The sequence below is a fragment of the Microbacterium sp. Root61 genome (genome assembly GCF_001427525.1).
Lineage (GTDB): Bacteria > Actinomycetota > Actinomycetes > Actinomycetales > Microbacteriaceae > Microbacterium.
The window spans coordinates 1,748,415-1,805,564 of sequence record NZ_LMGU01000001.1 but is presented as its reverse complement, the minus strand read 5'-3'; the positions used below and the strand labels follow the sequence as shown (position 1 = coordinate 1,805,564).

56 protein-coding genes and 1 tRNA gene (2 of these 57 running past the window's edge) are annotated in these 57,150 nt (G+C 66.4%); 40 read left to right on the top strand and 17 right to left on the bottom strand.

The window, feature by feature from the left end; all coding sequences use genetic code 11:
* Positions 1–559, bottom strand: partial view of an SDR family NAD(P)-dependent oxidoreductase gene (locus tag ASD65_RS08805; protein WP_235566641.1) — the 5' portion only. 287 nt of this gene lie to the left of the window's left edge; only the first 559 of its 846 coding nucleotides appear in the window; the start codon lies at positions 557–559; the stop codon falls past the left edge of the window.
* A 99-nt stretch (positions 560–658) separates the two neighbouring features.
* Here ASD65_RS08805 and ASD65_RS08800 point away from each other — a divergent pair, with 99 nt between their 5' ends.
* Together ASD65_RS08800 and ASD65_RS08795 are read left to right on the top strand one after the other, a co-directional pair.
* Positions 659–1,270: a hypothetical protein gene (locus tag ASD65_RS08800; RefSeq protein ID WP_056221317.1), complete on the top strand. Its 612-nt coding sequence runs from the start codon at positions 659–661 to the stop codon at positions 1,268–1,270.
* Between the two features lie 45 nt (positions 1,271–1,315).
* Positions 1,316–1,388 (top strand) — tRNA-Arg (locus tag ASD65_RS08795).
* A 265-nt stretch (positions 1,389–1,653) separates the two neighbouring features.
* Here the strand turns inward: ASD65_RS08795 and ASD65_RS08790 are convergent.
* Positions 1,654–2,745 (bottom strand): FUSC family protein, encoded by a 1,092-nt coding sequence (locus ASD65_RS08790; protein ID WP_082561644.1) that lies wholly within the window; start codon positions 2,743–2,745, stop codon positions 1,654–1,656.
* Positions 2,746–2,868: 123 nt separating this feature from the next.
* On the opposite strand from ASD65_RS08790, the gene ASD65_RS08785 reads away from it, so the two are divergent.
* The 5 genes from ASD65_RS08785 (at position 2,869) to ASD65_RS08765 (ending at position 5,890) form a co-directional block, all read left to right on the top strand.
* The gene (locus ASD65_RS08785) at positions 2,869–3,195 is read left to right on the top strand and encodes a DUF7882 family protein (RefSeq protein ID WP_056221315.1); all 327 of its coding nucleotides are present in this window, start codon (positions 2,869–2,871) and stop codon (positions 3,193–3,195) included.
* 275 nt (positions 3,196–3,470) lie between these two features.
* Positions 3,471–3,902, top strand: coding sequence for a hypothetical protein (locus ASD65_RS08780; protein ID WP_156378820.1), 432 nt, complete (start codon positions 3,471–3,473; stop codon positions 3,900–3,902).
* Positions 3,899–5,131 carry an NRAMP family divalent metal transporter gene (locus ASD65_RS08775; protein WP_056221309.1) on the top strand — a complete coding sequence of 411 codons (1,233 nt, stop codon included), beginning with the start codon at positions 3,899–3,901 and terminating at the stop codon, positions 5,129–5,131. The genes ASD65_RS08780 and ASD65_RS08775 overlap by 4 nt, the downstream gene beginning before the upstream one ends.
* 92 nt (positions 5,132–5,223) lie before the next feature.
* A complete protein-coding gene (locus ASD65_RS08770) occupies positions 5,224–5,544 on the top strand; it encodes a hypothetical protein (protein WP_235566640.1) in 321 nt (106 codons plus the stop codon).
* The gene (locus tag ASD65_RS08765) at positions 5,531–5,890 is read left to right on the top strand and encodes a PRC-barrel domain-containing protein (RefSeq protein ID WP_056221303.1); all 360 of its coding nucleotides are present in this window, start codon (positions 5,531–5,533) and stop codon (positions 5,888–5,890) included. Before ASD65_RS08770 ends, ASD65_RS08765 begins: the two co-directional genes overlap by 14 nt.
* A 76-nt stretch (positions 5,891–5,966) precedes the next feature.
* Here the strand turns inward: ASD65_RS08765 and ASD65_RS08760 are convergent, their stop codons facing one another.
* The 3 genes from ASD65_RS08760 to ASD65_RS08750 form a co-directional block, all read right to left on the bottom strand.
* Positions 5,967–6,344, bottom strand: coding sequence for a DUF7882 family protein (locus tag ASD65_RS08760; RefSeq protein WP_056221300.1), 378 nt, complete (start codon positions 6,342–6,344; stop codon positions 5,967–5,969).
* Between the two features lie 76 nt (positions 6,345–6,420).
* Positions 6,421–6,957, bottom strand: coding sequence for a GNAT family N-acetyltransferase (locus ASD65_RS08755; RefSeq protein ID WP_082561643.1), 537 nt, complete (start codon positions 6,955–6,957; stop codon positions 6,421–6,423).
* Positions 6,958–6,980: 23 nt separating this feature from the next.
* Positions 6,981–7,208, bottom strand: coding sequence for a hypothetical protein (locus ASD65_RS08750; protein ID WP_056221297.1), 228 nt, complete (start codon positions 7,206–7,208; stop codon positions 6,981–6,983).
* A gap of 181 nt (positions 7,209–7,389) precedes the next feature.
* Between ASD65_RS08750 and ASD65_RS08745 the strand changes: the two genes are divergently transcribed.
* Together ASD65_RS08745 and ASD65_RS08740 are read left to right on the top strand one after the other, a co-directional pair.
* A complete protein-coding gene (locus tag ASD65_RS08745) occupies positions 7,390–8,277 on the top strand; it encodes an SDR family oxidoreductase (protein WP_056221295.1) in 888 nt (295 codons plus the stop codon).
* A gap of 10 nt (positions 8,278–8,287) precedes the next feature.
* Positions 8,288–8,782: a hypothetical protein gene (locus ASD65_RS08740; RefSeq protein ID WP_056221292.1), complete on the top strand. Its 495-nt coding sequence runs from the start codon at positions 8,288–8,290 to the stop codon at positions 8,780–8,782.
* Here the strand turns inward: ASD65_RS08740 and ASD65_RS08735 are convergent.
* On the bottom strand, positions 8,728–9,906 hold the full coding sequence (locus ASD65_RS08735) for a carboxylate-amine ligase (RefSeq protein ID WP_056221287.1): 1,179 nt from the start codon (positions 9,904–9,906) through the stop codon (positions 8,728–8,730). The two genes, ASD65_RS08740 and ASD65_RS08735, sit on opposite strands and share 55 nt — an antisense overlap.
* Positions 9,906–10,475: a Dps family protein gene (locus tag ASD65_RS08730; protein ID WP_056221284.1), complete on the bottom strand. Its 570-nt coding sequence runs from the start codon at positions 10,473–10,475 to the stop codon at positions 9,906–9,908. The genes ASD65_RS08735 and ASD65_RS08730 overlap by 1 nt, the downstream gene beginning before the upstream one ends.
* A 695-nt stretch (positions 10,476–11,170) precedes the next feature.
* Between ASD65_RS08730 and ASD65_RS18995 the strand changes: the two genes are divergently transcribed.
* Together ASD65_RS18995 and ASD65_RS18755 are read left to right on the top strand one after the other, a co-directional pair.
* Complete coding sequence (locus ASD65_RS18995) at positions 11,171–11,326, top strand: hypothetical protein (RefSeq protein ID WP_156378819.1); 156 nt, start codon at positions 11,171–11,173, stop codon at positions 11,324–11,326.
* A gap of 341 nt (positions 11,327–11,667) precedes the next feature.
* A complete protein-coding gene (locus ASD65_RS18755) occupies positions 11,668–11,838 on the top strand; it encodes a CsbD family protein (protein WP_082561641.1) in 171 nt (56 codons plus the stop codon).
* A gap of 84 nt (positions 11,839–11,922) precedes the next feature.
* Here ASD65_RS18755 and ASD65_RS08725 read toward each other — a convergent pair whose 3' ends face one another.
* Entirely contained in the window at positions 11,923–12,276 is a 354-nt protein-coding gene (locus ASD65_RS08725) for a hypothetical protein (RefSeq protein ID WP_156378818.1), read from the bottom strand.
* A gap of 497 nt (positions 12,277–12,773) precedes the next feature.
* Positions 12,774–13,763 (bottom strand): LacI family DNA-binding transcriptional regulator, encoded by a 990-nt coding sequence (locus tag ASD65_RS08720; protein ID WP_162248476.1) that lies wholly within the window; start codon positions 13,761–13,763, stop codon positions 12,774–12,776.
* A 145-nt stretch (positions 13,764–13,908) separates the two neighbouring features.
* On the opposite strand from ASD65_RS08720, the gene ASD65_RS08715 reads away from it, so the two are divergent.
* Entirely contained in the window at positions 13,909–14,844 is a 936-nt protein-coding gene (locus ASD65_RS08715; RefSeq protein ID WP_235566639.1) for a DUF6772 family protein, read from the top strand.
* Between the two features lie 11 nt (positions 14,845–14,855).
* Positions 14,856–15,182, top strand: a complete 327-nt coding sequence (locus ASD65_RS08710; protein ID WP_056221275.1) for a DUF6385 domain-containing protein — start codon at positions 14,856–14,858, stop codon at positions 15,180–15,182.
* Between the two features lie 47 nt (positions 15,183–15,229).
* On the opposite strand, the gene ASD65_RS08705 is transcribed toward ASD65_RS08710, so the two are convergent.
* Entirely contained in the window at positions 15,230–16,717 is a 1,488-nt protein-coding gene (locus ASD65_RS08705; protein WP_056221270.1) for a sulfatase family protein, read from the bottom strand.
* A gap of 298 nt (positions 16,718–17,015) precedes the next feature.
* Here ASD65_RS08705 and ASD65_RS08700 point away from each other — a divergent pair, with 298 nt between their 5' ends.
* The 11 genes from ASD65_RS08700 to ASD65_RS08650 all read left to right on the top strand — a co-directional run bounded on the left by ASD65_RS08700 (position 17,016) and on the right by ASD65_RS08650 (position 28,733).
* Positions 17,016–17,939, top strand: a complete 924-nt coding sequence (locus ASD65_RS08700; protein WP_056221265.1) for an ABC transporter permease — start codon at positions 17,016–17,018, stop codon at positions 17,937–17,939.
* The gene (locus ASD65_RS08695) at positions 17,936–18,853 is read left to right on the top strand and encodes an ABC transporter permease (RefSeq protein WP_056221260.1); all 918 of its coding nucleotides are present in this window, start codon (positions 17,936–17,938) and stop codon (positions 18,851–18,853) included. Before ASD65_RS08700 ends, ASD65_RS08695 begins: the two co-directional genes overlap by 4 nt.
* Positions 18,854–18,867: 14 nt before the next feature.
* The gene (locus ASD65_RS08690; RefSeq protein ID WP_235566638.1) at positions 18,868–19,875 is read left to right on the top strand and encodes an ABC transporter ATP-binding protein; all 1,008 of its coding nucleotides are present in this window, start codon (positions 18,868–18,870) and stop codon (positions 19,873–19,875) included.
* Positions 19,868–20,677 (top strand): ABC transporter ATP-binding protein, encoded by an 810-nt coding sequence (locus ASD65_RS08685; protein ID WP_056221254.1) that lies wholly within the window; start codon positions 19,868–19,870, stop codon positions 20,675–20,677. The genes ASD65_RS08690 and ASD65_RS08685 overlap by 8 nt, the downstream gene beginning before the upstream one ends.
* Positions 20,678–20,761: 84 nt before the next feature.
* Positions 20,762–22,315 (top strand): ABC transporter substrate-binding protein, encoded by a 1,554-nt coding sequence (locus ASD65_RS08680; protein WP_162248475.1) that lies wholly within the window; start codon positions 20,762–20,764, stop codon positions 22,313–22,315.
* A gap of 119 nt (positions 22,316–22,434) precedes the next feature.
* A complete protein-coding gene (locus tag ASD65_RS08675) occupies positions 22,435–23,838 on the top strand; it encodes an FAD-dependent oxidoreductase (protein WP_082561635.1) in 1,404 nt (467 codons plus the stop codon).
* Entirely contained in the window at positions 23,816–24,745 is a 930-nt protein-coding gene (locus ASD65_RS08670) for a DUF6772 family protein (protein WP_056221244.1), read from the top strand. Before ASD65_RS08675 ends, ASD65_RS08670 begins: the two co-directional genes overlap by 23 nt.
* A gap of 37 nt (positions 24,746–24,782) precedes the next feature.
* Complete coding sequence (locus tag ASD65_RS08665) at positions 24,783–25,106, top strand: DUF6385 domain-containing protein (protein WP_056221239.1); 324 nt, start codon at positions 24,783–24,785, stop codon at positions 25,104–25,106.
* 7 nt (positions 25,107–25,113) lie between these two features.
* Positions 25,114–26,580, top strand: coding sequence for a mannitol dehydrogenase family protein (locus ASD65_RS08660; protein WP_056221234.1), 1,467 nt, complete (start codon positions 25,114–25,116; stop codon positions 26,578–26,580).
* A 7-nt stretch (positions 26,581–26,587) separates the two neighbouring features.
* On the top strand, positions 26,588–27,583 hold the full coding sequence (locus ASD65_RS08655) for a carbohydrate kinase family protein (protein ID WP_082561634.1): 996 nt from the start codon (positions 26,588–26,590) through the stop codon (positions 27,581–27,583).
* A gap of 88 nt (positions 27,584–27,671) precedes the next feature.
* On the top strand, positions 27,672–28,733 hold the full coding sequence (locus tag ASD65_RS08650; RefSeq protein WP_235566637.1) for a LacI family DNA-binding transcriptional regulator: 1,062 nt from the start codon (positions 27,672–27,674) through the stop codon (positions 28,731–28,733).
* 114 nt (positions 28,734–28,847) lie between these two features.
* Here ASD65_RS08650 and ASD65_RS08645 read toward each other — a convergent pair whose 3' ends face one another.
* Positions 28,848–31,091 (bottom strand): FAD-dependent oxidoreductase, encoded by a 2,244-nt coding sequence (locus ASD65_RS08645; RefSeq protein WP_056221222.1) that lies wholly within the window; start codon positions 31,089–31,091, stop codon positions 28,848–28,850.
* Positions 31,092–31,193: 102 nt separating this feature from the next.
* Positions 31,194–32,132, bottom strand: a complete 939-nt coding sequence (locus ASD65_RS08640; RefSeq protein ID WP_235566635.1) for a zinc-dependent alcohol dehydrogenase — start codon at positions 32,130–32,132, stop codon at positions 31,194–31,196.
* Here ASD65_RS08640 and ASD65_RS18990 point away from each other — a divergent pair.
* From ASD65_RS18990 to ASD65_RS08560, 16 genes are all read left to right on the top strand, one after another.
* A complete protein-coding gene (locus ASD65_RS18990) occupies positions 32,082–33,335 on the top strand; it encodes a helix-turn-helix domain-containing protein (RefSeq protein ID WP_235566634.1) in 1,254 nt (417 codons plus the stop codon). The genes ASD65_RS08640 and ASD65_RS18990 overlap by 51 nt on opposite strands.
* A gap of 696 nt (positions 33,336–34,031) precedes the next feature.
* On the top strand, positions 34,032–35,234 hold the full coding sequence (locus ASD65_RS08630) for an ROK family transcriptional regulator (RefSeq protein WP_056221217.1): 1,203 nt from the start codon (positions 34,032–34,034) through the stop codon (positions 35,232–35,234).
* A gap of 39 nt (positions 35,235–35,273) precedes the next feature.
* Positions 35,274–36,749 carry a M81 family metallopeptidase gene (locus ASD65_RS08625; RefSeq protein ID WP_156378816.1) on the top strand — a complete coding sequence of 492 codons (1,476 nt, stop codon included), beginning with the start codon at positions 35,274–35,276 and terminating at the stop codon, positions 36,747–36,749.
* Positions 36,750–36,913: 164 nt separating this feature from the next.
* Positions 36,914–38,725, top strand: coding sequence for a peptide ABC transporter substrate-binding protein (locus tag ASD65_RS08620; protein ID WP_235566633.1), 1,812 nt, complete (start codon positions 36,914–36,916; stop codon positions 38,723–38,725).
* 45 nt (positions 38,726–38,770) lie between these two features.
* Positions 38,771–39,772, top strand: coding sequence for an ABC transporter permease (locus tag ASD65_RS08615; RefSeq protein ID WP_056221208.1), 1,002 nt, complete (start codon positions 38,771–38,773; stop codon positions 39,770–39,772).
* Positions 39,769–40,656 carry an ABC transporter permease gene (locus ASD65_RS08610; protein WP_056221204.1) on the top strand — a complete coding sequence of 296 codons (888 nt, stop codon included), beginning with the start codon at positions 39,769–39,771 and terminating at the stop codon, positions 40,654–40,656. The genes ASD65_RS08615 and ASD65_RS08610 overlap by 4 nt, the downstream gene beginning before the upstream one ends.
* Positions 40,653–42,332 carry an ABC transporter ATP-binding protein gene (locus ASD65_RS08605; RefSeq protein WP_056221201.1) on the top strand — a complete coding sequence of 560 codons (1,680 nt, stop codon included), beginning with the start codon at positions 40,653–40,655 and terminating at the stop codon, positions 42,330–42,332. Before ASD65_RS08610 ends, ASD65_RS08605 begins: the two co-directional genes overlap by 4 nt.
* 2 nt (positions 42,333–42,334) lie before the next feature.
* Positions 42,335–43,096: a copper homeostasis protein CutC gene (locus ASD65_RS08600; protein ID WP_082561633.1), complete on the top strand. Its 762-nt coding sequence runs from the start codon at positions 42,335–42,337 to the stop codon at positions 43,094–43,096.
* Positions 43,093–44,016, top strand: a complete 924-nt coding sequence (locus ASD65_RS08595) for an ROK family protein (RefSeq protein WP_162248473.1) — start codon at positions 43,093–43,095, stop codon at positions 44,014–44,016. Before ASD65_RS08600 ends, ASD65_RS08595 begins: the two co-directional genes overlap by 4 nt.
* 583 nt (positions 44,017–44,599) lie before the next feature.
* Positions 44,600–46,099 carry a sugar ABC transporter ATP-binding protein gene (locus ASD65_RS08590; RefSeq protein WP_082561631.1) on the top strand — a complete coding sequence of 500 codons (1,500 nt, stop codon included), beginning with the start codon at positions 44,600–44,602 and terminating at the stop codon, positions 46,097–46,099.
* Positions 46,096–47,139 carry an ABC transporter permease gene (locus ASD65_RS08585; protein ID WP_056221187.1) on the top strand — a complete coding sequence of 348 codons (1,044 nt, stop codon included), beginning with the start codon at positions 46,096–46,098 and terminating at the stop codon, positions 47,137–47,139. Before ASD65_RS08590 ends, ASD65_RS08585 begins: the two co-directional genes overlap by 4 nt.
* A 139-nt stretch (positions 47,140–47,278) precedes the next feature.
* A complete protein-coding gene (locus tag ASD65_RS08580) occupies positions 47,279–48,376 on the top strand; it encodes a sugar ABC transporter substrate-binding protein (protein WP_056221182.1) in 1,098 nt (365 codons plus the stop codon).
* 60 nt (positions 48,377–48,436) lie between these two features.
* Positions 48,437–49,426, top strand: coding sequence for a phosphotriesterase family protein (locus ASD65_RS08575; RefSeq protein ID WP_056221179.1), 990 nt, complete (start codon positions 48,437–48,439; stop codon positions 49,424–49,426).
* Positions 49,423–50,232 (top strand): IclR family transcriptional regulator, encoded by an 810-nt coding sequence (locus tag ASD65_RS08570; RefSeq protein ID WP_056221176.1) that lies wholly within the window; start codon positions 49,423–49,425, stop codon positions 50,230–50,232. Before ASD65_RS08575 ends, ASD65_RS08570 begins: the two co-directional genes overlap by 4 nt.
* A gap of 3 nt (positions 50,233–50,235) precedes the next feature.
* The gene (locus ASD65_RS08565) at positions 50,236–51,144 is read left to right on the top strand and encodes an acetamidase/formamidase family protein (protein WP_056221171.1); all 909 of its coding nucleotides are present in this window, start codon (positions 50,236–50,238) and stop codon (positions 51,142–51,144) included.
* Positions 51,141–52,076 (top strand): phosphotriesterase family protein, encoded by a 936-nt coding sequence (locus ASD65_RS08560; protein WP_056221167.1) that lies wholly within the window; start codon positions 51,141–51,143, stop codon positions 52,074–52,076. The genes ASD65_RS08565 and ASD65_RS08560 overlap by 4 nt, the downstream gene beginning before the upstream one ends.
* A 40-nt stretch (positions 52,077–52,116) precedes the next feature.
* On the opposite strand, the gene ASD65_RS08555 is transcribed toward ASD65_RS08560, so the two are convergent.
* The 5 genes from ASD65_RS08555 to ASD65_RS08535 all read right to left on the bottom strand — a co-directional run.
* Positions 52,117–53,361 (bottom strand): MFS transporter, encoded by a 1,245-nt coding sequence (locus ASD65_RS08555; RefSeq protein ID WP_056221164.1) that lies wholly within the window; start codon positions 53,359–53,361, stop codon positions 52,117–52,119.
* Complete coding sequence (locus ASD65_RS08550; RefSeq protein WP_056221160.1) at positions 53,358–53,945, bottom strand: winged helix-turn-helix domain-containing protein; 588 nt, start codon at positions 53,943–53,945, stop codon at positions 53,358–53,360. Before ASD65_RS08550 ends, ASD65_RS08555 begins: the two co-directional genes overlap by 4 nt.
* Before the next feature lie 144 nt (positions 53,946–54,089).
* Positions 54,090–55,169, bottom strand: coding sequence for a sulfite oxidase (locus ASD65_RS08545; RefSeq protein ID WP_156378815.1), 1,080 nt, complete (start codon positions 55,167–55,169; stop codon positions 54,090–54,092).
* A gap of 34 nt (positions 55,170–55,203) precedes the next feature.
* Positions 55,204–56,067 (bottom strand): enoyl-CoA hydratase/isomerase family protein, encoded by an 864-nt coding sequence (locus tag ASD65_RS08540; RefSeq protein ID WP_056221154.1) that lies wholly within the window; start codon positions 56,065–56,067, stop codon positions 55,204–55,206.
* Between the two features lie 28 nt (positions 56,068–56,095).
* Positions 56,096–57,150 carry the 3' portion of a Dyp-type peroxidase gene (locus ASD65_RS08535; RefSeq protein WP_200948641.1) on the bottom strand. The gene runs 304 nt beyond the window's last position, so 1,055 of the gene's 1,359 nt are visible here — the last part of the coding sequence; its start codon lies beyond the right edge, outside the window — the gene reads right to left on this strand; it ends in the stop codon at positions 56,096–56,098.

Below are 57,150 nucleotides of genomic sequence, written 5' to 3'. Positions count from 1 at the left end.
GGTAGATCGCACCCACCGTCACCCGTGACCCCTCCAGCTCGTGCCGGAGTGACTCGGTGAACCCTCGGACCGCGAACTTGCTCATCGCATAGGGGATCCGCCCCGCCGGGGCGGCGAGGCCGTAGATGCTCACCAGGTGCGTGATGTGCGCTTCGCGCGCACGGCGCAACGCCGGCAGCAGGGCCTTGGTGATGTTCACCGTGCCCCACAGATTGACGTCCATCAGCCAGCGCATCTCATCCATCGTGAGCTGGTCGATGTCGCCCAGCATCGACGATCCCGCGCACGTGATCAGGGTCTGGATCTGCGGATGCTGCGCCTCGATGTCCTGCGCCAGCGCGAAGACGGCCGCATCATCAGTGAGGTCGACCGTGTGCGTGGTGTGCCCGGTGCCGGCGAGGTCGGTCGCGAGCGCGGCCAGTCCTTCACCGTTGCGGTCCACGAGCGCCAGTCGTGCGCCGCGTCGGGCCAGGGAGCGGGCGACCTCGGCCCCCATGCCGCTGGCGGCTCCCGTGATGACGCTCGTCGCGCCCTTTACATCCAGTCGTGCTCGTGCCACGAGGCATCCCATCCGTCGTCGTTGCCGGTGCTGATCCGATTCTCACTCACTCGCGCACGTGTCGCGGACGATAGCCTCGATACAACGGAGGGGGTGCGAATGGGAAAGACCTCGGATGCTGTCGCCGAGGGCGTCTCGATCGCGTCTGCCGCCGCCCGTCTGACGGTGCGCAATCACATTCTGGTGGAGACGATCGCGCGCGGGGGACAGTTCGACCCTGACGGTGTCGCGGAGTTCGCGCGGGAGACGTTGCGCGCCCTGGCGACGGAGCAGGAAGCCGCTGCGGAGCTCGCGAAGAAGCAGCGCAAGAAAGCGTGGGGCAAGTTCACCGACCCCGACGGCACGCACGACTACCGTGATCGCGACACCCGCAACCTGCGCAAGCGGCACCGGCAGTACGTGCGCGTGGCGGCGCGACTGCGGGAGATGGCCGACGATGCGACCGCGGTCGCCGAGCTCGTCGAGCAGGCGCGGGACGCCGCATGGGGCGATGTCGAGGCGAACCTGCAGCGTCGGCTGCGCGTCGAGGGCATGACGGCCGAGTCGGATCCCGACTACGAGACGATGCGGGAGGCGCGGATGGAGGCCTTGCAGCTGATCGATCTGCCGAGATTGGCCGCGCATGCGACCCGTCGTTCGGCCGCTGCGCGTGCCGATCGGAGCCGGTCTGACGCGCAAGCCGACCTCGATTCGCGGGGACGCTCTTCGTAGGGTAATCTTGACCACGGCCTGCGCGCCGTATCGTGTGCAGGCTTTGCGCCCGTAGCTCAATGGATAGAGCATCTGACTACGGATCAGAAGGTTGGGAGTTCGAGTCTCTTCGGGCGCACACTGTGTTGAGACAGTAATGGGAAAAAGGGCCGGTGACGGCCCTTTTTCTCGTTTCTGGACCGTTCTGAGTGGGCGAGTCCGCCAATCAGAAGCGAGTTCGGGGCGATCGCAGCCGGCTCCTGCGTGAATCTGCCAGAGAATCGGATGTCGCCTGCGCGACTCCGCGCCGAATCAGAGCGTCGTGCGGCGTGCGCAGGTCTTCCGCTGCTGACGCAGATGGTGCCAGGCTTCGGCCCAGGGGCGCTCGATACTGAGGGCGCCTTTCAGGTCGACCTGCAGAGCACAGACGCTGCTGCGTTCCCCGAGTGGGCAGATCGTCTAGGTCCGGGACGGGTTCTCGTTCTTCGGAGCGTCGCGGAGATGACGGCGACCAGGGTCCCCGCGGCAACGCCGATCACGGTCTCGAGCGCGCGATCGCGAAGGAGGACGTCTGCGGGTATCGGTGCGGCCAGTTCCACCATGAGCAGCGCCAGCGGCGTGACGAAGATCATCGCGATGCCGTAGTTGCGTCCGACGAACATCTCTGCACCGACCTGGCACACCACGGCGATGGCGATGACGGCCAGGGGCGGAAGGTGCAGAGCGAGAATGCCGGCGGCGGCCAGCACTCCCAGCAGAGTTCCCGCGAGGCGCTGTAGTCCGCGGATCACTCGGGCATTCACGTGGGCGCCGCTGACTGCTGCCACTGCACCGACCATCGCCCAGTACCAGTGGGAGTCGAGCAGCAGGAATCCGATCACGCCTGCGAGCATCGTGGCCACTCCAACGGTGACCGCCATCTCCCACGCGATGTTGCCCACTCGTTGGGGCCGCTTGCTCGGTGCCATCGTCGGGATGGCGCGGGTGACGATGATCGCGACGGCGACCGTCACCAGCAGTGCGAACAGGACGCTCGCTCCTCCCACGATGAGCACGTCGAGGAAACTGGTGGCGGATGCGGGGATGCTGGCGGTCGCGCCGATCGCGAACACGACGAACAGCGCCCCGGGTGGATGCCATTGCATCGCATAGGCGAGCAAGGTGACCAGTGACGCGAGCACGGGCACCACGAGTACGGACACGATCGCAGGCGTTTCGATGACGGCCAGCGCGGTGCCCGCGAGCATCGCGGCGAGCAGAATTCCGCCCGCGCTTGCCTGCATGCGCACGCGGTCTGCGAAGCCGTCGTTGCGGCCGTACAGCGCCGCGAACGCCCCGAAGCTCGCGTAGACACTGAGGTCGAGCCGCCCGACCGCCCACAGAATCAGGAGGGGGACGCCGACGCTGAGTGCCGCTCGCAGCGCAACGCGGTGGTCGCCGTGCGAGGGAGCGATCCGGAGAACTCCGGTCCACACTCGTCCACCAGAACCCGCCACGCCTCAAGCATAGAGAGGGGATTCTGCGCAAAGGGTGTTGCGCACTCGGGCAGGGGTCCAGCTGGATCGCACACATCGACCTGACAAACAGGGAGTGTTCGCGCCCCGAGGTACCATCAGCGCATGGGGAGATTCATCTACGACACCATGGGCAACTCCGTCGATATCGATGACCGCACGCTTGCGCATCTGCGGGTCGTGATGATGAACAAGCTGCGCCGATCGGAGTCGTTCATGTTCGACGTCGAGATCGGCGACGGAAGCGGCCGGCGCAGTTTTTGGATGCATCCTGCCGTCCCGCTCCAGTTCCACTTCTTCGGCAGTCGCAACCCGGCCATCAATCGTGCGTGGATCGAGGAACTGATGGTCTCGGCGAGCAGCCCGAGCGGCTTGATCATCACCCCGGAACCCGCGGAGGACACCACGGCACGCCAAGTCCCGATCCCCTGAGATGCCGTCAGGGCATCGGAAACGGATGCTCCCGCTGAATCGGACGTGGGCGAGTTGCGTCTGACGTCGAACTCGACGACCCCGACCCGCTCACCGTGGACTCCATCGATTGAAATCGCACGCTAGAGCAACGTCCTCCTTACCAGCGGAGTGGCTCGACACTAGGGGCACGCGGATGCCTCACTTGTGGTGAGTCACCGCCCACGCTGAGCCCGCGCTTTCGTGCAATTGTCAACCCCCAGCGCGGTGTTGATCACGGGTCATATCGTCTGTTCATGAAATCACCGGGCTCACGTCGTGCGCGGTCTCGCGTCTACGCGGGGGCGATCATCCTGGCGTGGGCGTTGGGGACGACTTCGTGCTCGACAACAGGCCCGGACGCGATGTTGGAGAGCGTCGTGCAGGACCTGATCAGTTCGGGACGTGCCGCCGAAACCGGATTGATGATAGATGCAGCGGGAGGGATGCTGCCGGGCTCGCTCACCACCCTGCTCTCCGACATGTCGCGGGAGATCAGCGCCTCGATCACCGAGTTGGAGCTCGCACCGGCGGATGAGGGTGATGCGCTGTACCGCGCGGACGCGCTGACCGCAGCCAGAGGAACCCTCGAGGCGGTGCGCCTGGCCCAGTACGGCCACACCTCCGCCGCGATCGAGGAACTCGACACATGGCTCGCTGAACTCTCCGGCCTCGAGGACGAGCAGTGAAACGCCTCTTCGCCGTCGCACTCGGCATCCTCACCGCGATCGGCGGATTCGTCGACATCGGCGATCTGGTGACCAACGCCGTTGTCGGCTCGAAGTTCGGGCTCGGGCTGGCGTGGGTCGTTCTCGTCGGAGTCGCGGGGATCTGTCTGTATGCCGATATGGCGGGGCGAGTCGCAGCGGTGAGTGGGCGCGCGACATTCGAAATCATCCGCGAGCGGCTCGGCCCGCGCGCCGGGCTCGCCAACCTCTCTGCGTCCTTCCTTATCAACCTGTTGACCCTGACGGCCGAGATCGGTGGTGTCGCGCTCGCGCTGCAGCTTGCGGCCGGGGTCGGACCTGGGATGTGGATTCCGGTTGCGCTGTTCGCCGTGTGGGTCGTGATCTGGCGCACCAGGTTCTCGATCATGGAGAACGTCGCGGGACTGCTGGGTCTCACGCTTATGGTCTTCGTCGTCGCCCTGTTCCTGCTACGGCCGGACTGGGGACAGCTCACCGCGCCGGCCTTCCAACCATGGCTGCCGGCATCCGAGAGTCCCGTGTCGTATTGGTACTTCGCGGTGGCACTTTTCGGTGCGGCGATGACGCCGTATGAGGTGTTCTTCTTCTCCTCGGGAGCCGTCGAGGAGAAGTGGACCAAGAGCGACCTCGCCACCGAGCGGGCGAACGTATTCATCGGATTCCCGCTCGGCGGCATCCTCTCGCTCGCCATCGCCGCGTGTGCCGCGGTCGTGTTACTGCCGCAAGCGATCGAGGTCACCACCCTGTCCCAGGTCGTGCTCCCGGTGGCGCAGGCCGGCGGGCAGTTGGCCCTCGCCTTCGCGATCGTCGGAACCCTGGCTGCGACCTTCGGCGCGGCGCTCGAAACCACGCTCTCCTCCGGCTACACGCTCGCGCAGTTCTTCGGCTGGAGCTGGGGCAAATTCCGGCGCCCCGCCCAAGCGGCACGATTCCACGTCGCCATGATCGTGTGTCTCCTCGTCGGGGGCGGCATCCTCGCGACCGGCGTCGATCCGATTCAGGTCACCGAGCTTTCCGTAGTGTTCTCCGCGGTCGCCCTTCCGTTGACCTACTTCCCGATCCTGGTCGTGGCGAACGATCCGGAGTACATGGGCGACGAGGTCAACGGCAAGATCCGCAACGGCCTCGGAGTGGCCTTCCTCCTCATCATCGTGGTGGCGGCCGTAGCCGCGATTCCACTCTTGATCGCTTCGGGAATGGGGTCGTCATGAAGCGCGCGTCCAGGCCGCAGCATCCGCTCGAGTGGTACCGGGATCCGGACGGTCGGGGTGTCGATGCTCGACTTCATCTACTGGACCGCCAGATGATCGATCGCGACGGCGTGCCTTTCAGCACCGTCGACGATGTCGAGTTGACGGGGATCGAGATCGGAGAAGCGGTTGATCATGCCGACGCGCCGCGTGTGGCAGCGATCCTGGTCGGGGCCGCTGTGCTGCCGCGGATCTTCGGCGGCCATATGCCCCGATCGCGGTGGGATCGTCTCGCGTGGCAGGACGTCGCTCGTCTGGGGACTGTCATCGAGCTGCGGGTTCACGCCGACGACCTGGATGGGGTGTGGCTCGAGCGTTGGTTCCGTGATCGTGTCATCGCACGAATCCCCGGAGGGCGCCATGCTCCTGAGTGAACTCCTCGGCCGCCGGGTCCGCACGCCGGACGGTTCCGAAATCGGGACCGTGGTGGACGTGCGATTCCGGCGGTCAGCCCGAAACGGCCGCAGGGAAGGCGACCTCGAACTGATCGCACTGCTGGTCAGCCCGCACAGCCGCACTTCGATGTACGGGTACGAGCGGGGGCGCGTCGACCGTCCTTGGCTCATCGCGGCGGTCATCAGCTGGCTGCATCGCAACTCACGGATCATTCCTTGGGAATGTGTATCCCGTGTCGAGAAGGATGCAGTCATTCTCGGGGTCGTCCCGCCGGTAATCCCGTTGGACGTGCGTGCGCCGATTCGCTTGGAGCATCAGCACTGAAACCGTACTCCCGCACGACAAGGACACCATCCGATGGGTGCGACCTCGCTCCATCGCGGGAACGGGGCTGATCAGGCTATCCGCTGAAGCTGGTCGGGGAACCGTCCGGTGCGCCTTCCGGTGCGGTTTCGGGACTGATTGCCACCGGCCCGGTGTGGACGTGTTCATCGACGAGCAGGATGCCACCCGAGGAGTTGGCCGATGCCGCCAGCTCGTCGATCCACTGCCGGCTGAGTGCGGGCCGTTCAGGATCATCGAAGACAAATCGCAGCGGAATCGATGGGTGCAGACACACGGTGCTTCGCCCGCGAGGCTCGTCGTCCGGGTGCCGCCACGAAAGGGTGAAACTCTCTCCCCGTCGCAGTTTTGTGGCAATCACGACTTTGAGGTGGGCCAGGGCGCGATCTTCGATATGGATGACCGTTTCCATGCCGCCGTAGTACATCGATCCCATGACCCCCATGGTACCGCGGGGGAGTTCGCGGCGGCCAAGACGGTGTACCCGACCTGCGCTTGTCGTGGGGGCAGCATCACAGAGCAGGTGCTGCGGCGGCTCCATTGGGTCGCGAAGGTCCCGGACCGGGCGGCGCATCCGTCAGTTGCTTTCTCATGAACACTGTGGCGGTTCCGTCGCCTGCTTCGATGCGCACCGATTCCACGTAGCCGCATCGCTCGTAAAGTCGAATGTTGGCTTCGCTGAGGCTTCCCGTGAACAACTCCGCTTCAGCGGCGTGGGTGTGTTGCTCGGCGGCTTCCAACAGCCGACGTCCGATCCCCTCGCCCTGCATGTCCGGGGCGATCGCGAGGCGGCCGATCAGAAGCACCCCATCGAGTTCGCGCGTGCGGATCGCTCCGACGATACGGTGCGCCCTCCTGGCGACCCACCCGTCGGATTCCTGCAACTCTGCGGTGAGCTGCTCGAGCGTCTGAACGAGAGGGGGCATATTCGCATCGCCGTAGATCAGTGCTTCAGACACGAAGGCTGCACGCTGAATCGTCAGGATCTCTCCCGCATCGTCGGGTGATACGCGGGTGAGAACGACCTCATCGGCGGGCTCGGACGTCATGTCCGCGTGCGTTGCTCCTCGATTCACCGGGACTCGTCGTCCGCTGAGGGGTCGCCACTCTCGGTCATCGGTTCACCGATGACCCCGATCCCGACGGCTTCATGACTGGGCTCCGGCTCCTGCGGTTGCTGCGGTTCCTCCGGTGTCGCGGCTCGGGGCTCCTGCCCTACCTCCTTCTCCGTGCTCGGCTCCTCCAGATCCTGGGTCGCCGGCGCGTCTTCGGACTCGCGGCCATTCGATTCACCGTTCATCGTTGCTCCCTTCGATCAACCCCAAGATTGCGATCCAACGGGTGTGGCGCGCAATGGAGTTGACAAACGTGCACCGGTCACTTCGGGCATGCGAGCCGGAAGCTTCAGTCTGTCCGCCGCATGCTCGCCTACTCTTGTCAACCCCCTGCCGCGATCGCGGAGGGTCGGGTCTTCTGGGGGAATGGACACGCAAGCCCTCACCGACCCGCGCACCAAGTACTACACCGGCAAGTTCCCTCTGCAAGCGCAGGATCAGCCCGGACTCACGGCGGATACGGCTCCGAGGCCGGACCACGGGGAGATCTCCTATATCGGCACCGGGCGTCTGGCCGGGCGGAAGGCGCTGATCACTGGCGGTGATTCCGGGATCGGACGTGCGGTGGCGATCGCGTTCGCTCGAGAAGGGGCCGACGTCACCATCGCGCATTTGCCCGAAGAGGAGGGGGATGCCGCGGATACTGTCCGACTGATCGAGGAAGCCGGTGTTCGGGGGCTGTCGCTCGGAGGAGACGTACGCGACGAAGAGTTCGCCGGCCGTATCGTCCAGGACACCGTCGATGGGTTGGGCGGGCTGGACATCCTCGTTCTGAATGCGGCCTATCAGAAGGACCGCGACGGGCTCGCGTCGCTGCAGACGGACGAGTTGGATCGGGTCTTCGAAACCAACCTCTACGGGCTGCTGTTCACCGCGCGCGCGGCGCGCTCACACCTGATGCCCGGGGCATCCATCATCGTCACCGCATCCATCCAGGCGTTCGATCCATCTCCTGGTCTCATTGACTACGCGATGACCAAGGCCGCCCAGGTCGCCTTCGTGAAAGCTCTCGCCGAGGAACTCGGACCGGAGGGCATCCGCGTGAACGCGGTCGCGCCCGGCCCTATCTGGACGCCGTTGATCCCAGCGACGTCGTTCGATGACGAAAAGCTCCGCACGTTCGGCTCGGACACCCCGCTCGGTCGCGCGGGACAACCTGCCGAACTCGCGGGCGCATACGTCTACCTGGCCAGCGAGGACGCCTCGTACGTGTCCGGTGCGGTGCTACCCGTCACCGGCGGACGAGCTCTGTGAGGAGGACACGATGACCGATCCCGACAACACGGACGGCTATGTGCCGACGACGACGCATGCGGAGTGGGGCGCCGGGAACCCGCGGCTGCTCATCACCAGCGATGACGAGCGATTCCATCACGAGATCATCCACGACCTGACGCGAATCGGCTCCTCACCCGACAGCGATCTTCACCTCGCAGGCACGGATGCGCATCACGCGACCATCGCCCACGACGAACGTGACGAATATGTGTTGACCCTGCACGGCGAGGGAGAGATGAACGCCGGCAGTGATCCGGCCGACGAGACGAGCGACCGCACGGAGACGCTCCGCACGGGTGCCCGCTTCACAGCGGGACCGTGGTCGCTCGTCTTTGTTCGGGATGAGTTCGCCGATCACGGGCGCCCGTATGGCGGTCGCGAAGGTGGAGAGCTCTCGGACCAGCCCTCTCAGCCTGCGCGCCCGGACTACACCTCTCCCGTCGACGATGAACCTCGCCCCCTGGAGGCCCCGCAAGACTGAAGAACGGAGCCTGGACGAGCGTCGGAGCCGGTATAGCGCGAGGCGAGCGCCGTGGCGAACAGCCGCCCGAGCGCCTTCCTTCCGCCCGCCCGCATCGCAGCCCGCTGTCGCGTCGCGCCAGTACCGTCCACCAGGATTCGTGCGATCTGCTCATGGACCGTGTCGACATCGCCTTCCGTCTCCAACGCCTCGGCAACGGAGTCGACCATCGCCCCTACGACCTCGGCCGCCGGCTCGAGACGCCGCGTCGCCGGGTTCAGCAGCAGGCCGGAGATTCCATCACGTGCGGCATGCCACAGCGCGGCATCCAGGAGTTCCGGCTCCACCTCCAATGGAGCGATCCCAGCCCGCGTATCCCTGATCGCCGTGGACACGAGTCCCCGGACGAGCGCGGCGAGAAGCACCGTCGCAGCGACATCCAGTTGCGCATCACCGACCCTCACCTCGACCGTCGGGTTCGCTTCGGAGAGTCGCGCATTCCACGCGATCGTCTTGAGGTCGTAGGTGCCACCCACCCCGACAAGCCGCCGTATGCGGTCGTCATAGTCGTCGCCGTCCCGAAACGGCGGTGGGCAGCCGATCGTCGACCACCGCCGCATCTGCATCGCGCGCCAGCTCGCGAACCCGGTGTCCGTCGCATGCCAGAACGGCGAGTTCCCCACGAGCGAGAGAAGTGTCGGCAGCCAGACCCGAATCCGGTTCAAGACGTGCACCCCGGTGGTGCGATCGGGGATGGCGACGTGAACGTGAACCCCGTTGACGAGATGGTCGGCGACAACGCCGCGGAACTCCGATTCGACCGTCTGGTACCGGGTGTCCTCCGTGATCTCCGGCCGGCCGACGCTATCGAACGGCGTGCCGATGGATGCGGCGACCACGTGGTGTTGCGATGCCGCAACCTGCAGGCGCCTCCGAAACGTGGACAGATCGGCGGCGGCCTGCTCGAGCGTGTGGAACACGGGCGTGGACCGCTCGATCTGAGACGCGAGAAACTCGTGGGCGACGAATCGGGAACGCGGCTGCCCCTGCAGAAGCTCCGAGCGGACGGCCTCCGCGACGCCCGCAGGCCGGAGCGTGGTGGGGTCGAGGAACATGTACTCTTCCTCGACCCCCAGCGTCGTCATCAGGACGTGGGCGTGCGGTTCTCGGCACTCACCATCCATGCGTACTGCTCCAGCTTCTCGATGATCGCGTGGAGGATGTCGGCGCTGGTCGGATCTTCTTCGTCGACGGCGTCGTGGACTCGGCGCATCGTGGCCACCGTGGCCTCCAAGCGCTCCGTGATCAGGTCGACCGTCTGGGACGTGTCGACCTCGCCCTGCGGGTACTCCCGCAGCGTCGTGGTGGTGGATACGGTGCCGCTGCGGCCGTCCGGAACCGCGTGCAGTGCCCGCATCCGCTCGGCGACGGTGTCGCTGAAGGCACGTGCCGCATCGATGATGTCGTCGAGTTGACGGTGGGTGTCGCGGAAGTTCCTGCCTACGACGTTCCAGTGCGCCTGCTTGCCCTGCATCGACAACTCGAGTAGATCGACCAGCACGGCCTGCAGTCGCTCACCCAGTCCTTTCGACGCGACGAACCCCTTTTCGGCGTTCTGTCGCGACGTGGTGCTGGCTCCGGCCTCGGCACCGGTTCGCTTGCTCGCGGTCGTGGTCGCCGGTGACTTCTTCGTGGGGGACTTCGTAGGGGACATTGGCTTACCTCCGTCTGAGACGCTAGTTCGCGAACACCGCCCAGAGGTGGGCCTTGACAATCGGAAACAGGTATGCCGAGTGCACAGGTCGTCCGAATCCTTTCGCTTTGCTCGCGTGTCTAGCCCCTGTCGGCTGGTTGTGCACGGCCATAGCTTCTCTCCAACGGCCCGGCGTCGACGCCGACATGGGAGGCGGAGATCAGGGGCCCAGGCTGCGCGAGCAGGTCGGCGGACTCCCTGACCACTACGGGCGCCCACGCCGGCGCAATAAAGTCAAGCCCCCACACGTGAAGCTCACGCCGGTCGAGAATGGTGGAGAGGGTCGAATCCCTCGTGATGGGCTGCGAGTGTGATGGAAATACAGCATCGACGGGTTGTCGAGCTCGATGACGAACCCCCGTGGGCCGACCTGGATGCGACGGGCGATCTCCGCGATGACGCGGATGACTTCGAAGACGCTCTGCTCGCCCAGATGGGTGGGACCCACCGCGGCGCTCCGACCCACCTGCCTGAGCCCGTGAGTTCCACTTCGGGTACGGCCAGCGTCTGCGACGGCGAACATCGTGCCGACCCTGCCCCCTTGACAGCACGCCCCTAGGCACAGCATCCCGACTTGTCAATCCCCATCCCTCACGCTCGGCGCAGGATCAGAATTGCCAGGTACGAAACCCCAGGTGAAGTCGAAGGAGGCCGCCATGGACGGTCGAGACTTGATCGAAGACGACGAGGTGTCGGATAAGCAGACGCCGGGAGACGACGATGGCATCGACGGTGCCCCTGCGCCCCAGACGTCGGGGCGTGGCGGAACGAAGCCGATCCCGATCCCGCACTTCCCGCCTGCACCGCGGTGAGCAGCCGATCGTCGAGTTCGACGTGCGATCCGTCGTAGAAGAACCACCGTACGCGACGGCGGCGGGTTCGTGCAGGCGGAGAGCGTCGGCCAGGCGCGGTGGAAGCCCTGATCACTCCGAGCGCGCCTCTCCGTTGGGAGCACTGGGGCGAGCCTGCGATTGAGTCTTCGGCCGCGAGTGGTCCCGGTTTTCGATCAGGCTCGAAGGTCAGCTCGTAGCGCCGCCTCCCGGAGTCTTCGGGGACGGTTGTCAACCCCCTGTGCGGGACTCACTCCGACACGTGAACTTGGAGCAATCAGTCGCGCAGCTCGCACACGCGGGCCATCAGTAAGGAGACAACCATGGGTATGGACGACAAGATCAAGAACACCGCTCAAGACCTCACCGGCAAGGGCAAGGAAGCTGTCGGGAAGGCCACCGGCAACGAGCGCCTCGAAGCGGAGGGAGACGCAGACCAGGCCGAAGCGAAAGTGAAGAAGGCTGTCGAAGACGTGAAGGACACCCTCCGCTAGACCTAACGATGCGGGCCGGTCGGATTCAGAATCCGACCGGCCCGCATCGCTGCCTCGACCTCCATTGCGGAGGTCAGACGCGCATCACTGAGGAGCCTTCGGGGCGCTGGGCTGGCCGGTGTCACCAGCGCTTCCATCGACATCAGGGTCGATGGTGTCGGCGCGTTTGTACGTCTGTTCGGCTTCACTGCGCAGAGTGTCGGCATCGGTGTGTCGAATTTCGCTCTCGCGGCTCAACCGTTCTGCGGTTGCGCGCGCCTGCTGTGCGTCAGCGTCCGCTCGCGCGGCTTCGGCCTCACGATCGAGCGCATCGAGGCCACGCGCCTCAGCTTCTGAACGCAGATCGGCAGCACGTTCGCGGTCGACCTGAGCCTGAGCCGCGCGGCGCCGCGACGTGACCAGGTACATGATCGCCACGATCACCAGGAGCGCGATCACGATGCCGACGATGATCCAAACCACTGTGGATGTATCCATGGGATGACGCCCGCCTCTCGAACAAATCGAATCGCGACCGATGTGTCACGACCCCTTTTCCGTGACGTCTCGGATCGGCAGAACGATCACGGTGAGCCACAGTTTCGTGACTCGACCGTAGGCGGCGCTGGAAACGGCGGACAAGGGGTTGACAAGGGGGCAGGGGCCGGGCCTGAGGGCAAAATCACTGCTCGCCGTGGAAGCCGGAGACGTACGGCTAGAGGGTAGCGAGATCGATGTTGCGCAGTTGCCGGTGGCGACTGCGGATGCCCGCCTTGCGCAGCTTGTTGCCGACGATGTCCACACAGTACTGTCTTGCACAGTCGTGATGTCGATGTTCTCGAGCACGGCCTGAGCGACCCCGGGGTCGATGCCGAGCTCGCGGTGTGTGAACGTCGGTTCGTGGATATCGCCGCCCGGCGATCACCGCGGCGTCGTTCTGCTTGGCTACGGAGCCTCTATCGCTGCCGGGTCGATTCGCGGACGATCAGCCGAGGCGCGGGATCACTGATGACCGCCTCGGGAGGCTTGCCTGACTCGAGATGGGTCATGAGTTGCAGAATGGACCGGCGCCCCAGCTCGAACAGTGGAAGCGCGACCGTCGTCAGTGTCGGGGTCACATAGGGAGCGAACCACGGGTCGTGAATTCCGACGACGGATACATCATCTGGTACACGAACTCCGGCCTCCGCGAGCGCGGCGAGCACGCCCAGCGCCGCTACGGAGGTTCCGACAACGTACGCGTCGGCGTCGGCCCCGCGCCCCGAGCGCAGCCATTCGCGCACGGCACGCATTCCGTCCTCGGCCTGCCAGCCTCCAGGGATCGCGAGATCTGGTCGGAGTGGCAGCCCTACATTGGTGAGCGCCTCCTCATACCCGCGTTGCCGGGCATCGGACGCGGCCCCCGGGCTGCCGGTGACGAATGCGACGTTCCGGTGGCCGAGCCCAAGAAGGTGGGCGGTGGCGACTCGCGCCGCCGCGTCGTCCTCCAGCCGCACCCCGGATGCTGCGCCATTCCCGGTGCTGTTGACGATGACGCTCGGAATCGCCTCCGAGTAGCGCTGCAGCATCGCGGCGCGCGGTCCGTAGCCGCCCTGGAGAAGTAGCCCATCGACCCGACGCGATTTGATGATGCCGGCGAGGAAGGTCTCGTCCTCCTCCGCTTCTTCGGCGTCCGCCATCAGCAGGCCGTACCCGAACTCCGCGGCCGCTTCCTGTGCGCCGTGGACGACCTCGGTGAAGACCGGGTTGGTCACGCGGTCCAGAACGAGACCGATGGCCTCCGTCCGATTCCGACGAAGCGACGCAGCGCTGGAGTTCGGCACGTAGTCGAGCTCGCGCACGGCGTCCAGCACGGCCTCGCGTGTCTCAGGACGCACCGTGAGCGAGGCGTCGTTGTTCAGGAGCCTCGAGACGAGCCCGGGCGAAACGCCCGCCCGAGCAGCCACGTCACGAAGGCGCGCGGGCCGCTTCGGTGCGCCTCGCACTTCTTCCTGCATCGACATCCATTCTTCAAACTCGGGACGTTGACATCCTGACATGCCCGCCGTAGTTTACCTAGGTATATCCATTTACCGAAGGGAGTCGGCGAGCGTGATCATCCGCGAGCGAGGGCTTGAGAAGTTCAATCCGCTGGAGAAAGTCCTCGTCTACGACGACTTCGATCTCGGCATGAACGGCTGGCTGGACCTGACGCCGAACTTCGTGCACGAGGACTACGAGTCGCAGCCTTCGCAGGTCGATCTCGGCTCGTGGGGCCCGTCCATGATCAGCGCCGCACCGATGCGGTTCGCGGCCTCGCACGGGTCGATGGAGGGCAACTACTCCCTCAAGCTGGCGACTCGGCCGTCGGCGCGCGCTTATGAGGAGCCGCCCGCCGACGGTGGCATGAGCACCGTCATCAAGCGGCTGTCTCGCGTGAACAACGATCACCGGTACCTCCAGCTCGAAGCCTGGTACTCCTACACGCCCCAGCAGGACCGCGTGGGCAAGGGGGAGGAGGACATTCGTGCGTTCGGCATGTGGTTCGACGTCCAGGATGACTCTTACCGCTGGCAGCCGGGCGTACGGTACGTCAACTCCGTCAACGGGACCAAGATCAAGCGCTGGCAGTACTTCCGCACGCCCGACGACATCACGCGTGAGCAGTGGTCCGGCAGTCCCGAGGGCTGGGAGGCGCCGGGCATCGACGCGATCTGGTGCGGGAAGCGCTACCCGGACGGTTCGGCTGACGGATACCAGTGGATTCCGGACAGCGACCAGCCGCTCGTCTACAACGAGAGCCCCGACAAGCTGAACTGGCTGTACATGCGGCTGCTCGTCGACCTGGAGCAGCGCGAATACGTCGAGTTCCAGAGCATGGGTCGCACCTTCGATCTGCGGGGCACGCCCACCACGCTGGCGCCCACTTATGACGGGATCTCGGGACTCATCAACCCCGTCTTCTTCATCGAGACGGACACCGACCGCAGCGTGTTCATGTACCTCGACTCGGTCGTCTACTCGACCGGCAATTCGCCCAAGGCCTGAGAGGACTGACGATGCTGAATTCAGCCACCACGCTCGTTGAACGCCGAACCGTCCTCACGGCGGAGTACGGGACCCATCCCTACGAAGCCGGGTGGGCCTCCGAAGCGCTGTTCTTCGTCCGCACCAACGGGGAGCACCCCGAGCTGACCATCACCCCGCAGGTGTCGCCGGACGGAATCGACTGGGTCGACCACGGGCCGTCGATCACGCTGGCCGCGAGTGAGGAACTGGCCAAGCTCGGCATGACGCACTTCGGCACCTGGATCCGATTGCACTTGTCGGGAGCCTCCGCTGACGAGTCCGCGACGATCTTCGTCCATCTCGCACTGAAGGGCTGACCCCGCACGGGGATCAGCCCTTCCGCCGTTGTCGACGGTGCGCCGCGTCAGTATCGACCGACGCGGGGCCCCCCGACGTCGACCGTCGTCATGAGGTCGTCCAGGAGCCGGCCCGAGAGTTCGGCGCGCACGCTCGCGAACTCCGAGTCGTTCCACAGGTTGCGGTGCTCGTGAGGGTCGGTCTCGAGGTCGTACAGCTCGCCGAGGCCGGTCCCGTGGTAGATCGCGAGCTTGTACCGATCGTTGCGGATCATCGTGGCGTGGCTCGCGTGTTTCAGCTCGACGGCGTCGTGGTATTCGCAGCGAATGGCGTCCTTGTGATCGTGCAGTGGCGTGTCCCCTGTGAGGATCGGCCGCAGCGATCGGCCCTGCATGTATTCGGGCACCTCGACCCCCGCGACGTCCAGAATCGTGGGGGCGATGTCGACGAGCTCCACGAGTGCGTCGCTCTGCGCTCCGCGGATGCCCTTTGCCGGCCACGAGAGGATGAGCGGTACACGGACGAGCCCCTCGTAGAAGCGGCAGCCCTTGAGCAGCAGTCCGTGGTCGCCGAGCATCTCGCCGTGGTCGCTCGTGAAGATCACGAGCGTGTTCTCGAGCTGCCCGCCCGCCTCGAGCGCGTCGAGCAGACGCCCGAACCCTTCGTCGATGAGCTCGATCTCGGCGTAGTACGCCGCGACGAGTCCCGCAGCGTCGTACTGCTCCGGCGCGAGGGGCTTGTCGACTTGGAAGTCGACCTTCTCGCTCAAGGTCGTCTGCCACTCTCTGTCCGATTCTTCGAACGCAGGCCTCGGCATGCGGTCCCGATCCATTCGGGCCAGGTACTCGGCGGGCGGATCGGTGGGCGGATGGGGCGCGAAGGAATTGATGCTCAACATCCACGGGCCATCGCGATCCTCCTCGATGAAGTCGATGGCCTTCTCCATCGCCCACGTGATCTCGTGGTGTTCGACGGGGACGCCCGGTCGGTACAGGCGCGCGTAGACGGACGTGTCGGCCCATCCCTCAGGCATCCGTGCCCAATCCACGTTCTCCTCGAGAACGCTCTCGTCAACCGGAGGGTAGATGCTCGCCCACTCGACGCCCTTCGCCTTCAGCCATCGCTGGTAGAAGTGCTCGTCGGTGGGCCAGAACGTCTCGGGCGGGGGCATCTGGCTCCACTCCCACATTCGGTAGCCGTCATCGATCCGTTGCTCCACGCGACCGTGCACGCTCGACAGGTGGAGCTTCCCCACGAGTCCGCAGTCGTAGCCCGCATCGGCGAGGATCTTCGTCACGAGGGGCGGGATGTCACCGACGTCGCGATTGCCGTTCCGATTCACGTGCGTGCGCGTCGGGTAGCACCCGGTCAGAAAGCTCACCCGGCTGGGCGTGCAGATCGGCGACTGGCAATAGGCCTTGTCGAACCCGACGCCGTTCTCGATCAGGCGATCGAGGTTGGGCGTACGGATCACCTCGTTGCCCATCGCCGCAATGGTGTCGAATCTCTGCTGGTCGGTGCACATCCACAGGATGTTCGGGCGCGTATCCGCCAATGGATACCTCCTTGGGTGATTCCGGCGAGCACCGCGGGTCGTCCGCATCGGGGGGAGAGAGCCGAGCCGCGGGGTCGCGCCGGGGGTGTCGGTCGATTTGAGCGTCGCACGGGAATGACATCGCTGTCAATCACGCGACCCACTCCAGAGACCGATCTACTTCTCAGGTATTTCTGCGGGCAAATCGAACTTAATGGTGAATTGACATCGGGTTCGATTCCGCTAATGTAATCGTGGTTGACATCGATGTCATTGAACTTCGAGATTCAATGAGGATCTCGGAAGGGCGGATTATTCAGTGGGTGGGTACCTCTTCAAGCGACTGCTGCTCGCGATCTTCGTGCTGTGGGGAGTGGCCACGGTCATCTTCCTCATCGTCCGGGTCGTGCCGGCCGACCCCGCCCTGCTCATCGCCGGAACGGATGCAACGGCCGAGCAGCTGGATCAGCTGCGCGAACAGCTCGGCCTCAATGAGCCGCTGTACGTCCAATACGGACAATTCCTGCTCGGCATCCTCACGGGCGATCTCGGCGACTCCTACACGCTCAAGGTCCCCGCGACCGACCTGATCGCCAGCGTGCTGCCCAACACCGCGCTTCTCGCCGTACTGGCTTGCAGCCTCTCGATCCTGGTCTCCTTCCCGCTCGGCCTGCTCGCGGCCCTGCGCGTCAATCGCTTCACCGACAGAGCCGTCACTTTCGGGACCCTGCTCACCCAGGCGCTTCCGAACTTCTGGATCTCGATCGTGCTCCTGCTGGTGTTCTCCCAGACACTCCGATGGCTTCCCAGCGTGGGTCTCACCGGACCGTTGAGCCTCATCCTGCCGACGATCGTCCTGGCGCTGCCGTTCATCTCGGTCCTCACCCGCATGATCCGCAACGGTCTGCTCGAGGTCATGGGCGAGGGATACATCCAGACCGCGCGCGCCAAGGGCCTGTCGGAGCGGACCGTGATCTTCCCGCACGCGGTGCGTAATGCCGCCATCCCCGTCGTCACGATCGTCGGACTGCAGTTCGGCGGTCTGCTCGGCGGCGCGGTCGTCGTCGAGACCGTCTTCTCATTCCCCGGTATCGGAGATCTGCTCGTCAACTCGATCCAACAGCGCGACTACAACGTCGTGCAGGCCTGCGTCCTCGTCATCGCGGCCGTCTTCGTCATCGTCAACCTCGTCGTGGATCTGCTGTACGGATTCCTCGACCCCAGAGTGAGGCTCGCCCAGTGACCACCACTGCACCGACCGTCACGGTCAATACGGCATCGACCGTCACGGTCAATAAGGCGACATCGCTCGCACGCCGGGCACGCCGGGACGTCACCCTGCGCATGGTCGTACCGCTGATCATCATCGGCCTGATCATCATCGGCGCGATCGTCATTCCGTGGGTGTACGGATACGACCCGTTGAAGGTGGATCTCGTGAACCGGCTCAAGCCGCCGGGGACGGTCATGTCCGACGGTCGCGTCGCGATACTCGGAACGACGCAGGTCGGCGGCGACCTCTTCGCAGAGATCATGTCCGGCGCCCGCATCTCGCTCGTCATCGGCGTTTCGACGCTTGTGTTCGCGGGTGCCGTCGGAGTCCTGTTCGGGCTTCTCGCAGCCCACTTCGGGGGAGCCGCCGACGCAACGCTCATGAGGCTCGCCGACATCCAGCTCGCCTTCCCCTCCATCCTGCTCGCGATCCTCATCGCGTCGGTGCTGGGGCAAGGGGTCGGGAACATCATCCTCGTGCTCTCGATAGCCAGCTGGGTCGTGTTCGCCCGTGTCACGCGCAGCCAGGTGTTGTCGCTGAGGAATCGCGAGTACGTCGAGGCGGCCCGGACTCTGGGTGCGGGCAACGCCCACCTCATGTTCCGGACGCTCCTGCCCGGCACGATCGCACCCGTCATCGTCGTGGCGACGACGCAGTTCGCGACGGTGATCCTCGCGGAAGCGGCACTGTCCTTCCTCGGCGTCGGTGTACCGCTGGGCACCCCGAGCCTCGGCAGCACGATCTTCAACGGCACGCAGTACCTCACCACAGCCTGGTGGATATCGACCTTCCCCGGAGTCCTGCTGGTCATCCTGATGCTCTGCTTCGGGATTCTGGGCGACGCCCTACGTGACAAGTTCGACCCGAGACTGCGGAGCGCATGATGAAGCCGACACGCGTGATTGACACGTCAGCAACCCCGCTGCTGCAGGTGAAAGACCTCACTGTGGAGTTCTCGACGGTCGCCGGAATAGCCCGCGCGCTCGACCATGTGACGTTCGATGTGCGCAGCGGCGAGACGCTGGCGATCCTCGGGGAGTCGGGCTCGGGCAAATCGACCACAGCGCAGGCGATCATGGCCCTGCTGCCCAAACCCGCCGGCGCCATCACCGGAGGCAGCATCTTGTATGGCGGCGAGGACCTCGCGACGCTGCCCGTGCCTCGTGTGCGCGAGTTGTGCGCGGAAGACATCGCGATGATCTTCCAAGACCCGCTCAGCTCGCTGAACCCGGTGTTCCGGGTCGGCGCACAGATCGCGGAGCCGTTGCGCCGACGCCGGGGGATGAGCAAGAAGGCCGCTCTGGCAAAGGCCCTCGACCTTCTCAAGCGAGTCGGCATCCCGAAGGCGGAAGAACGGATCCGCGACTACCCGCACCAATTCTCGGGGGGTCAGCGCCAGCGGATCATGATCGCGATGGCGCTCGCGCTGGACCCGAAGGTCCTCATCGCGGACGAACCCACGACGGCGCTGGATGTCACGGTTCAGAAGCAGGTGATGGATCTTCTCGCAGAGCTCCAGGCCGACACCGGAATGGCGATGATCCTGATCAGCCACGATCTCGGCGTGGTGGCCGACTACGCGGATCGGGTGGCCATCATGTACGGAGGTCGCATCGTGGAGACCGGGACGATCCGCGAGCTGTACGATCACCCCGCACACCCCTATACGACGGGCCTGCTCGAGTCGATCCCGAGTGAGACGAGCATCGGCGGGCGCCTCCGCCCCATCGAGGGTTCCCCACCCAACCTGCTCAGCCTGCCGAGCGGCTGCGCATTCAACCCGCGGTGTCCCTTCGCGCTCGATGTCTGCCGCGAGCAGGTGCCGGCGCTGCGCACCCCGCAGGGCTGGCCGCAGGAGCACGAAGCCGCGTGCCACCGCTCAGAGGAGGTGCTGGCTCATGTCTGATTCGCCGCTGTTGAAGGTGTCGCACCTCAAGGTCGCGTACCCGATCCGCTCGACGTTCCTGCAGCGCAAGATCGACGAGAACGTCGCCGTCGATGACGTCACGTTCGACATCCGTCCGGGCGAGACCGTCGGTCTGGTCGGCGAGTCCGGCTCGGGAAAGTCCACGGTCGCCCGCGCGGTGATCGGCCTTGTGAAGGCCGACGGCGGCGCGATCGAGTTCGAGGGCGAGGACATCACGCACTACTCGCCACGACAGCTCAAGAACGTCCGGCGCGACATGCAGATGGTCTTCCAGGACCCGTACGCCTCCCTCAACCCGCGACTCACGGTGCGCGATGTCATCGCCGAGGCGTGGCGCGTGCACACCGGCGTGGTGCCGTCGCGCCAGTGGACGGCGGAGGTCAAGGAACTCATGGATCGGGTGGGTCTGAATCCCGACCACTCGGATCGCTATCCCCACCAGTTCTCCGGCGGGCAGCGCCAGCGCATCGGCATCGCCCGTGCACTCGCGCTCAGGCCGAAGCTCATCATCTGCGACGAACCCGTCTCCGCTCTGGACGTCTCCGTCCAGGCGCAGGTTCTCAATCTGCTCGATGACCTGCAGGACGAACTGGGACTCGCCTACCTCTTCATCTCGCACGACCTCTCCGTCATCGAACACCTCTGCGACCGCGTACTGGTGCTGCATCGCGGTGTCGTCGCCGAAGAGGGAACCACGCGCGAGCTCTTCGAGAACCCGCAACACAGCTACACCCAGACCCTGCTGGCCGCGGTCCCCGTGGTTCGCCCTTGGCACCAGTGAGGTCCCCCCAGATGTCCACCGCACAAGTGATCTCCGCGGCGGCCAATCACACAGCAAGAGTCACTTGGATCGAAGGAGATGGTAATGACCTCATTGCGTAGGCGCCTGCTGACAGGCGTCACGATGGCGGCGGCCGCTGCCCTGGTGCTGGTCGGCTGCGCCGCCGGCGCCGGCGATACGGACACAGGCAGCGCGCCAAGTGCCACGCCCGTGGCCGATGACAAGCAGAACCTCACGTACGTCATCAACTGGGGCTGCACGATGCTGGACATCACGGCGAACTTCACCAACTGCAGCACGCAGGTGGCGAGCAATGTGATGCAGGGCCTCGTCGCGCTCGATCCCGAGACCAAGGAGCCGCAAGCGCTCCTGGCGACCGAATGGGAGTGGGTGGACGACACGACGCTCACCTTCACGCTCCGCGACGATGTGACGTTCAGCGACGGAACGCCGTTCACCTCCGCGGATGTCGTTGCGACCCTGGATCGCTACATCGCGATGAAGTCGGTGCTCGGAGCGCAGCTCGCGGTCGTCGAGTCGTACACGGCCGATGACCCGACGACGGTGACGATCAACACCTCTCGGCCGACGGGGACGCTCATGGGCATCCTCGCAATGGTCGGGATCGGCAAGGCGGACGGCGCGGCGGATGACGCCTACTGGGCATCCCCGATCGGGACCGGCCCGTTCGTCATCGACAGCTTCACGGCGAACGACAGCATCAAGATGTCGCGGAATGACAACTACTGGGGCGAGAAGGCGAAGCTCAAGACGCTCACGTTCCAGCAGATCGACAACATCTCGAGTCGCATCACGGCACTGTCGAACGGCTCTGCTCAGGTGATCGCCGGCGTCCCGAACGATCAGATCGCGACTGTGGAGGGCTTCCCGAACATCGTGTTCGAGCAGATCCCGAGCCTGACGTACAACTTCCTGTGGTTCCAGAACAGCCGCGAGCCGTTCACGGACCTCAAGGTGCGCCAAGCGATGCTGATGGCGCTCGACATGCCGACGATCGTCTCGTCGCTGCTCGGCGAGACCGCGACGCCGATGAGCGCCCTGTGCCCCGAGGTCGCCTTCGGCTGCCTGCCGTCCGGCGACTGGCCGGCCTACGACCCCAAGGGAGCGAAGAAGCTCCTCGCCGAGGCCGGCTTCCCCGACGGGTTCAGCTCGAGTGTCGACTACAGCACGGCCAACGCGGGTCTCGACCAGCTCGTCACCGCGATGGTCTCCTACTGGAGCGAGATCGGCGTCGATGTCGCGCCGAAGGCGGACGACCAGGCGACCTTCACCGCCGCCATCGCCAGCCCGGGCAACTTCGACATGATCATCAACCCGAACCTCAACACGACGGGCGATGCCGACTTCACGCTGAACAGGCTCTACACCTGCGCGGCGAACAGGCTCGGATACTGCAACCCGGAACTCGACACGATGCTCATGGCGGCGCAGGGCGAGACGGATCCTGAGAAGCGACTCGAGATCTACCAGGAGATCTCGGATCAGCTGGCGGCCGACGCACCGGCCCTGGGCATGTACCAGATCAACATCAACCTCGCGTTCTCCGACAAGGTCAAGGGTCTGACCCTCGTCCCGACGGAGAACTACGACTGGAGCAAGGTCTACCTCACCGAGTGAGCCCGATCTGCTGTGGGGGCTGGGATCTCCCGCCCCCGCAGCGCCCCTCCCCGCCTGCGCCGTGTGCCCAGGCGGGGAGGCACCATCCCTCACGTCAGCTTCACCTAGAAAGAGAATCGATGTTTGTCACGGAGACGAGCAGGGAAACCCCCGTCGTCGGCAGCTACGACGTCATCGTGTGCGGCGGTGGTCCTGCGGGAGTGATCGCCGCGACGGCCGCGGCGCGCAACGGGGCACGGACGCTGCTGATCGAGCGCTACGGATTCGTGGGCGGGATGGCGACGAGCGCGCTCGTCACGCCGATCAGCGAGTTCCGCCACTTCGGCAAACAGCACATCGGCGGCATCCCATTCGAACTCCTGCAGAAGGCTGCCGACCTCGGCGGCGCGGACGTGTCCCGGGAGAGCGGCAACTATCCCGCCAACGACGAGATCCTCAAGCTCGCCGCCCAGCGGCTGCTGCTGGAGAGTGGTGTGACGCTTCTCTACCACTCCTGGCTGTCGGACTGCACTGTCGAGGACGGGCGAGTCACCCATGTCATCGTGCAGAACAAAGCGGGTCGCTCGGCCTACCAGGGCACGGTCTTCATCGACTGCACAGGCGACGCCGATCTCGTCCGCGCATCCGGCCTCCCTACGGTCAAGAGCGATGTGCTCCAGCCGGCATCGTTGTGGTTCCAGCTCGGCGGGGTCGACACAGACGCCTTGACACCACTCTTCGAAGACGCCGTCGACGGGATGCTGCCCGTGTCCGCGGAGATCCGCGGTCGATTGCTCGAACTCAACGCGGCCGGCGAGATCCCCATCTTCGGCGGCCCCTGGATCAACCAGTTCTTCCACGACGGCATGGTCAGCATCAACCTGCTGCGCGAGGCCACCGATGCGAGTGATCCCGAGCGGTTCACACGCACCGAGTGCAGCATGCGCGAGCAGCTCGATCAATTCATCCACGTCCTGCGGCGAGAGTTCCCCGAGTTCCGGGACTGCTGGCTCGCGAAGTCCGGCATCCAGACCGGCGTGCGCGAGACCTACCGCATCGTCGGGCTCGCCCAGCTTCAGCGAGACGACATCGTCACGCCCAAGGCCTTTCCCGACACCGTCGCGAAGGGTGCGCACGTCATCGACATCCACTCGTCGGACACCAACGAGCAGGACGGCCTCGTCGTGCCGCGCCAGGAGTACAACATCCCCTATGGCTGCCTCGTCCCGCGCGGAAGCGTCAACGTCGTGACAGCTGGTCGCTGCCTCGACGCAGACGGCTCGGGCTTCGGCTCCGCGCGGGTCATGGCCACCTGCATGGCCATGGGGCAAGGCGCCGGGACAGCCGCCGCGCTGAGCGTCGCGCACGGCTACAGCGTGTCCGACATCGACGTCGATGCACTGCGTCGCACGCTCATCGCGCAGGGGGCGGTTGTCGACTTCGACAACGTCGTCGCCCCTCTGGCGCCGATCGAGTTTCACGAATACCCCGTTCCCCCCACACAGAGAGAGAGAAAGAGCAATGCAGAAGTTCCTGTCGTATGAGCGCGGACTAGGGCGGTTCAAGCCTCTCGCGAATGTCATTTGCTACGACGATTTCGACAATGGCTTCAACGGCTGGCTGGACCTCACCCCCAACTACGTCGAGGAGAACTACGAGTCGTTCGACTCCGTCGTCGACCTTTCCAGCTGGGCGCCGAACCAGCTGAGCTCGGCCTCGATGCGCTTCGCGTCGTCGCATGGCTCGATGGATGGCACCTACTCGCTGAAGGTCTCGACCGCACCCACCGGCGGTCCGCACACCGAGCCGCCGCGCGACGGCTCCATGGGGCACGCGATCAAGCGTCTCTCCCGTTACGGCAACCCCAAGCTGATCCAGATCGAGGCCTGGTACTCCTACACCCCGGTCCAGGACCGCGAGGGCAAGGGCGAGGAGGACATCCGCGCGATCGGCTTCTTCTTCGACGTACAGGACTCCGAGTACCGGTACATGCCGGGCGTGCGCTACGTGAACTCCCTCGGCGGCAAGCTCGTGAAGAAGTGGCAGTACTACCAGGTCGCCGAAGGCGTCACGCCCGAGGACTGGAACTTCGGCGTGAAGGACGGTTGGTGCGTTCCCGGCGTCGACAACCAGTGGTACGGACGCCGCTTCGAGGATGGCTCGGCAGACGGCTACCAGTGGGTGCCGGGCGGTGAGCAGGACCTCGTCTACAACGAGAGCCCCGACAAGATCAACTGGATGTACTTCCGGCTCACCGTCGACATCGAGAAGCGCGAGTACGTCGAACTGCAGAGCGGCGATCATGTCATGGACATGCGCGGCATCAAGCCCACTCTCACAGAGGGCTACGCGTCCATCGACAACCTCATCAACCCCATCTTCTTCATCGAGACGGACTCCGAGCGCTCGGTGAACCTCTACCTCGACTCGGTCGTGTACTCCACCGAGTGACGCTGGCCGACTTCCACCTCTGAGAGACACGAAAAACATGCAAACGACCAACACTTCCGTCCTCACCCGTCGGGTGCGGATCTCCGACGAGTACGCCACCCTCCCTTACGAAGCGGGATGGGCGATCGAGGGCGTCTTCTTCATCCAGGCCGAGGGCGAGCACCCCGACTTGACCATCACCGCCGAGGTCTCGCCTGACGGCATCAACTGGCGGATGCGTGCCCAGGCGACGCTCGCTGCAGCGGAGTCCCTCGTCGATCTGCCCATTGATCGCTTCGGCAATTGGCTGCGGTTGCGCGTCACCGGCGCCACTCCCGAAGCAACGGCGCGTGTGCTTGTTCACCTGAATCTGAAGGGCTGATCGAGCGGTGGAACAGCTCAGCAAGAAGTCGATCGGTGCACTTCCCCACTCTGTCGGCGTAGCGCAATACCTCGGCGACAGCCTCAAGGTGGGGATCGTGCACTTCGGCGTGGGCAATTTCCACCGATCGCATCAGGCAATGTACGTCGACCGCCTCCTGAACATGGGGCTCGCTCACGAGTGGGCGATCTGCGGGGTCGGGCTGCTCGAACGGGACGCGAGGATGCGCGATGTGCTCGCCCGTCAGGACGGGCTGTACTCCCTCGCGCTCCGGCAGCCGGATGGATCGAGCGACTTCGCGGTCATCGGTTCTATCCGGGAATACATCTACGCACCTGAGGACCCCGCAGGTCTGCTCGCCCGACTCGTCTCACCGGAGACGCGGATCGTTTCGCTCACCGTGACCGAGGGTGGGTACGTCTCCGACTCGACGACGGGGCGGGTGCCGGAGGCGGACCCCCTCGTCGTCGAGGAGGTCGCGAACGGCCTGACCTCCCCGCGCACAGCGTTCGGGTGGGTCGTCGCCGCGCTCCGTGAGCGAAGGGCTCGAGGTATCGAGCCCTTCACGGTGCTCTCGTGCGACAACATCCAGGGAAACGGGCGCGTGGCCCGGGAGAGCGTGGCGGGTGTCGCGCGGTTGGTCGACCCAGACCTCGCTGACTGGATCGTGTCCTCGGTCGCGTTTCCCTCGACGATGGTCGACCGGATCACACCCGCAACCACTCAAGCGGACATCGACCGCGTCGCGACCGAACTCGGAGTGCAAGACGACTGGCCCGTCGCGAGCGAGCCGTTCGTCCAATGGGTGATCGAGGACAACTTTCCGGGCGGTCGTCCGCCGCTCGAGAAGGCCGGCGTGCTGCTGGTCTCCGACATCGATGCGTACGAGGCCATCAAGCTCCGACTGCTCAATGCATCGCATCAGGCGGTGGCCTACATCGGCCAGCTGATGGGGTACGAGTACGTGCACGAGGCGGTGGGCGACCCGCTGATCGCCGCTTACTTGCGCGCGTACATGGAACAAGAGGCCGTTCCGACCCTTCAGGTGCCGACGGGGTTCGATATCGCTGCCTACATCGACGACTTGTTCGTTCGTTTCGGCAACCCTCACGTGCGCGATCTCCTCGCGCGTTTGTCCGTCGACGCATCGAACCGCATCCCCAAGTTCTTCCTTCCCGTGCTGATCGACCGCGTCGAATCGGGTGAACCGTGCCTCGTCGGGGTGTCGATCCTCGCCACCTGGCGGGCGTGGTGTCGAGCAGCCGGTGCCGGGCGATTCACCATGGACGACGTCGCCGCCGATCAGCTCATCGCCGCGGCCGTCCGGTCCCCGAAGGAGTTCCTCACGCGCATCCCCACGCTGCGCCGATTCTTGGACTCGCAGGATTTCGTCGACGCGTTCGCGCACGCCGCCGAGGTCCTCGAGCAGGAGGGCCCGGCCGGGCTTCTTCCCGCTGACGCCGTGCGGGAGTAGCCCGGCGATGCGCATTTCGGAAGCACCTGGGCGCGACAGCGTGCCGGGATCCGTCGTCGTCGTCGGTGAGTCTCTCGTCGACGTCGTCGTCGACGTCGACCGCACGGAACGCCGCATGCCCGGCGGCAGTCCGATGAACGTCGCCGTCGGCTTGGCGCGGTTGGGCATGCCCACGACGTTGCTCACCACGTTCGGGGACGACGACGACGGTCGGTTCATCGCCGGGCACCTCTCCTCCGCGGGCGTATCCGTCGCGGGGGGTTCCATGACTCCCGGAACGCGAACGTCGACCGCGAGAGCGCGGCTGGCGCGCGATGGCTCTGCATCGTACGAATTCGACCTGCGCTGGGACATTCCTCCCGGTCGCGGCCTCCCCGCGGAAGCCGTCGCGTTGCACACGGGGTCACTCGCCACGGTGATCGCCCCGGGCGCGGGGCGCGTGCTCGAACTGTTCGAACAGGCAGGCTCCGGCGTGCTCCGTTCTTTCGATCCGAACGCCAGGCCCGCGATCACGCCCGATCGTGCGACGGCGCTGGAGAGTGTGGAACGATTCGGTCGCCATGCGGACATCCTCAAACTGTCCGACGAGGACGCCGCGTGGCTGCTTCCCGGCGCGGATCATCGGGATGTCGCCGACTGGGCGCTCGGTCTCGGAGTGGGACTGTTCGCCATGACTCGAGGCGCCGATGGGTGCGTGCTCACCACTGCGCGCCACCGGGTGGAACAACCAGGAATCCGCACTCGAGTGGTCGACACCATCGGCGCCGGCGACGCGTTCACCTCAGCTCTCATCGCGGGGGCGACGCGCTGGGGGTTGGCGCAGTCCCTCGCCGCCGGGGCACTAGAGGCAGACGAAGCCGAAGCCCTCGCCACCCTTGCCCAGCGCGCTGCTTCGGCGACTGTCGCCCGAGCGGGAGCTCAGCCACCGACCTGGGCCGAGGTCGTAGATCAGGGATCAGGTTCTGATGCTGATGTCGGTCATCGGGCAAGCTCAATGTCGTAGCGCTCATGGCTACGATGAGAAGCTGAGATCCCCGAAGAGTAACTCCGTCGTCAGTCATTCAGGAACGAGTTGAGCATCGATGTTAGACGTGCCCCAGGCACCGCATCACGCGACGATGCGAGACGTCGCGGCGCTGGCCGGCGTCGGTGTGAAGACGGTCTCCAGAGTCCTCAACGGTGAACCAAATGTCTCGGTCGAGACGGGTGAGCGCGTCAGGCGCGCCGCGGCCAACCTCAACTATGAGCTGAACGTCTACGCCGGCGGCCTTCGGCGGATGGGGGCCCGTACCAACGCGATCGGGCTGATGCTCGAGAGCGTCGACAATCCCTTCTCCGCGGCGATCCATCGCGGCGTCGAGTCCGTCATGCGGAAGCACTCGATCATCGTTCTGGCTCAAAGTTTCGAGGAGGACCCTGACCGTGAGCGAACCGTGGTCAAGGAGTTTCTGCGCCGCCGCGTCGACGGGGTCATCCTGACCACCGTCTCGCGCGATCAGGCGTACCTCTCCGCCGAAGCAGCGAGGGGGACGGCGATCGTCTTCGTCGACCGACCGGCTGTGTCAGTCGCATTCGACTCGGTGGTCTCTCGAAACTACGACGGCGCCGTCGCGGCGACGCGCCATCTGCTCGAGCACGGTCACCGCAGACTCGCCTACGTCGGCAGCGATCAGCGGATCTGGACCCTCCGTGAGAGGCGACGCGGTTTTTTCGCCGAGCTGGATGCGTGGGGCGTCTCGCGATCCGAGGCGCGCGACATCACCGGGGTGCGCGGAGAGGAGGGTGCGAGAAAGGTGGTGCACCGCATGCTCGATGATGCCGAGCCACCCACCGCGATCTTCGCGGCGCACAACCGCATGGTCGTCGGCACGCTCCGCGCTCTCCACGAACGCAATGCCCAGCACGAGATCGCGATGGTCGGGTTCGATGACGTCGCACTGCTCGACCTGCTCGAGCCCGGTGTGACGGTCGTCGCGCAAGACCCGCACCGGATGGGCGAGCTGGCCGCCGAGCGCCTCCTCGCACGGATGGCGCAGACCCCGCTCGAGTTGGCGACACTCACTGTGCCGACGAAGCTCATCCAACGCGGTTCCGGGGAGATCCCCGGGCCGTACATCGGCGAAGCGGCAACGCCGCCGCCGCGCCGGTCGTAGCTCGCGCCGGAATCGTCGCGGCCAGGGCGTGGATGCGCAGCGCGCAACCACTCCTGCGGCGAACGGATGCCGCGACCGATCCGGCCGCGACATCCGTCACGCCATCACTTCACGTCAAACGGCTTCGAAGACGCGAAGGGATGACACGAGGGCGGTATCGGACCCGTTCGTGCGAACGATGACCAACCGCAGAGCGTCGCCCCGGAGCGGCTCGGTCAGCGCGTGCACGCGGTGGCGATGGCGATTGTCCTCGACGTCGACGATCGCCTGCCAGACGTCGTCCACCCGAACCTCGATCCGGTAGTCGCGGACGAGCTCCGGGAAGACATCGAACGGCTTGGGGTCGCGGTGGAGATTGTTCAGGTGCTCGTCGACGTCGTCGTTGAAGATCGCATCGACACGCCCGATGAGGTGGGTCTCGGGCCAGTCGAGCTGCACCCACTCCTCGCGTCCGTCCGACATCGGTTCGGACGACCACATCTGCGGACCGTCGAAAGGCCTTGCGTATCCGCCGATCACCTTGCCCGCGCGGTAGGCGTCGGTGGCGTGCTCGATGCGCAGGTGCACGCCGCGGCGACGCAGCGGATCGGCATCCCAGGAATTCGCCTGCGGCAGTCCGTCGGTGCGGAGGACGCGAGGTTCGCGCTCGACGAGTCCGAGGACGCCGTACGCGCTCCGGGAACCACCCGTGAACAGGCTGAGCCCCGCCGCTTTCCGCACCACCAGTACGACGTTGCGCGGGCCCGAGGGGGTGTGCTCCAGCGGAAGCGGCACCCAGTGCCGACCGGCCTCCACCGGAACCTCCGCAGCCGCCACCGGAATGGCCGGCAGGTAGTTCTGCCCACCTGCCGTCTCCCAGAGCTCCACCGCGACGGTCGTGGCCGTCGCGGCGCCGACCAGCAGGGACAGCCCCGCGACGCGAGGTTCTGCGGGTACGACGAGCGCGACGTCGCCGACGGCGAGTGCGTGGGGCTCTGCATCGTCGCCGTCGTAGGAGAGCGTTCGGAGGGTCGTGGAGGCCGACGCCGTCGCCGTGAGGGCGAGGTCGCGCGTGTCATCCCAGATCGCGCCGAGGAGCGAGGCATCCTGTCGCAGCAGGGTGCGCCGCAGGTCCGCGAACGCGACCTCGCCCACTTCGCGCGGGGTGAGATCGCGCTCGACCGCGAGCGCGGCACCCGTGCCGGCCGCTTCGCCGACGATGGCGCAGGTCGCCATCACCCGGATCGATCCGAAGGCGACGTGCGAGGCGGAGATGTCGCGCCCGGCCATCATGAGGTTCGGGACGTTCCGCGAGTAGAGGCTGCGGTACGGGATGTCGTAGGTGCCGGAGCCGAACAGGTTCTTCGCCGGAGCGCCCGCGTGGTAAACCCCTCCTGGTGCGTGCAGGTCGATCGACCAGCCGCCGAAGGCGACCGCGTCCGCGAATTCCGTCTGACCCATGATGTCGTTCTGGTTGAGGATGTAATCGCCCACCAGACGGCGGTACTCCCGCTTGCCCGGAACCGATCCCGCCCATTCGAGGGTGTAGCTGTCGGCGTCGAACTTCCCCGAGTTCTTGATGTAGTCCCAGATCCCGTAGACGACGCCCCAGAGCTCGTCGCGAATCTTCTCGTTGTCGTGGACGACGTCCATCTGCCCGCCGTACTCGATCCACCAGTTGGTGCAGCCGTTGGCATCGAGACTGATCGGGCGATGCGTCACGATCGAGGTCTTCGTGACGTCGATCGCGATCGAGGGCGGCACGAACTTCACGGGGTGACCGACGTCCTTCGTGTAGAGCAGCATGGTGCTGCCCAGCGAATCGTCGCCGCCGGCCTCCGGTGCCCACTCCTCGTCGAACTCGTCCCGGGGTTCTTGTCCGAGGCGGTGGTCGGCGCCGGACAGGAAGCCCACGAGGGCGTCGCCGGTGGCGTCTATGAACACCGAACCGGCGAAGCGGACCCGCGTCTCGGCACCCGTCTGCCATCCGGTGACCGACACGATCCGCGGAGTCTCCTCCTCGGACATCTCCACCTCATTGACGTCGGTGTTGAGCCAGAGGGTGATGTTGGGCTCGGCGCGAACCGCGTCGAGGACCACCTGATCCCAGTAGAAGGGATTCCCGTCGGGGTTGCGGAACAGGTTCTCGAGCCACAGTTCGCCCATGATCCCGCTCTCGCGAGCGAACTTCTGACCGCCTTGGGCAGTCGCGCCGCAGACCCACACGCGGATCTCGCTGCTGGCATTGCCGCCGAGCATGGGCCGGTTGTTGATGAGGTTCACTGTTCGGCCGAGACGCGCGGCTGCGATGGCGGCGCACGTGCCCGCCATCCCGCCTCCGATCACGGTGATGTCAGCACGAGAGTTGAGCAAGCGCATGGTACCTCGGGACCTCCATGGTCAATAGGTATTTCGATTTACCGATGCCAATATCATGCCGCCTGCCAGCGGGCCGAGTCAAGTGCTCGGCCCGCTGCGACCTCACGCGCGAGGGTTGATGACAACCTTCCCGGCGGTACCGAGGGCCGCCGCGGCAAAGGCCTCGGAGGCATCCTCGAGCGCGTAGACGCCCGTGACGATCTGATCTCCCGGGAGGCCGCCTTCGGCGGCGATGGCGATCGCGGTCTCGATATCTTCCGCGGTGTAGTTCGCACAGCCTTGCACGCGCAATTCCCAGTCCTGAATCAGCGGCAGCGGTACCGAGCCATCTCGCGGCGGCACGCCGACGATGAGCAGCGTCCCGGCGCGACGGAGGACGCTCATCGCCTGGCGGATGGATGTCTCGATCCCCACGCAGTCGAACACCACGTCAGCCGTGCCGCCCAGTCCGGCGGACGTCTTCTCCGCGAAGTCGGGATCAAAGGCGTCGACGGCATGGTCGGCGCCGAACTGCAGCGCACGTTCGCGCTTGCTGGGTTCCGGATCGGAGACCACGATCACGCCGGCGCCCGCGCGTCGCGCGGCGATCACCGAGAACAGACCGATCGTGCCGGCGCCGATGACCATGACCCGCGCGCCGCCGAGATCACCCGCGATGCGGGCGGCGTGGACGGGAGTGGCAAGGCATTCGACGAGCACGCCATCCGCGTCACTCACCTGGTCCGGCAGCGGGAAGATGTTCCGCGCGGGCGCGACGACCAACGGCGCCATTCCGCCGGGCAGGGCGCCGGACGGGTCGCACCCGATCCAGGCCAGGCTCTGGCACGCGTTGGTGCGTCCTGCGAGGCAGTTGACACACGTGCCGCACTCTACGTTCGGCTTGACGACGGCGCGCGTCCCGACAAGATCCGGGTCCACACCGGGGCCGGTCTTCTCGACCACCCCGAGCAGCTCGTGGCCCGGGAGGTAGGGCGGCGGTAGCAAGGGATGATGTCCCGCGACGGCGTGAGTGTCCGAGCCGCAGATCCCCGCATAGGTCACGGCGACTCGCACCTCCCCGGGACCGGGCTCGGGAACGGCGCTATCCGTCACAGTGACTTTGTCCAACCCTGCGACCACAACCTGGCGCATCGTCGTGTTCATCTTCTCGCTCCTTCGTCGGCCCATCCGGGGCAGGGACGCTCGCCGGGGTATCGGGTCTCAGCCGATTATCGGCATTCGCCGCGGCCGGGACATCCCTGCTTCGCGCTTGAAACCGATATTCTCTTGCGAAGAGTCCGCGTTTCATGGGCGTCAGAACGCTGCGAGGGGAATCTCATCACCACTTCTCGACGACTGCAGAATTCTCCTGCGGCCGAATCGCCACGGCGGCCCGCCGTCAGGGAGGTGATCCCGGCGGACCGGGACACCTCGGTTCGGTTCTACCTGCACGACGACCCACACCCCTTTGCTCGCTGGAACTATCACCCGGAGTACGAGCTGCACCTGATTCTCGCCTCGAGCGGCAGATACGTCGTCGGGGATGTGGTCGGTTCGTACGGTCCCGGGCAATTGATGCTCGTCGGGCCGAACCTGCCGCACCGGTGGATCGCTGATCGCGAGGCGGGGCAGGTGATCCCCGACGCGCACGCCGTGCTGCACTTCAGTGAGGAGTGGGTGCGTGCCTGCCAGGCCGCGATGCCGGAGCTGCGTGGCCTGAATCCACTCCTTCGACGCTCCGCGCGCGGTCTCGAGTTCCACGGACCTTCGGCAGTGCGCGGAGCCGACGCTGTGCACCGGGTCCGCGAGGCGTCCGAAGGCATGGAACGCGTGGTGCGAGTCCTCGAACTGCTCCGCACTCTGGCGACGGCACCCGGCGAGGACACCCGGCTACTGGTACGTGACTGGGTGCCGTTCTCGGACGACGAGGATGCGTCAGCGTTGGTGTCACACGCCATCGAGTACATCCTCGAGCACCTCAGGACCGGCGTACACCTGCACGACGCGGCCCGACGCGCGGCGATGAGCGACTCCGCCTTCTCTCGCTACTTCAAGCTCGCCAGCGGCCAGACTTTCACCGATATGTCCCGCCAACTCCGGCTGACTCAGGCGTGCCGCTTACTGGAGAGCACCAAGGAGCCGATCGCCTGGATCGCCACCGAGGTCGGCTACGCCAACCTGTCGAATTTCAACAGGCAGTTCCTGCGGGCCTACGGCGTGACCCCCCGGCAGTACCGCCGCACGGCGGCGACGTCGAGTCCCTGACAGATCGAGAGCCCCGGCTGGTGATCCGGGTGCATTGCGCTCTTGCCGATCCACACCGACGGAGCTAATCTCTCCGTGATGTCACGGAGGCTCGTGCACACGTCAAGGTCTGACTTTGGGAGTGAGCATGGTGAAACCAACGAACTCGCAATTCGCACTTCAGCGATTGACCGAGACGGAGTGGATCATCCACGACCGGTCGTTCCCACCCAACGACGCGCGACGCGCGGTCGCATGCGTGAATCAGCGGGACGCCGCGAGAGCCGACGTTGTGTGGCTCCGTGAACTCGGTCTACCGAAGCGGTATGCGTCGGTTGCCGAAGTCCTCGCCGACGTGGCGCGGACGGCCTCACGCATACCCATCCCCATTCCGCAGCGACCGCCTGCTCACCCGGTGACCCGAGCCAGCTGACGGCATCCGACAAGTAGCGGGAACTATCCCGGCGAAGTCCCCTTTCTGCTGGCGGACCACGCGGTTCGGATCTGACCGCGAGGCGATCCGAACGGTCTCACCACTCTTGGATTCCGCCGGAACAGCCTGCGCGGATCAGCCACCGCGCAGGCGGCACGCCACCGGAATCGCCGCCGCCGATTGCACCTGTCTCGCAGAGCAGACGGGCGCGGCTTACGAGTGATTGGAGCGATCGACGCGATTGGCGAGCTATCTTGAACAGCATCCATTGAAAGGAGCGCACGGTGGCCATTTCGAGCACTGCGACCGCGGGCGAGCTGTTCTGCCTCGTCCAATCGGGACGAGCCGCGTCGCGGGCGGACCTTGCGCGGTTGACGGCCCTGAGCCCGTCCACCGTCGCGATGCGCGTCGATGAGCTCATCGAGCACGGCTTCCTCGAGGAATCGGGCCGTGGCGAGTCGAAGGGTGGCCGGCGGCCCCGCATGCTCGTGGTTCGGGAAGGCGGCAGCGTCGTTGCGGCAGCCGACTTGGGGGAGCGGCACGTCACGATCGTGCTGATGAACCGGCGCGGCGACATCGTCGCCGATGCGCGGCTGCCTCTTTCGCTGCTGAGCGGTCCGCAGGTCGTGATCGACACGGTGTGGGATGCGGCGCGCGAGCTGGCCGGGCGGATGGACCCCGAGCCGCGGATCGAGGGCATCGCGATGAGCCTCCCCGGCCCTGTCGACTCACGCGACGGGCGGCTCCTCGCGCCCATGCGGATGCCGGGGTGGAACGGAGTGCTCGTCGGCGACCTGCTGCGGACGGTGACAGGGCTTCCGTCGCACGTCGACAACGACGCGAATGCGATGGCGATGGGCGAGTTCGTCGAGCGCGGGCAGTCGGTGAACGAATTGGTCTTCGTGAAGGCGGGCAGCGGCATCGGGTGCGGAATCATCGCGGACGGCCGGCTCTATCGCGGGTTTCGCGGTGTCGCGGGTGACATCAGTCACGTCGCTCTCACAGACGCACCGCCCATCATCTGCTCCTGCGGCCGCGTGGGGTGTCTGGATGTCGTCGCCAGCGGCTCTGCGATCGTCGAGTCGCTGCGGGAGGCGGGCGTGGAGGTCTCGCACCTCGAAGACGTGCTCGCGCTGGCGAGCGATGCCCACCCGCGGGCAACGGCACTGCTGCGCGAGGCCGGTCAGCGCACCGGCGAGGTTCTGGCCACGATCATCAATTTCTTCAACCCGCAGGTTCTCGCCCTCGGAGGGCAGCTCGCGACCGCCGATGCATTCGTCGCCGGTGTCCGTCAGGCGATCTACACGCTCTGCCTGCCGATGTCGACCGATCTGCTCGAGATCAGCGTGAGCGCGGCCGGTCCCCTCGCCGGTCCCCGCGGCGTCGGGAGTGCGCTGCTCGCGCAGCTTCTCGACCCTGCACGTATCGATGAGGAGCTGGAAATGCTTTCCTCCAGTATCGAACGAAGTCCTGCGGAATTTGCGTGAAGAACTAGCACTTAGGCTGATCCTGCCTACACTGATGGGGTGACTCAGCGCCTTCCTCGCATCGCCATCGCCGGCATGGCCATCGAATCCAGCACCTTCTCGCCCCATCGCGCGGGGGCGCGGGACTTCCATCGGGTGGAGGGTGATGCTCTCGTGGACCGCTACGCGACGCTGCGTGACGGGCGGTCGGCAGGCGCGGCCGAGTGGCTTCCGGTCTACTACGCCCGCTCCATCCCCGGAGGCGCTGTTCTGCGCGATACCTACGACGAGATCACCGGGCGTATCCTCGCCGGGCTGCGTGACCTCATGGCGGAGGGCGGTCTCGACGGGCTGTTCCTCGACATCCACGGTGCGATGAGCGTCGACGGAATGGAGGATGCCGAAGGCGACCTCATCACGAGTATTCGCGAGATCATCGGCCCCGACGTCCTCGTATCCGCCTCGATGGATCTGCACGGCAATGTCTCGGACGCGCTCGTCTCGCAGATCGACATCCTCACCTGCTTCCGACTCGCGCCGCACGAGGACAACTGGGAGACGCGCGATCGCGCGATCGACAACCTCGTGGATGCCCTGCGCAGAGGCGGCAGGCCGCGACGTGCGCACGTCACCGTGCCGATCCTCCTGCCCGGCGAGAAGACGTCCACGAGAGTCGAGCCGGCGAAGAGTCTCTACGCCCGCATCGATGAGATCGAGAAGCGCCCCGGCATCATCGACGCGGCCATCTGGATCGGCTACGCCTGGGCCGATCAGCCGCGCTGTCACGGAGCGATCGTGGTGAGCGGCTACGACGACACGGCCATCGCGGCCGCCGCAGAGGAGCTCGGGCACGCGTTCTGGGATGCCCGCGACGAGTTCGAGTTCGTGGGACCTCCGGGGACACTCGCCGAGGGTGTGGACGCAGGTCTGGCCGCTGTCGAGACCCCCTACTTCATCAGTGATTCCGGCGACAATCCCGGCGCCGGTGGCACCGGGGATGTCACCTGGACTCTCGCAGCGCTGCTCGAGGATGACCGGCTCACCGCAGAGGGGGCGCCGACGGTGCTCGTGGCGTCGATCTTCGACGACCAGGCGATCGCCGGATTGCGCAATGGGGTGATCGGCGATCAAGTCACCATCACCGCCGGTGCCCGCGTGGACGACGGTCCCCACGGCCCGGTCGCCATCACGGGGGTGTTGCACTCGCTGCACGAAGGTGATCCCGACGCAGGAGGCGTCGCGGTCATCCGGATCGGCGGCATCCACGCGATCATCACGGAGTACCGCAAGGCGTTCCATGACGTCGCCGACTTCACGTCGATCGGACTCGACCCGCTCGCGGCGCAGATCGTCGTGACGAAGATCGGCTACCTGGAGCCCACTCTCTACGAGGCCCAGCGCGGGTGGACCCTCGCCCTGACCCCGGGGGGCGTCGACCAAGCGCTCGAGCGGCTGGGGCACCACCGCATCCGGCGCCCGATGTTCCCCTTCGATGCCTTCGACACGGCCCCGGACCTCACGGCCCGACTCTTCTGATCGGTGATTGCTCGTAACCATGTTTATTCGATTTCGAATAAACATGGTTACGAAACCGTGATAACTCAGACCCTTCTCTCGAACTTTGTTCGGGCATGATGTGAATGAGCCGACTGATCGTAAGAAGATGTTGCTTGTCGGCGCGGATGAAACAAGGAGGTTTGATGCGTACTACTGTCATGCGACGCATGCTCGTTCCCTTCGGGATCGTTGCCGCGGCTGCACTGGTCATGACCGGCTGTGCCGGTTCGGACGGTGCAACCGGAGACGGTTCCGAAAAGGACACCGTCAGTTACGCCCTGCCGGCCGGCACGGGCCCCAACTGGATCCTGCCGATCTCCAGCCCCGACACGATGGCCACGCACAACAGTGCGATCAAGGCGACCATGTGGCCGCGGTTGTTCGAGTACAACGGCACGAGCGGGACGATGGAATGGGATCAGAAGGCTTCGGCCGCTGAGAGCTACGAGTTCTCGGAGGACCACCGCTCGATCACGATCACGCTCGCAGACCTGGACTGGTCGGACGGCACGCCCGTCTCGTCGCGCGACGTCGAGTTCTGGTACAACCTGGTGCGCTTCAACTCGGAGAAGACCGGCGGGTACTCGGCCGGCCGCATCCCCGACAACATCACAGCCTTCGACATCGTCGACGAGAAGACCTTCACGTTGACCTTCGACGCGGTCTACAACGAGGAGTTCCTGCTGGCGAACCAGCTGAGCCTGGTCTACCCGATGCCGCAGCACGCGTGGGACAAGACCAGCGCCGACGGTGAGATCGGTGACTTCGACAGCGAAGAGGCCACGGCGGTCCAGGTCTTCGACTACCTCTTCACCGAAGCGAAGGACATGAAGACCTACGCGACGAACGAGCTGTGGAAGACGGTTTCGGGCCCGTACACGGTCAAGAGCTGGTCGGATTCCGGCCAGGTCGAGCTCACGGCGAACGAGAAGTACACCGGCGAAGACAAGCCGTCGATCAAGAACGTCACGTTCCTCCCGTTCACGTCTGCGGATGCCGAGATGAACGTCGTCCGCTCGGGCGAAGTCGACTACGGCTATGTCACCAGTGCACAGCTCACGAACGAGGCGCAGTTCACGGACCTCGGGTACCGCGTGGAGCCGTGGGCCGGATGGTCGATCACCTACATGCCGTACAACTTCGCGAACCCGGAGATGGGGCCGGTGTTCGACCAGCTCTACATCCGGCAGGCGCTGCAGCACGCTGTCGACCAGGAGACGATCTCCGAGGTCGTCTGGCACAAGGCCGCCACTCCCGACTACGGCCCCGTTCCGCAGACGCAGGACAGCGCCTACCTGTCGCCGGAGCAGAAGGACAACCCGTACCCGTTCGACCTCGACGCCGCAGCCGGCCTGCTCGCCGACCATGGGTGGACAGCCGGCTCGGACGGCAACCTGACGTGCACGAACCCGGGCACGGGCGCCGACCAGTGCGGTGAAGGCATCGCTCAGGGCAAAGCTCTCGAGATCGTCGTGACGACGCAGAACGGCTCGCAGGAGACCGACAACATGATGAGCGAGATCCAGTCCTCGCTGTCGAAGATCGGCGTGAAGATGACGGTCGACGCGAAGCCGCTGGACTCCGTCCTCACCGAAGCGCAATCCTGCAAGACCGAGGGGTCGACGACCTGCACGTGGGAGCTCGTCTTCTTCGGCACCGCGGGCTCGTGGTACTTCCCGGCCTACCCGACCGGTGAGCGCGTGTTCGCGAAGGATACGAAGTGGAACGCGGGGCAGTACGACAACCCGGAGGCCGAGAGCCTCATCAACCAGATGACGACCTCGACCGACACGGCTATCGCGCAGGAGTACTCGGCGCTGCTCGCGAAGGATCTGCCCGTCATGTGGATGCCGAACCCGGTCTACCAGGTCTCGGTCATCAAGGACGGCCTGAACGTCGGAGCGCAGGACCCGGGTGCGTCGTTCTTCCCGCAGCGCTGGTCGTGGACCGACTGACGCGCAGTCCGAATACACGAGCAACGGCGAAGTAGGCGGCATTCGATGGTGACAGCGGCGCGAAGCGCGACGACGAGCAACAGGTTCGGGATACTGCGATTCCTCTCCCGGCGTATCGCCCAGGGCGTGGTCGTGATCCTGATCGTGACTCTGATCGTCTTCGCGCTGCTGCACCTGGCCATGCCGTACGGGCCCGCACAGGGCATCCTCGGCATGCAGGCCACGCAGCCGCAGATCGATGCGTTCAACCGAGAGCACGGCTTCGATCGCCCGCTGTGGCAGCAGTACTTCACGTTCCTCTCGCAGATCGCCGTCGGCGACCTGGGCGATTCGTTCAAGCTGAATCGCCCGGTCGCCGACGCGATCGGCCAACGGCTGCCCAAGACGTTGGTGCTCGCGCTCATCTCCATGGTGGTCGCCCTGATCATCGCCATCCCGATGGGCATCTACCAGGCGGTTCGTCGCGGCAAGACCGGCGACTACCTGTTCACGACCTTCAACTTCGTGATCTACTCGACGCCGTCCTTCTTCCTCGGCCTCGTGCTCGTGATCGTGTTCGCACAGACACTGCACTGGGTCCCTGCCCTCGCCCCGCAGGGCGACACCGTCGCGGACGTCCTGTCCAATCCGATGGGACTCGTGCTCCCGGTCGCCACGGCGGCCCTGGGCATCATCGCGACGTTGTCGCGCTACATGCGCTCTGCGACGATCGACAACCTCTCCGAGGACTACGTGCGCACCGCCCGAGCGAAGGGCACCCCCATGCCGGTCGTCGTGCGACGGCACGTCGTGCGCAACTCGCTCACCCCTGTCATCGCGATGCTCGGCTACTACCTGCCCGTGATGTTCGGCGGGATGATCGTGATCGAGTCCCTGTTCAACTACCCGGGAATGGGTCTGCTCTTCTGGACCAGTGCCCAAACCGGTGACTACCCGGTGCTACTGGGGTGCGTGCTGGTGATCGCCCTGGCCACCATCGTGGGCTCGTTGCTCGCCGACCTGGTTCAGGCGCTGCTCGACCCCCGCACCCGAGGGGATCTGTCATGACGACCACATCCGTTCCCATCACCGTCTCCGTCTCGGTATCGCCGAGGAGACGGGGCTGGCGCCGCTTCCTGCAGAACAAGCTCTCGCTGTTCGGCCTCGTGACGATCGCGTTCTTCCTGCTGTTCTGCTTCCTCGGGCCTCTTCTCTACCCGACCGACCAGGTGCACACCGATCTGACCCAGGTGATGCTGCCGCCCGGCACTCCCGGTCACCCGCTCGGCACCGACGACGTCGGCTACGACGTGCTCGGCCGGCTCATGGTCGCCGGACAGGTCTCCATCCTGATCGGGCTGGCCGCCGGTGTGCTCGCCACGGTCATCGGAACGCTGTGGGGAGCGATCGCCGGCTACGTCGGCGGCAGCGTGGATGCGGTCATGATGCGGATCGTGGATGCCGGTATCGCGATCCCCGCCACTTTCCTGCTGCTGATCCTCTCCGCGATCATGCGACCGAGCGTTCCGCTCATGATCCTGGTCATCGGTTTCGTCTCCTGGCTCGTGCCGGCTCGTCTGGTTCGCGCGGAATCCATCTCGCTGAAGTCGCGGGAGTACGTGCTGGCCATGCGGGCCATGGGCGGCACACACGGACGTGCGGTGATCAAGCACATCGTGCCCAACACGGTCGGGACGATCGTGGTGAACGCCACCTTCCAGGTCGCCGACGCGATCCTGCTGGTCGCCTACATCTCGTTCCTCGGGATGGGGTTGCAGAAGCCCGCAACGGACTGGGGCGCGATGCTGACCGGAGGCATGACCTACACCTATGCCGGCGCATGGTGGCTCATCTTCCCGGCGGGTATCTGCATCGTGCTCACCGTCTGCGCGTTCAACAGCATCGGCGACGGTCTGCGCGACTTCTTCGATGTGAAGGGACGCGACCGATGAGCGCGCTCGAGGTGTCTCCCCTCCTGCAGATCCGCGATCTCGAGGTGACCTTCCGGACCGATGAAGGCGCGATCCCCGCGGTGAAGGGCATCGACCTCGACATCCATCGCGGCGAGGTTCTCGCGCTGGTGGGCGAGTCCGGCTCGGGCAAGTCCGTCACCGCGATGGCGATCCTCTCCTTGCTGCCGGCGACGGCGACTCGCACCGGATCGATCCTCATGAACGGCGACGAACTGACCTCGCTGTCCGAGCAGGAACTGAACGGCGTACGCGGCCGAGTGGTCTCAATGGTCTTCCAGGAGCCGATGACGGCGCTGAACCCCGCGATGAGGATCGGCGACCAGATCGCCGAGGCCCTGTTGAATCACGGGATCTGCTCGAAGGACGACGCCGCCGAGCGGGCCGTCGGGCTGTTGCGACGCGTCGGCATCCCCGACCCCGAACGTCGTGCTCTCGGGTACGCGCACGAGATGTCCGGCGGTCAGCGACAGCGGGTCGTGATCGCGATCGCGCTGGCCTGCGAGCCCCAGCTGATCATCGCCGACGAACCCACGACCGCTCTGGACGTGACGGTCCAGGCCGAGATCCTGGACCTCATCCGTGTGCTCGCGCGCGAGCAAGGCACGGCGTTCCTGTTGGTGACGCACAACATGGGCGTGGTGGCGGACATCGCCGATCGCGTTGCCGTGATGTACCGCGGCGAACTCGTCGAGGACGGCACGGTGATGCAGGTACTGCGTGCTCCGAGTGCCGACTACACGAAGCGCCTGCTGAGTGCCGTGCCGCGGCTGCCCGAGCCGGGCGAGTTCGCTCCACTCGCGGGCCGACCGCCGGCATCCGAGGGAGTTCCGGTGCTGTCGCTGCGCGATGCCAGCGTGACCTACCGGAAGGCGGGCAAGACCTTCACCGCACTCGACGCCGTGACGGTCGACATCGGGGCGGGAGAGATCCTGGGACTCGTCGGCGAATCGGGCTCCGGTAAATCTACGCTGGGTCGTGTCGCGCTGGGGCTCACCCCGATGACCGGCGACGTTCACCTGTTCGGGCAGAAGATCGGGAAGGGCGGCCTGCGCGGACGGGCGGAGCGTCGTCTGCGAGGACGCGTGGGGGCGATCTTCCAGGACCCCGGCTCGAGCCTGGATCCACGCACGACCGTCGGCGATTCCATCGCCGAGCCGCTGATCGTCCAGCGCACGCTGACCCCGATGTCTGCGCGCGATCGGTCCGCCCGGGTCCGGGAGCTGCTGGAAGCCGTGGAACTGCCCGCTTCCTACCAGACCCGTTTCCCGCACGAGCTGTCCGGCGGACAGCGCCAGCGCATCGGGTTGGCGCGTGCCATCGCGTTGGAACCGGAACTGATCATCGCCGACGAGCCCACCTCGGCGCTGGACGTCTCGGTGCAGGCCGCCGTGCTGAAGGTGCTGCGCGATCTGCAGGCGCGGATGAACTTCGCCTGCCTGTTCATCAGCCACGATCTTGCGGTGGTGCATGAGTTCTCTCATCGCGTTGCCGTGATGAGCGCCGGGTCGATCGTCGAGATCGGCGACACCGACGCCGTGCTGCTGCATCCGCAGCACCCCTACTCTCGACGACTGCTCGCCTCGGTGCCGATACCGGACCCCGTATCGCAGCGCGAACGACGCATCGCACGTCTGGCATCGGAGAGTGCGGCGTGACGATGGCGATCACCATGGAGCTGCTGGCTCAGGATGCTGCGGCCGTGCGTATTGCGCGCGAGATCGGGGCCGAGCGCGTCGAGCTGTGTCAGGCGCTGGCGCTGGGCGGACTCACGCCCTCCATCGCGACGATCGAGCAGGCGGTCGCCACGGCTTCGGGCGAGGTCGAGGTGCATGTGCTGGTTCGCGCCCGTCCCGGGGGATTCCGCTACTCTTCGGGCGAGTTTGACGTCATGGTCAACGACGTGCGCGCCGCGATGGCGGCGGGTGCGGCGGGAGTCGTCGTCGGCTGTCTGGATGAGGCCGGCGGATTCGACATCGCGGGCATGCGGCGGCTGCGAGATGCCGCCGGGCACGGGAGCGTCGCCGTCCATCGGGCGATCGATGTGTGTGCCGACCCGTTCGCCGCGCTCGATGAGCTCGTCAGCCTCGGCGTGACGCGCGTCCTCACTTCGGGGGCAGCCTCGACAGCGGTCGAGGGCGCCGAGATGATCCGCGCGCTCGTCGCGCACGCCGAGGACGAGATCGCCGTCATGGCGGGCTCCGGCGTGACGGCGGACAACATCCCGCTCGTGCTCGCGACCGGGGTGCGAGACGTGCACTTCTCGGCCAAGCGCGCCGTGCCCGACACCTCCGGCGTCTCCATGGGATACGCGACGGCGGAGGGCGTCGGGCCGTACGACATCGTCGATGTCGACGTGGCCCGCGCCATCGCCGCTGCGGTGCAGCACTTCTCCGCAGCGCAGGGCGGTGCGCCCGCGTGACGAAGGACGCTGTGCTCGGTCTCGATGTCGGAGGCTCGAGCGTGAAGTACCGGCTTGCCTCGGTGACCCGCTCCGATCGGATGCCCGACGCACTCGACGAGGGGCGCGCGCCCACACCGGCCGAGGATCCTGTGGCCGGACTCGCCGAGTTGGCGCGCCGCGTGACCGCCGGAGTGCGACTGGATGCCGTCGCCGTCGCCATCCCCGGCATCGTCGATGCGGAGCGCGGCACGGTCGTGCGTTCGGCTAACCTGCCTGCCTTGAACGGGCTGGAGCTCGGGCCGCGGCTGTCCGACATGATCGGCGTGCCGGTCAGCGTGCTCAACGACGGCCGCGCCGCGGCGGTGGCGGAAGCGCGCTGGGGTGCCGGCGCCGGGATCCGCGACGTGTTCACCCTCGCTCTGGGTACCGGCATCGCCGGTGCTCACGTCGTCGACGGCGTAGTCGTGGACGGCGCCCACGGGTCGGCGGGTGAACTCGGACACGTCGTCATCGAACCGAACGGCGCATGGTGCACCTGCGGGCAGCGAGGATGTCTGGAGACCGTCATCGGGGCGCCGGCGCTGCGTCGGGCATGGTCATCGGCGGGTGGGGAGGGGGCGCCCTCTGCGATGTTCGCCGCGTACGAGGCATGCGACGCGCGTGCCGTCGAGATCGTCAACCGTGCTGCGGATGCTCTGGCCGATGCGATCCTCACCCTCCTCGCTCTGGTGGACCCCGGCGTCATCGTGATCGGCGGCGGGCTCGCGACGTCGCCGCACCGGCTGGTGACGCTCACAGCGGCATCCGTCGCCGAGCGCGCGACCTTCCACCGCGTGGTCCCGATCGTGCCGGCGCGCCTGGGGCGCTGGGCCGGGGCCGTCGGAGCGGTCGCGCAGGCGCAGACACTCGCTGCGCGGACCGAGGAGGCTGTGGCCTGATGGAAGTCATCATCACCGATCAGGCGCGGATCGGCTCGCTCGTCGCCGACGAGATCCAGCCGGAGTAGCGCGCGGCGGGAGGCGCCTGCTGCCGTTGGGGCGTTGGCTCCGGTCTGTGGCGCCCGGCCCGACGGACTGAGGCGCCAGGTCGTAGCCATCGACCTCGGTCGTGTACACGAGTTCGGGGGCGAGACGCCCGGCACGCCCAGCACGCCCAGCACGCTCGCGCGCTCGGAAGTCGAGTCCGCGTCCGAGGGATGAGAGCATCCTTCGGCAGCGGCGCATACCCACATATCGACACGGGTTCGCCCCACGCCTGCCCGCGAGGTGGGTGGGCTGATCACCGAGCGCGGCTCAGCACGATCGCCCGGGCAGCGGCCGCCGCGGGGTGGATCAGTTCGGCCTGCGGAGTTTCGGGTATGTCGTGGGACGTGGATGGCGGTCCGCACATTCACCATTTGTTTCAAGCCGGTAAATGTTCCAGCGAAAGCGTGCCGATTGGTTGACAGCACCGATCACGAATCCATACATTCAAGTGTAGTTACACAGAAAGTAACCGACTTACGATACGTGAAAGTAAATCATGTCAGCCATTCTGAGCGTTACGGGACTGTCGAAGTCCTTTGGGTCTCAACCCATCCTGCGAGACATCTCGTTCGAACTCGAAGAGGGAACCTGTGTCTCCTTCGTGGGGGAGAACGGGGCAGGCAAGTCGACGCTGAGCAAGTGCCTCGTCGGCGTCCACTCGATGGACGCCGGGGAGATGATCTTCGACGGCCGCCCCGCAAAGCCGACGTCGCCGCGATCCGCGATGCGGCTGGGCATCGGTCTGCTGCCGCAGGAGCTCGCTTACGTTCCCAAGATGACGGCCTACGAGAACATCGTTCTCGGCCGGTGGCCGGGCAAGGCGGGGCTGACCTCGCCCAGCCGGATGCGACGCAGCGTCCTCGGAACGCTGGACAAGTACGGCATCGAGCTGGACATCGATTCGCGGATGGATGAACTGAGCCTCGCGGATCGCCAGCTCGTCGAGATCTCGAAGGTCCTCACGCGAGACGCGCGACTTCTCGTCCTGGACGAGCCCACCGCAGCGCTCAACTCCGCCGAGAGCGGAGCGCTCATCGAGCTGCTCCTGAGGCTCAAGCGCGAGGGTCTGTCCGCGATCTACATCTCGCACCGGATGGATGAGGTCGGACGCTTCTCGGACACCATCAATGTCCTGCGCAACGGAAGCATCGTGCTGCGCACTGCTCCGCACGAGAGCACAGAACGCGAACTCGTCACCGCCATGCTCGGGCAGGCGCCGAAGGTGCTCGACAAGTCCGACGCCGCACCGCTGCTCGGCGTCGCGTGCGAGGTCAAGGACCTGTCGTCGGAACGATCGCCGCGTCTCGACGACATTTCGTTCTCGGTCAGCCGCGGGGAGGTGCTCGGACTCTTCGGCGTCCGCGGTTCCGGCCAAGACCTCGTCGCCGAGGCGCTCGGCGGAATGCGCCCGGAGGTGTCGGGCAGCGTCGAGATCGATGGCCGGTCATCCGCCGTCTTCGCGAATCCTCGCGACTCTCAAGCGCAGGGCATCGCGTATCTGCCTGCCGAGCGCAAGCGGAACGGGCTCGTGCTGGGCATGTCCGTGCGCGACAACACCGTGCTCCCGATCGCGAAGAAGCTCGCACGTCGGTTCGGAATCATCGGAAGACGCGCCGAGCGCGACGTCGCCGCCCACTACGCGGAACGACTCGACCTGAGGTACTCATCGCTCGCGCAGCCGGTCGGTCAGCTGAGCGGTGGCAACCAGCAGAAGGTTCTCCTCGCCAGCAGGCTCGCTCAGGAGCCTCGTCTGCTGGTCCTGCACGAGCCGACGCGCGGAGTCGATATCGGCGCCCGCCTTCAGATCCACGAGCACCTCAGGCAGCTTGCCGCAGAGGGCTCCGCCTGCCTGCTCGTCACGAGCGATGTCGACGAGGTGGTCGCGGTCAGCGACCGCATCCTCGTCATGCGCGATGGCGCGTGCGTGGCCGAGCTCGTCGGCGACCAGATCACCCCCGAATCCGCAGTTCTTCACGCAACAGGAGCAACGAGATGACAATCAGCGACGAGCGGTCGGCCGCACCGGAGAGGGAAGCGAGCGCCTCCGCCGACAAACCCTCGGTCCGACGCACCGGTCCCCGCGTATCGGCATCGGTGCTGTCGCTGCTGGGATTCATCGTGATCCTCGCGGCCGTGTTCGGCCTCACCACGCCAGGCTTCTTCACCGTCAACAACGCCCTCATCATCCTCTCCAGCTCAGCGGTCATCGGGATCGTGTCGCTGGGACAGACGGCCGCGATCATCACCGGCGGGTTCGACCTGTCGATCAGCGGGCTCATTCCCCTCGGCGCAATCGTCTTCGCGACCGCCCTGAACGCGGGCGCGGCCTTCATCGTCGCGCTCCTCATCACACTCGTCGCCGGGCTGGTCTTCGGTCTGTTCAACGGGTTCCTGATCACGCGGTTGAAGATCAACCCGCTCATCACGACCCTCGGCACCCTGTCGATCTCGGTCGGTGTCGCGCAGCTCATCGCCGACGGCATCACCGTGCCGTTCACCGACCCCACCATCAACATCCTGGCGGCGCGGTCGATCGGCGGAATCGCCAACGGCGTCTGGTTCCTCATCGTGCTCGCGGTGCTGTTCGGATTGATGTTGAAGTACACCACCTTCGGCCGGTCCCTCTACGCCATCGGCGGCAACACGGAGGCGAGCTGGCTCGCGGGCATTCGAGTCGAGCGCACGCTGACGACCGTGTACGCCCTCTCCGGTGTGCTGGCATCTTTCGCCGGGGCGATGCTGGCCAGCCAGCTTCTCGCGGGCACGACCAACCTCGGAGCCACCGCGGCACTCACCGCCGTGACGGCTGTCGTGCTCGGCGGAGGCGTGCTGTCGGGCGGATCCGGCAGCGTTCTCGGGACGATGCTCGGCGTCGTGATCCTCGGCATGTTCCAGAACGGACTGACGATCAAGCAGATCGACCCGTTCTACCAGCAGATCGCCACCGGCGCCGTCCTGCTGATCGCCGTGGGCATCAGTCAATTGCGGCAGGGACGTGCGCGTTCCTGGTTCGCGTCTCGGAGTCGTGCGCGATAGCGCGCGGCGGGGAGCGATCCCCTTCACCAAGAGGGCGGCGCGCGCGTCCCGTAGTCAACAGTCGCGCGCGCCTATTTCAACAAACCAAGGAGGAAAGTTGAAGAAACTAACAGTAGCAACAAGCGTCGCCACACTCCTCGTGTCCGCGCTTGCACTGGCCGGCTGTACGGCCGGTACGGCCGCGGAGCCGACGGCATCGGGTGCGGCGGACGGCGACCTGTCGTCGATCATGATCGCGTACGGCAGCCCCGGTGAAGCGGCGGAGTTCGAGGTCACGATCAGTGACGGCGTCGAATCGTCGGCCGAGGCCGTCGGCGTCGGATTCTCGCTCTACAACAACAAGGATGACGGCGAGGTGGCTCTCACCAACGCACAGCTGATGGTGCAGGCCGCGCCCGACGTCATCGTCGAGTACAGCCTCACCTCCGGGGTCAACCAGGCGCTGGGCAACACGTTCGTCGCCAGCGGCATCCCCTGCATCGCCGTGAACATCGAGACACCCGGATGCTCGCTGATCAACCTCAGTAACAAGCAGGCCGGCATCGATGCGGCGAAGGTCGTCGCAGCCGAAGCCAAGGAGCGTGGCTGGACGGCTGCGGACACGACCGTGCTCGCGGTCCAGTGCGCGACGTGCGGTACCGAGGTGAACGATTCTCCGCGGTACTTCTACGTGCAGGCGGCGGAAGAACTCGGGCTCGAGGAAGTGGCGCCCGAAGACATCACGGAGAAGACCACCGCTGAGGGCGCGAATCTCATCCAGGTCGACGGTGGAACTGCGCGCGACACGTCGTACGACGCGATGAAGGCAGCCCTGCAGGCGATCCCCGAAGACCGGCATCTGCTCGTGTTCAGCCCGAACGACGACCTGACGCTGGGCGCGTGGCGGGCACTCGATGAGGCCGGCCGCAACGACAACACCCTGATCGGCGGCAACAACGGTTCGCCCGAGGGCCTCGAGCAGCTCCGCACCAACCCGTCCTGGGTCGTGGAGGGCACGCTGTTCCTCCCGCAGTGGGGCCAATACATCATCGCCATGGCCGTCGCCGTGGCGCAGGGTGCAACGCCTCCCGAGCTGACGCCGCTGCCCCAGTTCGCCATGGACAAGGAGACGGTGGAGCTGTACTACCCGGACGGCGCGACCGTCGCGACCAAGCTCCCTCCGCTCCAGCCTGACGCGGAGTACCTGGCAGCGACGGGAGTCCTCCAGAAGCTCGGTTTCGTCGAGGGTCTGGATTGATTCACCGGGGTGGCCGCCGTACTGGCGGCCACCCCACCTTGCACGACAGGATTCAGGACAATGAACCATGTGAACACCGTCCGCGGCGCGGTCGAACCGGCCGCGCTCGGAACCACCCTCATGCACGAGCACGTTTTCGTGCGGTCACTTGAGGCGACGCTCAACTACTCGACGACGTGGGAGTCCGATGACACGCGCGTCGATGAGGCCGTGAGAATGCTCGACCGGCTTGCCGACGCGGGCATCGACACGGTGGTCGATCTCACGGTGCTCGGTCTCGGACGCGACATCAGGCTCGTCGAGCGGGTCGCCGCGGCGACCAGGATGTCCATCATCGCCGCCACCGGCGCATACGTCCTCGACCGCCTGCCCTACCAACTCGCGTTCAATCCTCCGAAGGGTGGGCTGATCGATGGTCTCGCGGCATTCTTCATCGCGGATCTCACACAGGGCATCGCGGGAACGATGGTCAAGGCGGGAATCATCAAGTGCGCGACCGATGTCGCCGGGTTCACGCCCGATGTGACGGCGGTGATCGAGGCGGCGGCGATCGCCCAGGTGGCGACCGGAGTTCCCATCTCCACGCATGCCGACGCCGGCACGCAGCGGGGCCTCGAGCAGCAGCAGCGCCTCATGGATCGCGGCGTCGACCCCGCCCGCATCATCGTGGGCCACTGCGGTGACACGCTGGATCTGGGATACCTGCGGGCAGTCATGGATGCCGGATCCACCGTGGGACTCGACCGCTTCGGTATGGAGCAGCCGGTGTCCACTGCGCAGCGCATCGCGGTGGTGGAGGAGCTCTGCGCCCTCGGCTATGCCGATCGCATCGTGCTGTCCCATGACGCCGCGTGCCACAGCGAGTGGATGGACCCGATCCGCACTGCTGAGGAGAACCCGGACTGGAGCATGTTCCTCGTTCCGGAGGTCGTGATCCCCACGCTCCGTGAACGTGGTGTCCCGGAGGATCTCCTCGACATGATGACGGTGTCCAATCCGCGCCGGCTCCTGACTTCGCCTACCGCGACACAGCAAGGGGATTCCCTATGACCGCCGCCGAGAATCCGTCGAGCGCGAACGTGCTGTCCAGCGCCACCCGGGTGCTGGAGGCGATGACGTTCATCTGCCTGCAGACGCAGCCGGTATCCCTGGCCGCGCTCGCCGCCCACCTGGAGTGCTCGGAGGTGAGCGCCTACCGGGCTGCTCAGACCCTGATCGCATCCGGGTTCATCCGTGCGGCCACGGGAGGGCGCTCGGGATACCTCCCGAGCTGGAAGCTCGTCGAGCTGGCCGCGCCCATGCTCGCGCGCAATGAGTTGCGCTCCTTCGCTCAGCCGGTGCTCCGGTCGCTCGCCGACAAGTACGACGAGTCGATCACGCTCGCCATTCCCGCAGGGTCGAAGGCTCTCTTCGTCGACCGCATCAGCGTCAATCGCTCGATCGAGTTCTACTGCGACATCGGCAGGCGGCTGCCGCTGCACATCGGCGCGGCATCCCGAGCGATCCTGGCGCACTACCCTGCTCAGCTCTTCGAGCAGTACATCGCCGGCGACCTGACCAGCATGACCGCTGCGACCACGACCTCTCCGGATCTGCTGCGCGAGGACCGCGTGTCCATCCGGGCACAGGGGTATTCCGTGAGCCGCGAAGACGTGGAGATCGGAATCACGGGTGTGGCCGCGCCGATCCTCAACCGCAACGGCGAGATTCTGGGCGCCGCCGCGATCGCGAACGTGAGCGCGCGATGGGACGAGGACGACATCCGCGAGCGGGGCGAGGCGATGATTCGCGTGTGCGCAGAGATCAGCACCCGATGCGACATGCTCACCTACGCGCCCCACTTGGGCGAGGACTGAACGATGCAGACACAGAGCAGGACCATTTCTCGTTATGTCACCGGCTTCGCGCCGGACGCGCCGCTCGTCGAATGGATCGATGCCGGTGACGCGGTGACCCTGTTGACGCGGGACGCCTCGGGAGACCAGTTCATCGAAGGATTCGACGTGAGCCGGGTGGTCACCGATGAGCTGTTCCCCATCACCGGCCCGGTCGGTGTGCGCGGAGTCGGCGCCGGCGATGTCATCGGCGTGCACGTGCAAGCGATCGAACCGGCGCCGACGGGCCATACCTGGACCCGCCAAGGGCTCGGCTTCGCGTCGCCGGTCGGCTACCACGTGCGAGAGCTCTCTTCGCGCAACCCCATCATCGATTGGGGGTCGCGCGCGCCGATCGCGGTGACCCCGAGGCTGCACATCGGCGCACTCGGCGTCGTGCCGCAGGCGGACATCGCGCCGCGCTCACTCGGTGTGCACGGGGGGAACCTCGACACGGCGCGGCTCGGCACCGGGTCGACGCTGTGGCTCCGCGCTCAGGTCGACGGCGCGGGCGTGTTCGCCGGCGATGTCCACGCCAGCATCGGCGACGCCGAGGTGTGCGGCACGGGTATCGAGGTGGCGGCCAGCGTCACCCTGTCCATCGCCGCGGAGAAGCGGTTCGTGCCGCGACTGCCGACGCTTCGCGCCGCCGACGGCTCGTTCTGGTTGATCGCGGACGGCGACGGATTCGACGATGCCATGGCCGCGGCGGTGCGAGAGTGCACGCGACTGCTCGCCGCCGGGTGGGGGATGAGCGAGGCGGACGCCTATCTCGCCGTCGGCCTCCTCTTGAAGGTCGAGGTCTGCCAGGTGGTCAACCCGCGGCGCAGCCTTGCGGTTTCGCTGTCAGGTGGCGCGGACGTCTGCCTCGGGCCGGAGCCGTACCAGCCGTGACCCTCCGCATCCGGACTGTCGCTGGAGATGTCGCCCCGTCATCCGTCGGTCGTGTGCTTCCTCACGAGCACCTCCTGTGCGATCTCAGCCTGCTTTCGGGGAGCCTCGACCATGTGCTGAACGATTGGCGGCTGGCGGCCGACGAGCTCCGTCTCGCCATGAGCGCCGGCGTCACCTGCGTCGTCGACGTGACGACGCCGGACATGGCGCGCGATCCCGACGGACTGCGGAAGATCGCCGCGGCGACCGGCGCTCAGGTCGTGATGGGTACCGGTTGGTACCGCGAGCCGTACTATCCGCCCCACATCGACCGGTCCTCGGTGAGCGACATCGCCGGGGCGATGATCGCCGAACTCGTGAACGGAGTGCCCAGTCAGGACGGGGTCGCTGTGCGTGCCGGCATCATCGGCGAAATCGGGTCGCACGCGAGCTTCGTCAGCGCGCAGGAGGAGCGAGTGTTCCGGGCGGCAGGCGTCGCGAGCGCAGCGACGGGCGCTCCGGTCACGACGCACACCGGAATTCATCCGACCGGGACCCGCCAGGCCGATCTCCTTCTCGGCGAGGGTGCGCTCGCCTCCCGGATCGTCGTCGGGCACGCCGACATGTTCCTCGACGACGACTACCATGACGACGTCCTCGCGCGGGGTGTGTGGCTCCAGTTCGACACCACCGGTCGCGTGCATCTGAATCCCGACGAACGTCGCGCGGATGCCGTGATCCGGCTCGTGCGGGCGGGGTACATCGATCAGCTGCTGCTCTCCAGCGACCGATGCTTCCGCAGCGATCTGACGGCCTTCGGGGGAGTGGGCTACGCCCACACTGTGACGAGCTTCCGGGATCAGCTTCTGCAGCGCGGACTGACGACGGCAGAGTTCGACCAGCTCACGCGAACCAACCCGCTCCGCATGCTCGCCTGGGTCGATCCGGGCTGACCGGTCTCCATCAGCATCGCGTCCGGTCCGGCGCGCACCTCTACCCCGCCGTCCCCTGCGACGGAACCTCATCCGTGGGTGCTGACGGAGCGGCCTCGCGGTGCCGGGGGAGGAAGAGGTACGCGATGAGCCCGGCGGCGAGGTAGAGGACTCCCTGCACCTCGAGCAGGGGAGTCAGCCCGATCCCGCCGTCGGCGAGTCCGCCGAGGAGGATGCCGGCGGCTTGGCCGACCGCGCTCACGAGACCGACGGCGGCGAAGACTCCGGCGCGCTGGGCGTCCTTCGCCTCGCTCTGGAGCGTGCTCATGAGTCCTGCGACCATGACCACCCCTGGGGCGCCGACCGCCGCGAACAGGATGATGTACGGGATCACGTTCGTCGTCACGACGGGGAGGTTCCACGTGAGGAGCGAGATCACGCCGAAGGCGAGGAGGCTGGCGACCGTCAATCCGCGCGGACTGCTGCCGCGCACGACGAATCCCAGTGTGAGGCCCGCGACGATGGCTCCGACTGCCTGCACTCCGCGCAGGGTTCCCACCTCGGCATCCGAGCCCCCCATCGAGTCCAGCACGAACAGGATGAACAGGACGAGGAACATCCCCTGGGCGACGCTCGAGATGAGGATGACCGCGTACGCGCCGCGTAGACGGTGGATGCGCAACGCGGCGAAGACCCCGGCGGGCTCGCTCTCGCCCGGTGCGCTCGGCGGCCGGGGCGTACGCGGAAGCGAGACGATGAGCAATGCCGACAGGATGTAGGTCGCGACGTCGACCGCGATGATCAGGCCCAGGTCGCCGACGGCGAGGAGGATGCCGCCGAGCGGCCCGCCGATGAGCCGTCCGAGATTCTGATTCAGGCCTATCAGCGCGTTCGCCGAGACCAGCCGGTCGCGGTCGACGAGGTCGGGCAGCAGTGAGTTCTTCGCCGGTTCGAACAGCGTGCTCAGCGAGGCGTGGACGAAGATGACCGCGTACGCGAGCGGGAGGTCGGACTGCTGGTGCACGAACAGCAGCGGAAGCAGCGCGAGGGCCTGCCCGACGTTCACGATCGCCATCAGCCAGCGCCGATCGAACCGGCCGGCCAGGCGCGCGGCCAGTGGTGCGAGCAGCACCGCGGGCAGGAGCTCGAGCAGGAACGCGATCGACGCCCCCAGCGCCGAGCCGGAGAGCTGGTAGACGACCAGGGGGAGGGCGATGAACAGCATCCAGTCGCCCGTGTCGGAGATGAAGCCCGCGGCCCACAACCGCCGGAACGCGGGGAAGGCGAACGCGCTGCGCGAGCTCACGATGACGGCCGTTCGAAGGTGGGGCGAGGGAATGCGAGGACCGACAGGGAGGCGAGTGCCGCATCCGTCGGGGCTTCGGTGCGCGTCGCCGCGATGAATGGGCGGACGATCGCGTCGATCTGCTCGACCAGCCCCCGCAATTCATCGGGCGACACGCGCAGGCCGAAGTTCATCAAGGCATCCACATCGCGCCAGGGGCCCTCGATGTGGTCGCGTCTGCGGAGATGCTCGCGCGCCAGCTGGTACTCGAGTTGGACGGATGCCTCGGCCAGCGCGGTCGCTCCTGCCACGGTGGCCGGGTCATCCGATCCCATGTCGCTGGTCATGCCGGTGATGGTGGCGCGCCACGGTCGCTCCCGGCCGTCTTCGGAGTCGACGGATTCGACGAGCCCGTGCTTGGCGAGCACGCGCAGGTGATAGCTGCAGTTCGACGGAGTGTCATCGACGGCGCGCGCGCACTCGGACGCCGTCGCCGGACCCTGCGCCATCAGGTAGCCGAGCACGTCGAGCCGCACGGGATGCGCCAGCGCCTTCAGCGCTGCGGGGTCATCGATGTGCGGACGGTTCTCGGATGCCGGTGCCATGACGGTCCAATCTGAAAGGATGTTTCAGATTACCTCGCGCCATCATGATCTGCAAGAGTCTTTCAGATCTCTTCCGGGCGCCGACAAGCGGTCGGCCGGGCGCTCCCACACGCGCCCGGGGTCGACGACGACGCTGTGCGACGCTCAGTCGATGTCGACGAAGATGACCTCGATCGCGTTGTTCCCATAGCCCAGGCGGTTCCACGGCGGCACGTCGGGCTGCACGTTGCCGGCCGCATCGGTCGCCCGCGCACGCAGGGTGTGTCGGCCCTCGTTCGGCGGCACCCACTCGAACGTCCAGTCCTGCCATTGGTACGGGCCGCGCGGCGGCTCGAGGGTCGCCGGATACCAGTCGCCTTCTCCCGTGAGGCTCACATCGACCTGGGTGATGGCGCCGCTGCCCGACCACGCCTTGCCGCGGACGGTGACGGGTCCGGCGGGCAGGACCGATCCGGGTGCGGGCTCGGTGATGCGGGCGCGGACCCGCATCACGGTGACCGGCTCGTGCGGGCGGTCCGGCCACTCGTAGATGTAGTGGCCGGTCTGGAACTCGCCGGCGTACGGTTCGGTGAGTACATCGATCCGATGCAGCCATTTGACGGATGCCACGGCGAACCAATGCGGAACGACCATGCGGAACGGGGCTCCGTGATCCGGGAGGAGCGGCTCGCCGTTCATCTCATAGGCGATCAGGATCTCCGCCGCCGGATCCGCCGCGAGGGCGAGCGGGAGTGCCCGGACGAAGGTGAGGTCGCCGCCGTCCGTCTGGGGAAGGACCGGGTGGAGGTGGTACGGACCGCGGTCGGCGCCTTCGAAGCGCACATCGACGCCGTCCTCCGCGGGCTGCGCCAGAGCCAGCACATCCGCGAGGCGCGCGCCGGTCCATCGGGCTGTCGACACGGCATAGTCGCCCCACGGCTCGCCGATCGGCAGCGGGCGCATCTCGAGCCGGCCGTTGCCGGCGCATTCGAGCGTGACCGCCCGGGTCACCGCGGGCAAGGCCCGTAGATCCGCGAGCGTGAGGGTGATCGGGTGCGCCACTGCCCCGCCGATCGCGAACGTGCCGTCGTGCTCGGGGACGGCGAAGTTGCTGCGGACATAGTGCAGTGCGGTGGGCGTGATCTCGCCCGCCAGCGCCTCCGGCGGCGCTTCGGCGTTGTAGGGCGACGGATTGATCATCCGGAGTGCGGCACGGGACCGCTCGAGCTCGTCTGTGTCAGCCATGGTCAGCTCCTCATCGATCGGTGTGTGGGGGACCTCAGAAGTCGGCATCGCGGAACTCGGGGTCGCGGGCGTCATTGAACGCGCCGATGCCCTCGCTGCGGTCGGGATGGATGGCCGAGCGCCAATGCGCGTCCATCATGATGGCGATCGCCTGCTCCACGGGCTGGCCCTCTCCCAAGCGCACCGCGCGCTTGACCGCCTGTACGGCAGTGGGGGAGTTGCCCGCGATCTTCGCCGCGATCCGCAGCACGGCATCCTGGAGCTCGGAGGACGCATGGATCTCGTTGACCATCCCCAGCCGGTGCGCCTCCTGCGCGGTGATAGGGTCGCCCGTCATCAGCATCTGCATCGCTTTGCCCGGAGGGAGCAGGCGCGGCAGGAACACGGGTGACCCGCCGCCGGCGGAGAGTCCGATCATCGCCTCGGGCTGACCGAACGTCGCGTTGTCCGACGCGATGATGAAGTCGGCGCTCTGGGCGATCTCGGAACCGCCGCCGTAGGCGATGCCGTTGACGGCGGCGATGACCGGCTTGCGCAGCTGTCGCAGCGTGTACAGGGTGCGGTCGAAGTCCTGCCGCTGGCGCAGCCACTGCTCCTTGGTCATCGCGTTGCGCTGCCGCAGATCACTGCCGACCGAGAACGCCCGGGAACCGGACCCCGTGATCACGGCGACGCGGATGGACGGGGTGACGGCGATCGTCTCCAGGATGCCGGTCAGTCGCGCACCCATCTCCGTGGTGATGGCGTTGTCCGCGTGCGGACGGTTCAGCGTGATGACGGCCACGCGTCCGTCATCCGCATGCTCGATGAGCACCGACTCCTCGGGCTCGTCCCCGCCGGAGGCCGGCGGTCCGAAATCCAGCGCATCCCAGCGGTGGGTTGCCGTCGAATCGGTCATCTCTGCCCCTTGCTGTCGCGTGCGGCCGTCATGTGTCCAGCTCCGCGATCCAGCGCAGGGCCCGCAGCCCGGGTGCGAAGCAGTACTCGCCGCCGCGCGTCACCACGAACGGGGGCAGCGCGGTCAGGCGGCGCCGGATGGGATGGTGCGGAATCGTCATGCTGCCCGTCCCGTCGGCCGGTCCCACCATCGGATCCATCTCGGCCGGAGCGCCGATGAAAATGCCGTCGTTGAGCCATTGCGTCTTGACGAACTCGAACTGACGCTTGAGGTGGGCGCCGGCGAAGACGAACATGATGCCCCGATCCGCACCGTCATCCTCGAGCACCCCCTCGGGCAGCGCCGGGCCGTAGTTGGTGCCCCGTCGGATCATGCGATGCAGCCGCACATTCACGCTGCCGTCGCCGTCGAGCGCATCTCGCGGGTTGGCCCGCCGGGCGTGAGAGCCGGCCGGACACTTGAACCCGCGCGGGTCGTCGCCGTAGGAGAAGTCGTTGTTGCGCGCGGGGTCGGCGCCGAGCCCGGGATCGTCACGGTCGGGCGAGACGGCGAGGGGCGCTCCGCTCTGCCAGCGACCGACCATCTTGGCGCCGAGCGCGGCCTCCTCCTGGCGGCTCGCGGCCCGCTCACGCAGATAGGTCCGGTACGCCGCCACGCGCGTGTGCAGCTTGCGGAAGACGACGTACGTGCCGTTGCGCCCGAGCACCTCCGGCATCGGCATCGGCGGCAGATCGCCCGTTTCGTCCGGATATCCGAGGATGATCTCGCCGGCTTTGAGTGGGCGATCGTGCGGGTCGGACGGAGCGATGCCGGATCCTTCGACGAACGGCTGTCCGATCCCGTCCTTGAATCCGAACGAGGTTCTTCCGGTCGGGAGCTGGTAGCACTCCTGCTCCCAGATGAGCTCGACCCCCGGCAGTTCGTCGAAGGCCGCCCGCGCCCGCGCGAGGACGTCGTCGAGTCGTTCCGCGTCCGGCGACAGGGCGGCGATGGCGAGGTGGACCTCACCGCTGCCGAGGGGGTGCTCCCAGTTCGCCGGACTGCTGTCACCGACATCGCCGAGATGCTCGGCGCGCGCGGCCA

Excerpts from the sequence above, each read along its gene's own strand:
- ASD65_RS08800 (WP_056221317.1), top strand. The coding sequence starts at position 659 with ATGGGAAAGACCTCGGATGCTGTCGCCGAGGGCGTCTCGATCGCGTCT.
- ASD65_RS08785 (WP_056221315.1), top strand. The coding sequence starts at position 2,869 with ATGGGGAGATTCATCTACGACACCATGGGCAACTCCGTCGATATCGAT.
- ASD65_RS08780 (WP_156378820.1), top strand. The coding sequence starts at position 3,471 with ATGAAATCACCGGGCTCACGTCGTGCGCGGTCTCGCGTCTACGCGGGG.
- ASD65_RS08770 (WP_235566640.1), top strand. The coding sequence starts at position 5,224 with ATGATCGATCGCGACGGCGTGCCTTTCAGCACCGTCGACGATGTCGAG.
- ASD65_RS08765 (WP_056221303.1), top strand. The coding sequence starts at position 5,531 with ATGCTCCTGAGTGAACTCCTCGGCCGCCGGGTCCGCACGCCGGACGGT.
- ASD65_RS08760 (WP_056221300.1), bottom strand. The coding sequence starts at position 6,344 with ATGGGATCGATGTACTACGGCGGCATGGAAACGGTCATCCATATCGAA.
- ASD65_RS08755 (WP_082561643.1), bottom strand. The coding sequence starts at position 6,957 with ATGACGTCCGAGCCCGCCGATGAGGTCGTTCTCACCCGCGTATCACCC.
- ASD65_RS08750 (WP_056221297.1), bottom strand. The coding sequence starts at position 7,208 with ATGAACGGTGAATCGAATGGCCGCGAGTCCGAAGACGCGCCGGCGACC.
- ASD65_RS08745 (WP_056221295.1), top strand. The coding sequence starts at position 7,390 with ATGGACACGCAAGCCCTCACCGACCCGCGCACCAAGTACTACACCGGC.
- ASD65_RS08740 (WP_056221292.1), top strand. The coding sequence starts at position 8,288 with ATGACCGATCCCGACAACACGGACGGCTATGTGCCGACGACGACGCAT.
- ASD65_RS08735 (WP_056221287.1), bottom strand. The coding sequence starts at position 9,906 with ATGACGACGCTGGGGGTCGAGGAAGAGTACATGTTCCTCGACCCCACC.
- ASD65_RS08730 (WP_056221284.1), bottom strand. The coding sequence starts at position 10,475 with ATGTCCCCTACGAAGTCCCCCACGAAGAAGTCACCGGCGACCACGACC.
- ASD65_RS18995 (WP_156378819.1), top strand. The coding sequence starts at position 11,171 with ATGGACGGTCGAGACTTGATCGAAGACGACGAGGTGTCGGATAAGCAG.
- ASD65_RS18755 (WP_082561641.1), top strand. The coding sequence starts at position 11,668 with ATGGGTATGGACGACAAGATCAAGAACACCGCTCAAGACCTCACCGGC.
- ASD65_RS08710 (WP_056221275.1), top strand. The coding sequence starts at position 14,856 with ATGCTGAATTCAGCCACCACGCTCGTTGAACGCCGAACCGTCCTCACG.
- ASD65_RS08685 (WP_056221254.1), top strand. The coding sequence starts at position 19,868 with ATGTCTGATTCGCCGCTGTTGAAGGTGTCGCACCTCAAGGTCGCGTAC.
- ASD65_RS08680 (WP_162248475.1), top strand. The coding sequence starts at position 20,762 with ATGACCTCATTGCGTAGGCGCCTGCTGACAGGCGTCACGATGGCGGCG.
- ASD65_RS08675 (WP_082561635.1), top strand. The coding sequence starts at position 22,435 with ATGTTTGTCACGGAGACGAGCAGGGAAACCCCCGTCGTCGGCAGCTAC.
- ASD65_RS08670 (WP_056221244.1), top strand. The coding sequence starts at position 23,816 with ATGCAGAAGTTCCTGTCGTATGAGCGCGGACTAGGGCGGTTCAAGCCT.
- ASD65_RS08665 (WP_056221239.1), top strand. The coding sequence starts at position 24,783 with ATGCAAACGACCAACACTTCCGTCCTCACCCGTCGGGTGCGGATCTCC.
- ASD65_RS08655 (WP_082561634.1), top strand. The coding sequence starts at position 26,588 with ATGCGCATTTCGGAAGCACCTGGGCGCGACAGCGTGCCGGGATCCGTC.
- ASD65_RS08645 (WP_056221222.1), bottom strand. The coding sequence starts at position 31,091 with ATGCGCTTGCTCAACTCTCGTGCTGACATCACCGTGATCGGAGGCGGG.
- ASD65_RS18990 (WP_235566634.1), top strand. The coding sequence starts at position 32,082 with ATGTCCCGCGACGGCGTGAGTGTCCGAGCCGCAGATCCCCGCATAGGT.
- ASD65_RS08620 (WP_235566633.1), top strand. The coding sequence starts at position 36,914 with ATGCGTACTACTGTCATGCGACGCATGCTCGTTCCCTTCGGGATCGTT.
- ASD65_RS08615 (WP_056221208.1), top strand. The coding sequence starts at position 38,771 with ATGGTGACAGCGGCGCGAAGCGCGACGACGAGCAACAGGTTCGGGATA.
- ASD65_RS08610 (WP_056221204.1), top strand. The coding sequence starts at position 39,769 with ATGACGACCACATCCGTTCCCATCACCGTCTCCGTCTCGGTATCGCCG.
- ASD65_RS08605 (WP_056221201.1), top strand. The coding sequence starts at position 40,653 with ATGAGCGCGCTCGAGGTGTCTCCCCTCCTGCAGATCCGCGATCTCGAG.
- ASD65_RS08600 (WP_082561633.1), top strand. The coding sequence starts at position 42,335 with ATGGCGATCACCATGGAGCTGCTGGCTCAGGATGCTGCGGCCGTGCGT.
- ASD65_RS08590 (WP_082561631.1), top strand. The coding sequence starts at position 44,600 with ATGTCAGCCATTCTGAGCGTTACGGGACTGTCGAAGTCCTTTGGGTCT.
- ASD65_RS08585 (WP_056221187.1), top strand. The coding sequence starts at position 46,096 with ATGACAATCAGCGACGAGCGGTCGGCCGCACCGGAGAGGGAAGCGAGC.
- ASD65_RS08575 (WP_056221179.1), top strand. The coding sequence starts at position 48,437 with ATGAACCATGTGAACACCGTCCGCGGCGCGGTCGAACCGGCCGCGCTC.
- ASD65_RS08570 (WP_056221176.1), top strand. The coding sequence starts at position 49,423 with ATGACCGCCGCCGAGAATCCGTCGAGCGCGAACGTGCTGTCCAGCGCC.
- ASD65_RS08565 (WP_056221171.1), top strand. The coding sequence starts at position 50,236 with ATGCAGACACAGAGCAGGACCATTTCTCGTTATGTCACCGGCTTCGCG.
- ASD65_RS08550 (WP_056221160.1), bottom strand. The coding sequence starts at position 53,945 with ATGGCACCGGCATCCGAGAACCGTCCGCACATCGATGACCCCGCAGCG.
- ASD65_RS08545 (WP_156378815.1), bottom strand. The coding sequence starts at position 55,169 with ATGGCTGACACAGACGAGCTCGAGCGGTCCCGTGCCGCACTCCGGATG.
- ASD65_RS08540 (WP_056221154.1), bottom strand. The coding sequence starts at position 56,067 with ATGACCGATTCGACGGCAACCCACCGCTGGGATGCGCTGGATTTCGGA.